This window comes from Microcoleus sp. B9-D4 (genome assembly GCF_036705105.1).
In the GTDB taxonomy this organism is placed as follows: Bacteria; Cyanobacteriota; Cyanobacteriia; order Cyanobacteriales; family Microcoleaceae; genus Microcoleus.
Map to the genome: position 1 here is coordinate 1 of NZ_JAUBTS010000053.1, position 52,005 is coordinate 52,005.

The 52,005-nt window shown below is 45.4% G+C and carries 45 protein-coding genes; 19 read left to right on the forward strand and 26 right to left on the reverse strand.

The window, feature by feature from the left end:
* Positions 1 to 333: 333 nt before the first annotated feature.
* Both QUB24_RS24830 and QUB24_RS24835 read right to left on the reverse strand, forming a co-directional pair.
* Positions 334 to 2,088 (reverse strand): DUF3352 domain-containing protein, encoded by a 1,755-nt coding sequence (locus QUB24_RS24830; RefSeq protein WP_333156217.1) that lies wholly within the window; start codon positions 2,086 to 2,088, stop codon positions 334 to 336.
* Positions 2,089 to 2,380: 292 nt separating this feature from the next.
* Positions 2,381 to 3,472: a hypothetical protein gene (locus QUB24_RS24835; protein ID WP_333156218.1), complete on the reverse strand. Its 1,092-nt coding sequence runs from the start codon at positions 3,470 to 3,472 to the stop codon at positions 2,381 to 2,383.
* Between the two features lie 213 nt (positions 3,473 to 3,685).
* On the opposite strand from QUB24_RS24835, the gene QUB24_RS24840 reads away from it, so the two are divergent.
* Together QUB24_RS24840 and QUB24_RS24845 are read left to right on the forward strand one after the other, a co-directional pair.
* Positions 3,686 to 4,924, forward strand: coding sequence for an LL-diaminopimelate aminotransferase (locus QUB24_RS24840; RefSeq protein ID WP_333156220.1), 1,239 nt, complete (start codon positions 3,686 to 3,688; stop codon positions 4,922 to 4,924).
* 285 nt (positions 4,925 to 5,209) lie between these two features.
* Positions 5,210 to 5,806, forward strand: a complete 597-nt coding sequence (locus tag QUB24_RS24845) for a hypothetical protein (RefSeq protein ID WP_333156222.1) — start codon at positions 5,210 to 5,212, stop codon at positions 5,804 to 5,806.
* Between the two features lie 73 nt (positions 5,807 to 5,879).
* On the opposite strand, the gene QUB24_RS24850 is transcribed toward QUB24_RS24845, so the two are convergent.
* Positions 5,880 to 6,122, reverse strand: coding sequence for a helix-turn-helix domain-containing protein (locus tag QUB24_RS24850; protein WP_190745066.1), 243 nt, complete (start codon positions 6,120 to 6,122; stop codon positions 5,880 to 5,882).
* 215 nt (positions 6,123 to 6,337) lie between these two features.
* Here QUB24_RS24850 and QUB24_RS24855 point away from each other — a divergent pair, with 215 nt between their 5' ends.
* Positions 6,338 to 6,601 (forward strand): hypothetical protein, encoded by a 264-nt coding sequence (locus tag QUB24_RS24855; protein ID WP_172186722.1) that lies wholly within the window; start codon positions 6,338 to 6,340, stop codon positions 6,599 to 6,601.
* Between the two features lie 58 nt (positions 6,602 to 6,659).
* Here QUB24_RS24855 and QUB24_RS24860 read toward each other — a convergent pair whose 3' ends face one another.
* Both QUB24_RS24860 and cofH read right to left on the reverse strand, forming a co-directional pair.
* The gene (locus QUB24_RS24860) at positions 6,660 to 7,265 is read right to left on the reverse strand and encodes a hypothetical protein (protein WP_333156224.1); all 606 of its coding nucleotides are present in this window, start codon (positions 7,263 to 7,265) and stop codon (positions 6,660 to 6,662) included.
* Between the two features lie 3 nt (positions 7,266 to 7,268).
* Positions 7,269 to 8,426 carry a 7,8-didemethyl-8-hydroxy-5-deazariboflavin synthase subunit CofH gene (gene cofH, locus QUB24_RS24865; protein ID WP_333156226.1) on the reverse strand — a complete coding sequence of 386 codons (1,158 nt, stop codon included), beginning with the start codon at positions 8,424 to 8,426 and terminating at the stop codon, positions 7,269 to 7,271.
* A gap of 140 nt (positions 8,427 to 8,566) precedes the next feature.
* Here cofH and QUB24_RS24870 point away from each other — a divergent pair, with 140 nt between their 5' ends.
* Positions 8,567 to 9,781 (forward strand): glycosyltransferase, encoded by a 1,215-nt coding sequence (locus QUB24_RS24870; protein WP_333156228.1) that lies wholly within the window; start codon positions 8,567 to 8,569, stop codon positions 9,779 to 9,781.
* A gap of 200 nt (positions 9,782 to 9,981) precedes the next feature.
* Positions 9,982 to 11,769, forward strand: a complete 1,788-nt coding sequence (locus QUB24_RS24875; RefSeq protein ID WP_333156230.1) for a glycosyltransferase family 39 protein — start codon at positions 9,982 to 9,984, stop codon at positions 11,767 to 11,769.
* A 260-nt stretch (positions 11,770 to 12,029) separates the two neighbouring features.
* Here QUB24_RS24875 and QUB24_RS24880 read toward each other — a convergent pair whose 3' ends face one another.
* Positions 12,030 to 12,440: a hypothetical protein gene (locus QUB24_RS24880; RefSeq protein WP_333156232.1), complete on the reverse strand. Its 411-nt coding sequence runs from the start codon at positions 12,438 to 12,440 to the stop codon at positions 12,030 to 12,032.
* Between the two features lie 151 nt (positions 12,441 to 12,591).
* Between QUB24_RS24880 and QUB24_RS24885 the strand changes: the two genes are divergently transcribed.
* Both QUB24_RS24885 and QUB24_RS24890 read left to right on the forward strand, forming a co-directional pair.
* Positions 12,592 to 12,873 carry a helix-turn-helix transcriptional regulator gene (locus tag QUB24_RS24885; protein WP_333156233.1) on the forward strand — a complete coding sequence of 94 codons (282 nt, stop codon included), beginning with the start codon at positions 12,592 to 12,594 and terminating at the stop codon, positions 12,871 to 12,873.
* A gap of 115 nt (positions 12,874 to 12,988) precedes the next feature.
* Positions 12,989 to 13,645 (forward strand): Uma2 family endonuclease, encoded by a 657-nt coding sequence (locus QUB24_RS24890; protein WP_333156234.1) that lies wholly within the window; start codon positions 12,989 to 12,991, stop codon positions 13,643 to 13,645.
* 181 nt (positions 13,646 to 13,826) lie between these two features.
* Here QUB24_RS24890 and QUB24_RS24895 read toward each other — a convergent pair whose 3' ends face one another.
* Positions 13,827 to 14,432 carry a DUF3318 domain-containing protein gene (locus tag QUB24_RS24895; protein WP_333156236.1) on the reverse strand — a complete coding sequence of 202 codons (606 nt, stop codon included), beginning with the start codon at positions 14,430 to 14,432 and terminating at the stop codon, positions 13,827 to 13,829.
* Between the two features lie 268 nt (positions 14,433 to 14,700).
* Positions 14,701 to 16,275 (reverse strand): nucleoside transporter C-terminal domain-containing protein, encoded by a 1,575-nt coding sequence (locus tag QUB24_RS24900; protein ID WP_333156237.1) that lies wholly within the window; start codon positions 16,273 to 16,275, stop codon positions 14,701 to 14,703.
* An 11-nt stretch (positions 16,276 to 16,286) separates the two neighbouring features.
* On the opposite strand from QUB24_RS24900, the gene QUB24_RS24905 reads away from it, so the two are divergent.
* The gene (locus QUB24_RS24905) at positions 16,287 to 16,415 is read left to right on the forward strand and encodes a hypothetical protein (RefSeq protein ID WP_333156239.1); all 129 of its coding nucleotides are present in this window, start codon (positions 16,287 to 16,289) and stop codon (positions 16,413 to 16,415) included.
* Positions 16,416 to 16,493: 78 nt separating this feature from the next.
* On the forward strand, positions 16,494 to 16,784 hold the full coding sequence (locus tag QUB24_RS24910) for a hypothetical protein (protein ID WP_333156240.1): 291 nt from the start codon (positions 16,494 to 16,496) through the stop codon (positions 16,782 to 16,784).
* Between the two features lie 107 nt (positions 16,785 to 16,891).
* Here the strand turns inward: QUB24_RS24910 and QUB24_RS24915 are convergent, their stop codons facing one another.
* On the reverse strand, positions 16,892 to 17,086 hold the full coding sequence (locus QUB24_RS24915) for a hypothetical protein (RefSeq protein ID WP_333156242.1): 195 nt from the start codon (positions 17,084 to 17,086) through the stop codon (positions 16,892 to 16,894).
* A gap of 570 nt (positions 17,087 to 17,656) precedes the next feature.
* Between QUB24_RS24915 and QUB24_RS24920 the strand changes: the two genes are divergently transcribed.
* The 4 genes from QUB24_RS24920 to QUB24_RS24940 all read left to right on the forward strand — a co-directional run bounded on the left by QUB24_RS24920 (position 17,657) and on the right by QUB24_RS24940 (position 30,436).
* Positions 17,657 to 22,537: a CHAT domain-containing protein gene (locus QUB24_RS24920; protein ID WP_333156244.1), complete on the forward strand. Its 4,881-nt coding sequence runs from the start codon at positions 17,657 to 17,659 to the stop codon at positions 22,535 to 22,537.
* A 5-nt stretch (positions 22,538 to 22,542) separates the two neighbouring features.
* Positions 22,543 to 22,722, forward strand: a complete 180-nt coding sequence (locus tag QUB24_RS24925; RefSeq protein ID WP_333156289.1) for a hypothetical protein — start codon at positions 22,543 to 22,545, stop codon at positions 22,720 to 22,722.
* A 701-nt stretch (positions 22,723 to 23,423) separates the two neighbouring features.
* Positions 23,424 to 28,733 (forward strand): ATP-binding sensor histidine kinase, encoded by a 5,310-nt coding sequence (locus QUB24_RS24935; RefSeq protein ID WP_333156246.1) that lies wholly within the window; start codon positions 23,424 to 23,426, stop codon positions 28,731 to 28,733.
* A gap of 170 nt (positions 28,734 to 28,903) precedes the next feature.
* Positions 28,904 to 30,436 (forward strand): ATP-binding protein, encoded by a 1,533-nt coding sequence (locus QUB24_RS24940; RefSeq protein WP_333156248.1) that lies wholly within the window; start codon positions 28,904 to 28,906, stop codon positions 30,434 to 30,436.
* A gap of 749 nt (positions 30,437 to 31,185) precedes the next feature.
* Here the strand turns inward: QUB24_RS24940 and QUB24_RS24945 are convergent.
* On the reverse strand, positions 31,186 to 31,878 hold the full coding sequence (locus tag QUB24_RS24945) for a hypothetical protein (RefSeq protein WP_333156250.1): 693 nt from the start codon (positions 31,876 to 31,878) through the stop codon (positions 31,186 to 31,188).
* Between the two features lie 28 nt (positions 31,879 to 31,906).
* Complete coding sequence (locus QUB24_RS24950) at positions 31,907 to 33,292, reverse strand: ATP-binding protein (RefSeq protein ID WP_333156252.1); 1,386 nt, start codon at positions 33,290 to 33,292, stop codon at positions 31,907 to 31,909.
* Between the two features lie 121 nt (positions 33,293 to 33,413).
* Between QUB24_RS24950 and QUB24_RS24955 the strand changes: the two genes are divergently transcribed.
* Together QUB24_RS24955 and QUB24_RS24960 are read left to right on the forward strand one after the other, a co-directional pair.
* The gene (locus QUB24_RS24955) at positions 33,414 to 33,581 is read left to right on the forward strand and encodes a hypothetical protein (RefSeq protein ID WP_333156253.1); all 168 of its coding nucleotides are present in this window, start codon (positions 33,414 to 33,416) and stop codon (positions 33,579 to 33,581) included.
* A gap of 106 nt (positions 33,582 to 33,687) precedes the next feature.
* Complete coding sequence (locus QUB24_RS24960; RefSeq protein ID WP_006635576.1) at positions 33,688 to 34,011, forward strand: DUF3155 domain-containing protein; 324 nt, start codon at positions 33,688 to 33,690, stop codon at positions 34,009 to 34,011.
* A 363-nt stretch (positions 34,012 to 34,374) separates the two neighbouring features.
* Here QUB24_RS24960 and QUB24_RS24965 read toward each other — a convergent pair whose 3' ends face one another.
* From QUB24_RS24965 to QUB24_RS24975, 3 genes are all read right to left on the reverse strand, one after another.
* Complete coding sequence (locus QUB24_RS24965; RefSeq protein ID WP_333156255.1) at positions 34,375 to 34,908, reverse strand: cofactor assembly of complex C subunit B; 534 nt, start codon at positions 34,906 to 34,908, stop codon at positions 34,375 to 34,377.
* Between the two features lie 316 nt (positions 34,909 to 35,224).
* Positions 35,225 to 35,617: a PadR family transcriptional regulator gene (locus QUB24_RS24970; protein ID WP_333139606.1), complete on the reverse strand. Its 393-nt coding sequence runs from the start codon at positions 35,615 to 35,617 to the stop codon at positions 35,225 to 35,227.
* Positions 35,618 to 35,960: 343 nt separating this feature from the next.
* Positions 35,961 to 36,164 (reverse strand): DUF751 family protein, encoded by a 204-nt coding sequence (locus tag QUB24_RS24975; RefSeq protein ID WP_333083642.1) that lies wholly within the window; start codon positions 36,162 to 36,164, stop codon positions 35,961 to 35,963.
* Between the two features lie 274 nt (positions 36,165 to 36,438).
* Between QUB24_RS24975 and QUB24_RS24980 the strand changes: the two genes are divergently transcribed.
* On the forward strand, positions 36,439 to 37,314 hold the full coding sequence (locus tag QUB24_RS24980) for a DNA adenine methylase (RefSeq protein WP_333156257.1): 876 nt from the start codon (positions 36,439 to 36,441) through the stop codon (positions 37,312 to 37,314).
* Between the two features lie 222 nt (positions 37,315 to 37,536).
* On the opposite strand, the gene QUB24_RS24985 is transcribed toward QUB24_RS24980, so the two are convergent.
* Complete coding sequence (locus QUB24_RS24985) at positions 37,537 to 38,019, reverse strand: PD-(D/E)XK nuclease superfamily protein (RefSeq protein WP_333156259.1); 483 nt, start codon at positions 38,017 to 38,019, stop codon at positions 37,537 to 37,539.
* A 27-nt stretch (positions 38,020 to 38,046) separates the two neighbouring features.
* Positions 38,047 to 38,982 carry a metallophosphoesterase gene (locus QUB24_RS24990; protein WP_333156262.1) on the reverse strand — a complete coding sequence of 312 codons (936 nt, stop codon included), beginning with the start codon at positions 38,980 to 38,982 and terminating at the stop codon, positions 38,047 to 38,049.
* A gap of 102 nt (positions 38,983 to 39,084) precedes the next feature.
* On the opposite strand from QUB24_RS24990, the gene QUB24_RS24995 reads away from it, so the two are divergent.
* Positions 39,085 to 40,116: a hypothetical protein gene (locus tag QUB24_RS24995; RefSeq protein ID WP_333156264.1), complete on the forward strand. Its 1,032-nt coding sequence runs from the start codon at positions 39,085 to 39,087 to the stop codon at positions 40,114 to 40,116.
* Positions 40,117 to 40,297: 181 nt separating this feature from the next.
* Positions 40,298 to 41,038, forward strand: a complete 741-nt coding sequence (locus QUB24_RS25000; RefSeq protein ID WP_333156266.1) for a Uma2 family endonuclease — start codon at positions 40,298 to 40,300, stop codon at positions 41,036 to 41,038.
* 96 nt (positions 41,039 to 41,134) lie between these two features.
* Here QUB24_RS25000 and mrdA read toward each other — a convergent pair whose 3' ends face one another.
* The gene (mrdA, locus tag QUB24_RS25005; protein WP_333156268.1) at positions 41,135 to 42,949 is read right to left on the reverse strand and encodes a penicillin-binding protein 2; all 1,815 of its coding nucleotides are present in this window, start codon (positions 42,947 to 42,949) and stop codon (positions 41,135 to 41,137) included.
* A 224-nt stretch (positions 42,950 to 43,173) separates the two neighbouring features.
* On the opposite strand from mrdA, the gene QUB24_RS25010 reads away from it, so the two are divergent.
* Positions 43,174 to 43,533: a phage holin family protein gene (locus QUB24_RS25010; protein WP_333052282.1), complete on the forward strand. Its 360-nt coding sequence runs from the start codon at positions 43,174 to 43,176 to the stop codon at positions 43,531 to 43,533.
* A gap of 302 nt (positions 43,534 to 43,835) precedes the next feature.
* Here the strand turns inward: QUB24_RS25010 and QUB24_RS25015 are convergent, their stop codons facing one another.
* The 9 genes from QUB24_RS25015 to QUB24_RS25055 form a co-directional block, all read right to left on the reverse strand.
* Positions 43,836 to 44,510, reverse strand: a complete 675-nt coding sequence (locus tag QUB24_RS25015; protein WP_333156271.1) for an N-acetylmannosamine-6-phosphate 2-epimerase — start codon at positions 44,508 to 44,510, stop codon at positions 43,836 to 43,838.
* A 285-nt stretch (positions 44,511 to 44,795) separates the two neighbouring features.
* Positions 44,796 to 47,345: an ATP-binding protein gene (locus QUB24_RS25020; protein ID WP_333156286.1), complete on the reverse strand. Its 2,550-nt coding sequence runs from the start codon at positions 47,343 to 47,345 to the stop codon at positions 44,796 to 44,798.
* 24 nt (positions 47,346 to 47,369) lie between these two features.
* On the reverse strand, positions 47,370 to 48,599 hold the full coding sequence (locus QUB24_RS25025; protein ID WP_333156273.1) for an IS110 family transposase: 1,230 nt from the start codon (positions 48,597 to 48,599) through the stop codon (positions 47,370 to 47,372).
* A gap of 284 nt (positions 48,600 to 48,883) precedes the next feature.
* A complete protein-coding gene (locus QUB24_RS25030; RefSeq protein ID WP_333156274.1) occupies positions 48,884 to 49,423 on the reverse strand; it encodes a hypothetical protein in 540 nt (179 codons plus the stop codon).
* Between the two features lie 2 nt (positions 49,424 to 49,425).
* Positions 49,426 to 49,689, reverse strand: coding sequence for a hypothetical protein (locus tag QUB24_RS25035; RefSeq protein WP_333156276.1), 264 nt, complete (start codon positions 49,687 to 49,689; stop codon positions 49,426 to 49,428).
* Complete coding sequence (locus tag QUB24_RS25040) at positions 49,689 to 50,198, reverse strand: hypothetical protein (protein ID WP_333156279.1); 510 nt, start codon at positions 50,196 to 50,198, stop codon at positions 49,689 to 49,691. Before QUB24_RS25040 ends, QUB24_RS25035 begins: the two co-directional genes overlap by 1 nt.
* On the reverse strand, positions 50,195 to 50,590 hold the full coding sequence (locus QUB24_RS25045) for a hypothetical protein (protein ID WP_333156281.1): 396 nt from the start codon (positions 50,588 to 50,590) through the stop codon (positions 50,195 to 50,197). Before QUB24_RS25045 ends, QUB24_RS25040 begins: the two co-directional genes overlap by 4 nt.
* A 122-nt stretch (positions 50,591 to 50,712) precedes the next feature.
* Entirely contained in the window at positions 50,713 to 51,168 is a 456-nt protein-coding gene (locus QUB24_RS25050) for a hypothetical protein (RefSeq protein ID WP_333156283.1), read from the reverse strand.
* Between the two features lie 15 nt (positions 51,169 to 51,183).
* Entirely contained in the window at positions 51,184 to 51,981 is a 798-nt protein-coding gene (locus QUB24_RS25055; protein ID WP_333156287.1) for a hypothetical protein, read from the reverse strand.
* Positions 51,982 to 52,005 lie beyond the last annotated feature (24 nt).

Genomic DNA, 52,005 nt, shown 5'->3' on the forward strand with positions numbered 1-52,005 from the left:
CCGCCCGTCCAAAAAGGACGGGCGGGACGCCCATCCCACTTTCAAGAGTGGAAGTTATTTAATTCTCATTCCTTAGTTGCAGTCCAAGGCTTAAAAAACTCGGTTTCTTTGGTAGTCCTGGACGCAGGGGTGCATAGAAACCGGGTTTGTTAACGAAAATAATTCGTTGCAGCCGACAGAAACGATAAAAAAACCCGGTTTCTTTAGTCCCTATGCGTAAGTCTTGTTCTTGCTTCTTGCTTGTTGCTTCTGGCGGCTGCCTTTCGGTTTTAATCTGTCGCCCAGTTGCTTTTTAAGGGGATGTGCAGGCGGATTTGTGGAAGGATTTAAGAGTTAATTGGGTGAAGTTTGGACAGTGGGCGAGGGACTGGGTGAAGCAGGGCGCGGTGAAGCAGGGCGCGGTGAAGGCTTTGCAGAAGGACTGGATTGGGTGGATTTTTTGAGACCGACAAAAGCGTCATAACGGGTGGTACGATCGCCAATGACGGCCGCTGTAACGCCGATCGACCGCGTGGCGTCTATCCACATTTTTTGGCTGGGAGGAAACTCCGGCAAAGCTAGGTTTTTCGGGTTAAACGCACTCTCGGTGTCGATGAAGAAATTGCCGTTGTGGGGTTGAAGTTGCGATCGTACTGTTTTCTGGAACAGTTCGCTGCTTAAAAGCGGACTTTTCGGTGCCGGAACGATCGCATCAACCACGGGAGCTCCTACTGTCATAAACGCTACATTGTTCATCCAGCCGCGAGTTACCGTAATCCCTCCAAACGGCGATGTCCATTTAATCGCCGGTTTGCCGCCGACTTGAATTTCCTCCACTCTAAATCCTTTACTTTTCATCGTTTCATCAAGCTGTTTCAGGGATTTATTCGCTGCGCCCTGGTTGTTTGTTTCCACCATAAATACAAATCCGGCAGCAAATTTGTCTCTGGGATTCTGGGCAGGGGCTGGTATTAATGATAGAGAAAATTCTCCCGCCATCCAGTTCATCAAGTCTTTATCTAAATCCAGGCCCGTAGTGGATTTTAAACCTGTTCGTAAAACTTGGGGATTAATCGGGGAAATCGGGTTGGCCTCGGCTCCCAATACGTAGTCTTGCCACAAACGCTGCAAGTTGCCACCGGATACCATCATTATTGTATTGTTTGGCAGGCGGTTAGCCATTTTTAGAGCATTGTTTTCTACTGCTATCCTTCTGGTAGAATCTGGTTTTAGCCAAGAGACTGATTTGAAGGCAATTCCTTCTACATCCAGCGTCGCTGTGGTGGCAAATCCCTGATTTTGTTGCAGTTTTTCTAGGCTTTCTGGCGAAATTTCACGGGCTGAGTTGGCGGCGGCATAGGCGGCGGCAACGGGCATATTGACGTAGATTTGACCGAAGGCGCCCGGACTTTTTATTTTGTCTATGGCGTCTGCATAGCCAGGGGTTTTGGCTAGGGAAGGTTCGCCTTTGTAGGTGTCGATTATTCTGTCTGTAGCGCTAGGATCTGTGGTGACTGCGAGATAGTTTGTGCCGAGTACCGCGACTGAGAAATTGCGATCGGGTACCCCTTGAGTTTCTGTGACTTGCACCCCTTTATAATTACGCTCAACTATTTTTCCTTGGCTGAGAGGCCTGGGTTTTGCTAATAATTCTTTGGCTTTGACCGGGTTGGCAATTGGCAGGATAATTGCCACTGACTGTTGAATTGGCGGAGATGGGGGCGTGTTGGGTGCGGGCGAGGGGGCTGGTATAGCTATTTTGTTGCGGAGAAAGGCTACCATTGCTGTGTTACCCACCCAGGGTTGAATGTCTTGCTGGTAGGCGTAGCCGTTGCTTGTGAGCAGGCGATCGCGCATTTCCGTTAAAAACCTCTCAAACGAAGCTTTTGACTCCGGCGTGCCAAATTCTCGCAGTCTATTCCACTGCGATTCATCGGTGGTGATGGATAGGGCCATCATCGTATCTTGGGGGACAACCGTTGCCCCCGCCGGCAAATCTTTGGCGGGGCCACGGGAGATGACGAGGTAGTAGGTGACAAAGCCTAAACCGATCAGAAGTGTGGCGGCTCCGATCGTAAACAGCAGGGAAGATTTATCTTTCTTAAACATTATTCGTAAGGTTCGGGTGCTCGCAACATGATAGATTATTTTCTTGGCTCATGTAGCAGATACATTAGCAGATACATTTAACCGGGCAAATCTAGGAAAGTTGACTGTTGACTGTTGACTGTTGACTGTTGACTGTTGACTGTGAGCCTAAAAACAGAAAATTGTGCTTATATTTGGTGGCAGATTGCAAGAGACTTTACCAGAACGATGCTACCGGATTTGATATAAGTCCGTGTAAGGAAACCCCACACAAAAAATGTAGCAAGACTTTTGTGAAATGGTATTAACTGAATCAGTTTCTGGCCTTAAAGTCTTTAAAGATAGTTTGAAACGAGTACATCAGCCGGTGGACATCGTTTGTGGCTCTAGGAAAAATGTTGAGTTCCCATTTTTTGCGAGCGGTAGTTAGCAGTTTGGCTACGGGTTGGGAGTAACTGTTAGAAATGAAATAGCTGCCACCTTCGTAGCGAATATCTGACGCTAAGCCGATAAAAGCACCTGCCATTTCTAGTTTTAGTTCCGAGGTGCTGTGTTCCGATTTTACTGCTAAAATTACTTGCGAGTGTCGGGGTTCGCGGTTGAGCAAGCGGCAGATATTTGCTTCTTTTTGGTACAAAATTAAAACGTTACAGTTGTGCAAAACTCCGGCTCTACCTTGGACTTTTACTCCTAGGTGAACTTCCAGGGCTGGTTTGTCGGGAAATTCCACAACAGCATGAGTATAGGGATGTGCAGTTCCGTGTATTTTTCCCGCCGTTTTTCTAAATGTTAAATATTTCGGTGTTTCGTCGTCTAAAACATTGTTGTAATAAATAGTACCGCCTTCATTAGCAACTGCTTTTAGCAGAATAGTGAAGAGGTAAGTGTCAAAAATTCTGGCTTGTTCTGCCGCCGTGTTAAATTCGGGATCGATCGAGCTTTTTAATTTGCTTTTAATCTCGGAATTGATGGCATAGTTGCTGGGCCCGGAGGGCAGTTTTTCCAGCAAGTGCTTGAGGGCGATCGCCTGTTTGTGGCGGGGGGCTGTGACGCTGGAAGTAAACTCGATTGTTTTGGCAGTTTCGGCACCTGAATTGGCAAATGTAATTTTTGTGCCGAGGGGAGAGGTTTCTGATTCTACTTTTAAGAAATAAGCAATTTCGTCTTCCATTTCGGAAGTGTTGACAGTCGCTTGCTCGACAGCATCAATTAACAGCAAAAGTTGTTCTTTTGCGGTATAATCTTCTATCTTGAGCAGGGGTGTTTTTCTTTTGAGCGATCGCTCTTCAATTACTTTGCCTATCTCTACAGTATCCGCTACTTGTTGAACTACCCAACCTAAATTAAACTCATTCAGAATTGCCGCCAGTTCCTGATAGAGTTTGGCATACTCGATCTCATCCATAATTGCTTCTGCACTGCACGCTATTCTGATTATACAAGCAGATTTGATTTTTTGGTCAAGTACCCTGCCGATTTTAGGTTTTAAATTTTAGGATTACTCTCACGGATGAATCCTAGGGCTTTTCGGTCAACAGTCAACAGTTAGCAGTCAACAGTCAACAGTCAACTGCCAATTAGCAGTAAGCTATTGTACGACATTTGTAGCGATCGAACTATGGCAACTATCAACGACAACTACCTCAAACTCAAAGCTGGCTACCTGTTTCCCGAAATTGGGCGCAGGGTGAAAGCCTATGCAGAGGCGAATCCCGAAGCGCCCATCATTCGGCTGGGGATTGGCGACGTGACTGAACCGCTACCGGCTGCTTGTCGGGAGGCGATGGTGAAAGCGGTGGAAGACATGGGCTCGCGGGATACCTTTAAAGGATACGGCCCGGAACAAGGTTATGAGTGGCTGCGCGAGAAAATTGCCGAGTACGATTTCAAGTCGCGGGGATGCGATGTCGATGCTTCGGAAATCTTTATTTCTGATGGTTCTAAGTGCGATTGCGGCAATATTCTCGATATCTTTGGCAACAATAACACGATCGCAGTTACCGATCCAGTTTATCCGGTGTATGTAGACACTAACGTGATGGCTGGACACACGGGAGATGCCAACGAAAATGGTGAATACGGCGGCTTAGTTTACCTGCCAATTACAGCGGAAAACAATTTTACTGCGGAAATTCCCACGGGCAAAAAAGTCGATTTAATTTACTTGTGTTTCCCGAATAACCCGACGGGGGCAACTGCAACTAAGGAACACTTGCAAGCTTGGGTAAATTATGCTAAAGCTAACGGTTCGATTATTTTCTTCGATGCGGCTTACGAAGCGTATATTACCGATCCGAGTTTACCGCATTCTATCTATGAAATTGAAGGTGCGCGGGATTGTGCGATCGAATTTCGTTCTTTTTCCAAAAATGCTGGTTTTACGGGTACTCGCTGCGCGCTGACAGTTGTACCGAAGACTTTGACTGGAAAAGCCGCAGATGGTTCCGATGTCGAAATTTGGAAGTTGTGGAACCGCCGCCAATCTACTAAGTTTAACGGAGTTTCTTACATCGTGCAGCGCGGTGCTGAGGCGGTTTATTCAGAGGCTGGCAAGGCACAGATTCAGGCATTAGTCAATTTTTACATGGAAAATGCTGCGATTATTCGCGAGAAATTGACAGCCGCGGGAATCCAGGTTTTTGGTGGCGAAAATGCACCTTATGTGTGGGTGAAAACGCCTCACGGTTTGTCGAGTTGGGATTTCTTTCAGAAGTTGCTGGAAACTTGCAATGTGGTGGGAACTCCGGGTTCGGGTTTTGGTGCGGCGGGTGAGGGTTATTTCCGCATTTCGGCGTTTAATAGTCGGGAGAATGTGGAGGAGGCGATGAGACGGATTGTGGAGAAGTTTAAGGTTTAATCTCATCTCCTGCTTAAACCGAAAGGCAGCCAGCCCGCCAGGGAATGAATTCCACGGGGCTTATAGCGAAAGTCCTCGCTATGAGGACTAATGAGTTCTTCAGTCCTCATAGCGAGGACTTTCGCTTTGAGACAGGGGTTTCAACCCCTGGCGGACTGCCGGAATCAGCGAAAAAGCATTAATTTAATATGTTGTGGAACAGGCCGGAAAGCCTGTTCTTGAAAATAGTAAAAAATGTGAGTTATAATCTAAGCCAGACAACTTTATTCAGAGCGTGAAAAAGCAATGCCCTATAGCGAATTCACCCTCAAAAGAGTCAAACAAGACTTTCAGCTCACCCTAATAGAAGTACCTACTTTTATTGTTTCTGCGCCCCCGATTCAGCCGAGTCCAGCGCTAGCTGAGTTCATCGAAAAACGCTTACCTCTAGCCCTAGCATTGAATACGGAAAAAGCTCGTTCAGAAATGATTATCTGTCCCATTCTTCTAGAATTAAAAGATATTTTCCAACAGCAAATCAGTCTTTTTTCGGGTAATGAATTTACTGTAGATCAATCGGTGGGACTTAACGGTGTCTGTGACTTTCTGATCAGCAAATCGCCTGAACAACTTTTTATCGAAGCTCCTGCTATGATTGTGGTGGAAGCTAAAAAAGAAGACATTAACGGCGGACTTGGACAATGTGTTGCTGAAATGATTGCGGCTCAGCGTTTCAATGAAAAAAACGGCTACTTTGTAAACAAGCTCTATGGTTGTGTTACGACCGGGAACTTATGGAAATTTATCAAATTAGAAGAGCAAACTGTTACCATTGGTTTGAGAGAATACTCGCTGCCGCCAGTTGCCGAAATTTTGGGAATTTTAGTGAGCTTTATTATCTAGTAATTTTGAGTAGATTAACTTTCACGATTTTTAGTTTAAAATTTAAAGCACCTCGATTATAATATTCCATTTTCTATCCATCAGCATCGCTAGGAAAACCAAATTGGTCGGGTAATTCAGCAGAGGTAATTTGCAGAATCTCTAGCAACTTCTTGTATTGAACAGGCGTTAGCTTCGGTACCGATCGCCCAGCTTCCCAGTTGCTTACCGTCGCTTCCGTAACGCCAAGTGCTTCTGCTAGCTGCTTTTGAGTCATAAACCGCTGAACTCTCAGTCGCATTAGGGGCGATCGATCGGCTCTTTCTGAGGTTTCCATAGGCTATTTGTTAAGTTATATTAATTTATTTGGGTTTTGCCTAAAATGATTGACATCTACCCTAAATTAATTTAGATTTAACCCAATAGAGATTAGACAGCACCAGCTAAGCCACTTGTGCTGTAGGGGAATTGCTGTCTTTTCTTCAACTTGTTATTGTACGCGGTTTTACCGTTACAAAGCATCAAACCTATCCAAAATTATTAGTCAAAGCTATGTTGCAAGATTCATCATCAAACCAAACATCGCCCAATGTTTTAACCAACCAAACCTTTGAGGGCGATCGCGAAGCAGTCCGTCACGTCATCATCGGTTCGCCGCTGGGGGTACGCCGAACTATCCACCAACTGCACGCATTGCGCTACGAGGAAGCTGTTCGTTGGACTCATCCGATCGCCATTCCCGACAATCGCATCATTATTACACCCGATCAGGGAGAAATCATGAGTCTGTTAGTCAAATTAATCCGGCTGCAATGAAGTCATAAAAGTGCGATCGACCTTTCTAGAATTGAGTCAAAAGTGCGATCGCGCTTATTCAGCCATCTCGTACCATCCAAACCAGCATTCCCAAAATTTCGTCCACCGGAGGCAAGGCATAGTCATTAAGATCGATCGATACAATTTTTTCCTCTAGTTTGAGAAATCGCCACTGCGTGCCGTTACTGACACTGCCATAAATAACTGAAATTGGTTTCCCCTTCGCTTCATTAAACTTCTGCATTGCCACCATTTCTGCAACGCACTGTCCAATTCCTGTCTTCAAATCAGCTTTTTTAGCCTCAACAACCGCCACTGCGGGTGCTTCAATCTCCAACATTTCGGGAGAACGACTAATCAAATAATCACAAATCCCGTTTAGTCCAGTTTCATAATCAACCGTAAAGTCTTCCCCCGAAAACAAGCTAATATTCTGCTGCAAAATCTTCCTGACTTCCAGCAGTACCGGAGTAATAATCATTTCGGAGCGAGCTTTTTCGCTACCTGTCGCCACAGCTACGGGTAAACTATTTGCCAAAAAATCTGTCAGGGTTGCACTCGGAGCGATCGGAGTTATTTGCGGTAGAAATCGCGGCCCTTCTACAGTTGTTAATCCAAAGGCTTGTTTAACTTTGATAATTGAGGTGAACTCGCTGTAAGACATCGCTCAATTTATCCTACTACTTATTACTGCCAAATTGTCAACCCCTAAAGGTCGATAAATTGTATCTCTTTGCTGATAACTCCGCCCCAAAGAACGAATCGCATTTTGCAAATCTTCGACAGATTGACAACTGCCGCCAACCGCACCGGCCATGGTTGTAATGTGCTCTTCCATCAATGTACCGCCGATGTCGTTGCAGCCCCATTTCAGCGCTTCTGTAGCTCCATCTAAACCTAATTTTACCCAACTCGGTTGGTGATTGGAAATCAAATTGCCTAAGAAGATTCTCGATACAGCGGTGAGTAACAATGTATCTGCTAAAATTGGTTGGTCGCGGCCGACTCGACTCCGCAAAGGAGCCGGTGCTTCCTGTCCGACAAATGGTAGTAAAATAAATTCTGTAATGCGTGCCCCATAGTTTTGGTCGATCGCAGTTTGTTGGAGCGATCGCACTTTTTCTAAATGCAAAACCTGCTGTTCGGCCGTCTCAATATGCCCGCAAAGCATCGTACTCGTTGTCGGTAAACCCAGACTGTGAGCAGTTCCCACAATTTCCAGCCAAGTTGCCGAATTTAGTTTTTCCGGGCAAATCACCCGTCGCACAGAATCGTCGAGAACTTCCGCAGCGGTTCCCGGCATCGAACCGACTCCCGCATCCTGCAAAGCCGAAATTACATAGCTGAAACTAAGATTATCTTCTCGGGCAATAAATTCTATCTCTTGAGGTGAAAAAGCGTGCAAGTGCAACTGCGGAAATTTATCCTTAATAGTTTTCACCAATTGCAGATAATAAGGCAAAGATGCGCCGTTGAGCTTAGCTTGAAGATTTAAGCCACCCTGCATACAAATTTCCGTTGCACCCCGCTGCACTGCATCAGTTGCCTTTTCCTGAATTTGAGCTGCGTCTAACCAAAAAGCGCCCTCATCTTTCTCATCACGGCGGAATGCACAAAAACTGCAATGCTGCTCGCAAATGTTAGTAAAATTAATATTCCGATTGATAACGTAGGTGACAGTATCCCCTGATTGTTGGCGGCGGAGCAAGTCAGCGGTTGTTTGAATAGAAGCTCGCGCGTCTGGCTCTGTTTGCTGCAAAAGTACCAATGCCTCTGCAGAAGAGATGTTATAACCTTGTAAAGCTCGATCGAGAATTGCATCCACAGTTTTCTTTTTAACTCAATTACAGAATTACTGACTAGAATTAAGGCGTTTTTATATTTTAACTAATCAATTATGGAGGAACGATATTTTACAATCTCAAGTTCTACCAAACTATCCTTGACTTTCTGAACACTGAAATTATGGGCAGCTACCAACCAAATCAGGTATTGCCAGTGCCGTCGGGGCCCTTGCAAATTCCTGCTATACAGACTTTCGGTTCAACTTTTACAGATGCACGCACAGCGGAAATTTATTTTTCCCTCGTCATTCCCACCTACAACGAGTGCAGGAATATCCAGAGTATTGTGGAAAAATTGAGCCAATTGCTCGATGGTATCCTTCCCGGCAACTACGAATTAATTGTAGTCGATGACGACAGCCCCGATCGCACCTGGGAAGTCGCCCTGTCCCTGACAGCGGAATATCCGCAATTGCGGGTGATGCGCCGGGAACACGAGCGGGGACTTTCCACAGCGGTAATTCGCGGGTGGCAGGTCGCTCAGGGTGAGGTTTTGGGCGTCATCGATGCCGACTTGCAGCATCCCCCGGAGACGCTGTTGCAGCTTTTAGCAGAAATTCAGCGGGGAGCCGATTTAGCTGCTGCCAGTCGTCACGTGGGCGAGGGCGGGGTGAGCGACTGGAGCGTTGTCAGGCGATTTTTATCGCGGGGCGCTCAAACCGTGGGGTTGGTGATCCTACCGGGAGTGGTGGGCCGAGTTTCCGATCCGATGAGTGGCTATTTTATGGTGCGCCGCACTTGCATAGCCGGCAAAACCATGAATCCTGCTGGTTACAAAATATTGATTGAAGTGCTCGGCAGGGGCGACATCCGCTGGATTGGAGAAGTTGGTTACGTGTTTCACGAGCGGCAAGAAGGCGAGAGCAAAGTTACCTGGAAACAGTATATTGAGTATTTGCGACATTTGCTTCGGTTGCGGTTTGCCCGCTGGCCGATGGGCAGATTCCTGCGGTTTGGTGTGGTTGGTTTCAGCGGCGTGTTTGTGGATATGGGAGTTTTTTACCTGCTGCGGACTGTCCTCGGTTTGGGGCTGACTCGCAGTGCAATCTTTTCTGCTGAAGTGGCAATTTTCAATAATTTTTTGTGGAATGATTTATGGACTTTTGGTGATATTTCTAAGCGGCAGCCGGGAAAGCGTCAGCGCTTGAAACGGCTGTTGAAATTTAATGTGATTTGTTTGATTGGCTTGATGATAAATGTGCTGCTGGTGAATGTGCTGTTTAATGTTTTTAAGGTAAACGAATATTTGGCTAAGTTGATTGCGATCGCGACTGTGACTCTGTGGAATTTCTGGATCAATATGAAGCTGAGTTGGCGGGTGACGGACGTGAAGTAGGTAATGGTAAATGGGTAATGGGAAATGGGTAATTGGTAATTGATAATGGATAAAATGACTGATGGCTAATGACAAATTGGTCTTCTGCCCTATGCCTTTGAATGACCGAAAGCATCTAGGATACAAGCCCCCGGATTTATCCGTGGGGTCAATGCTTCAATTCTAAAATCTAAAATCTAAAATCTAAAATCTAAAATCGATTGAATGAATTAATGATTAAGAACAAACAACTGTTGTTGCTATTTCTGTGGACGGCGATCGCCTTTATTTTGCGCTTTGCCAATTTGGACTCGAAACCGCTGTGGACAGACGAGTTTTCGACTCTAGTATTTAGTTTGGGCAACAGTTTTCGCGGTGTGCCGATCGATCGCGCGATCGAGCTTTCTACATTATTACAACCGCTGCAATTGCGCCCCGATGCTGACACCGCCGACGTGCTCCGCAATTTGCTACTAGAAAGCAATCATCCACCAGTATATTTTATGCTCGCCCACTGGTGGATGCAACTGTTTGGGCCGACCGAGGATAGTTTAGTTTGGATAGGGCGATCTCTTCCTGCATTATTGGGCGTGATTTCAGTTCCCGCTATTTACTTTTTAGGCAAGTTTGCTTTTAATTCCCGTTTAGTCGGTCAATGTGCGGCCGCGATGATGGCAGTTTCTCCCTACGGCATTTATCTCGCTCAAGAAGCTCGCCATTACACTTTAGGAATATTATTAGTTATTGCCTCTCTTTTTTGCCTCGTCTTAGCTGCAAAAAAGCTACAAAAGCGTGCTCACCTGCCTATTTGGGCGGTGCTGATTTGGGTGGTTGTTAACTGTTTGGGAATAGCGGTTCACTACTTTTTTGTACTGACTTTGTGTGCCGAAGCAATAGCATTAATTGCTGTAATCTGGCAGCAGTTTAATGGAAAGTTGCTAATTGACAACAGCCAGCAGCCTAATATTTGGCAATTTCAAATCATGTGGCGGCTTTTCGCAGTAGCCGTGGGCACTTTGGCTGGCGGTTTAGTTTGGCTGCCGATATTTTTGTCAAATAAATACGGCAGCGAACTCACTAATTGGATTGTCAGTGGCGATCGCACATTTATAGATTGGATAGCGCCGATTTTTCAAGCTTTAGCTGGATGGATCACTGTCATGTCTCTGCTGCCGGTGGAATCGCCAAATTTGGCAGTAGTAGTTGCATCGGCGATCGTAATGACAATATTTTTTATATTGGTGCTTCCCATCCTGTTTAGCGCTTTTAAAAATTCCTTAACAACGCCCGATAGTCGTTTAGGTACTGTTATTTTCGGCGGATTTGTGCTAGGAGCAATTTTCCTATTCTTCAGCTTTGCATATATTTTGGGGATTGATCTAACTCGCGGGGCTCGATACAATTTCGTCTACTTTCCGGGAGTAATATTGCTTTTAGGAGCAACCTTGGCGGTTATTTTTAACACACCGACAGCAAAAAGTCAATGGTTTAATTTACGGGCGATCGAAGTTCCGGGCAAAAAAGTAGTGGTGCTAATTTTAGCAATGGGTTTTTTTAGCGGTGTGACAGTAAATTCCAATCTCGGCTATCGCAAATATTACAAACCAGACCTTCTAATTCCGATTATCCGCGAATTATCGAAAGTTCCCGTGTTAATTGCTACTACTCAAAAGACTCATGTAGAAATAGGAGAGTTGATGGGGATAGGGTGGGAATGGGAAAGAAGTTCGGCAACGGATTTTGTAGCGGATGTAACGGATGTTAGGAAGAAAGAAGAAGTTAAAGCTTTTGATTCTCCGCTGTTTCTTTTGGCTAATCAGAGAAGGGATGGGCCGGAAATAGCGGCAGGGACACTTGACAAAACACTCAGTCAATTAGAACGTCCGCTAGATTTGTGGTTGGTTAATTTTCGCGCACCTGTTAATTTAGCAGCACAAAAATGTCAGGTTGAATCGCGCGATTTGCCTGCGGTGGATGGGTATGAATATCAAGTTTATCATTGTTCCTGATTTGGCGATCGCCCGCAACTACGATCCGATGACTGGGGAGAGAGAGTGATAAATTTATGACTCAAGAAGTAGAGGATATAGAGTTAGCATTACAACCGCAGTCCGGCAGGGGTTTCAACCCCTGCCTCAAAGCTAAAGTCCTCTCAAAGAGGACTAATACCAAATCCGACTTAAATACCCCCTTTATTTCTTAGTCTGCGGAGGCAGACTTCGTTTGACAAGGAGCGGTTTCAACCGCCGAATCATCAAGGGGTGGCAAACTAAGAGTTAGCGACCAAATGTTTAATCAAGACGCTCATCACTTCACCTGGATTCTGAGTTGGGACAAGCGGACTCCAGTCAGAAACGCAGGCAAAATTATCGCGGTGAAAAGAATGAATGACGCGGGAAACAACAGGGCGAGAACTGATAAGGAAAAGTTTCAAGAGTTCTCGGTTAACTGAAGTTTGCAAGTTTGGTTCTTTAGCAGGGGGCTGATTGAGTTCGGTAGTTGGATTTTCTGGCCCAACCTCAAAAGCAAGTATTAATTCGGTATTGGGTAGCATTTGCCGGATGACTTTCAGGGAAGATTCTGCTTCGCTACGGCTGCGAAATTGCGCGACGGGTAAGCGCTGAAAGTTGGGCAGGAGTCGGTAAATAATCCAGGCATTCGCAGTTTCTGGGTTGTTCATGGCTGTATTGTAAATTGGGTATGTTTGCCCATAGAAAAGTGACAGACTTGCACCTTTGATTTTTAGTGCAGTCTGTTTTGGCTATGGCTGTGCCTACCTCAAGTAATTTAACCGCTTAAATTGAGCGCTTAAAATAGACTTTTATAATAATATGGTAAAAAAAAGGCAACGTCAACGGCAACCAGAAAATGAGTTGGCTTTTCGGAGACTGCGAGAGGACGCTAACTTGAGCCAAGAAGAGTTGGCTGTGCGGATGGGCGTGTCTGCTTCTTCGGTGCGGCGATGGGAAAAGGGAGACGAACCTACGATGACTGTTCGGCAAATGAGGGATTTTTGCCGTTTGGTGGGGGTATCTTTTGATGAGTTGCCGGATTATCTCAGTCGGCGAGTAGATGAGGAGGAGTCACTAGAAATTGACGGTCGGAGATTTTGAAAAATTATGAGGCTATTCGAGAACAAGGAATTTTTGGTGAGTTGCTGGTTTGAATTGCGATTGGTATCAAAAAACAACCACGCTATAATTGATGTAAGTTTTGGGAAAAACTGCAATGTTAAATTACAACTTGCCGAGGTACTTGCCGTCAGCCGATGAACTGCCAGATTCTGACGAAACGCCTGTGGATAACGAACTTCAAGAACTAATACCGGGGTTGCTAAAAGCAATATTACTCATAATTTGGGCGGAACGCATGGACTGGTTTTTTGGCATAGATATGGGTATCTATTATCACCCTGAAAAAGCTCCAATTGTCCCCGACGGTTTCTTGAGTTTAGGAGTAGAACGGTTTTACGATGAAGAATTGCGTCCCAGTTACGTGCTGTGGGATGAAAAAGTAGTCCCTATTTTGGTGCTGGAAGTTGTTTCCAAAAAGTATCGCAAGGAATACAGCACAAAGTTGGAGGAATATCAAGATTTAGGCGTGCTTTATTACATTGTCTATTCATCTCGCCGCCGTCGCAAACCCCGATTGGAAGTACATAAGTTAGTGAATGGGAACTATGAATTACAGTCGGGACATCCTGTTTGGATGCCCGAAATAGGTTTAGGAATTGGTTGTGAAAGGGGAAATTATTCTGGGGTGACGAGGGAGTGGCTGTATTGGTACGACGCAGAGGGAAAACGTTATCTGACTCCTGAAGAACAGGTGAACAGATTAGCACAAAAATTGCGGGAGTTAGGAATCGATCCAAATAGTCTGAGGTGAAGTAATTATTATAGTGATGATTTGGTAAGCTGTCGCGCATTTAAATTGCATGGTCGGGGCGGGCGGGACGCCCAACCCCTACTCCCCACAAGAGTTTAATTGTTTTTTGACATACAATTTAAATGCACAACAGCTTAAAGCCGACATTTCTATATTCTTCTGGTAGGAAGGGAGCAAGTTTTCAATCTTTCCTCACACTATCGGGTACGCCCACCGCCGAAATACCCGATATCGCCTTTAAGTTTTGACACCGAATCAACTCATTAAAATCCAAAATGCGCCCTTCAATTTGCGCCACAGCCTCGATCGCCCCCAGCAAATGTCCGGCAGCTTCGGCTTCGTTGTAACCACGCCTTCCCGCTACTCTAATCGCCCCTTCGTCAGCCTCTAACTCTACTTGGGAACTGCGGTTGTCGCGCCAAATTCGAGTCATGGCCAGTCCTGTCAAACCGCCCGCGATCGCAGTGCCGATCGCATCTGGCTGCAACAATTCTACAACAGTCCCGACAATTCCCGCCAGAGCCGCACCTTGATAAATATCGGGTTTAAACCACTTAAAATTGCACAGAAAACTTACATTCCGCAATAGCAGTAAATCCCGCTGTGGCTTAGATAGCAGCCGCCACAAATCAAAATTAATATAAATCGGGCGAGATTGATTCCAAGGCAAAGGAAAATCGCAGTCAATTACCGTTGATTGTTGGGGCTTATTAATAATTTTACACGTCATGCGGCCGGAAGCGGGCATCACATCTAACAGGCGGCGAATTTCTGGTTCGGGATTCATAAATTTTAGGGTGATTGATAATTGGTAAGGGGTAATTACATCTGGATAAAAAACAATAATATCTATCACGGCCTCGTAGGGGCGGGTTTTACCGACAATAATTGCCTAAAACCTACAATTTCGTAAACCCGCCCCCACCCAAGGGCTGATGCGATCGAAATCAAAGTTAATCTAGATTATTGGTTGTGTGGGGGCGGGTTTATGTAGATTTTTAACGGGAGTTAAATATTGTTGGAAAAACCCGCCCCTACAAGTCAATAGAATATAATTAAGGGTTTTTCTTGGATGCGGGAGAAGGAGATTCAGCAGCTCTGGGAGCCGCTTTTTCGGTATTACCAGAAGGCTTCGGACTGGCAATTGCTGGGGCAACTGACGGCTTTAAATTCGCGGCTGGGGATGCCGATGATTTTGGAGATTCAGGGGCTGTTAGCGGGGCAGCAGGGGCTGTTTTAGCGCCTAAAATGCTGGCGTCTCCGGTGTCGAAGGTGCCGGCGATGCAAGCGATCATCATTGTCGCTAAGGTGCCGACAAATAATGCTTTCCAACCGAGTTCGGAAATGTCTTTGCGGCGGGATGGAATTAGGGCGATCGTGCCACCGACAAATATGCCGACGGAGGCTAAGTGGGCGAAGCCGGAAAGGGCGTAACTGACAATCAAAACTGTACGATCGCTCACCAGTCCTTTTGCCGATGCTTCTGCTAAACTTTGATAGGGCGGAATGGCTGTTTCTAATAGCCTGCGACCGATGATTACTGATGCTTGCCAAGAGTCATCAATGGAGACTCCTGTTAATAGCGTCAGGGGATAAAATAAAAATCCCATAATGTTGGCTAAGGTGACAACTTTGAAAAAGCCACCAATGGGGCCGGGCAAAATTGCCAGCCAACCAAAGAATTGATTGATTAAGGAAACTAAGCCTAAAATCAAAATCAAAACAGCGGCAATGGCCACAGCCATTTTTACACCGTCCAATGCGCCAATTATCGCTGCATCCAAAGGGCTGACTCGTTCGATGGGTTCTCCCCCAACAGTCTCTTGTTTGAATTCTTCGCCGTTTATTTCGGAAATTTCTTCGCCCACAAACTCGCGGCCTTTAGGCTTGGGTTCTTCCTTGGGAATGCCGCCCATTGTCAGCGGCACGTCTGTTTCGGGTACTAAGATTTTGGATAGGACAAAACAAGCGGGAATGGCGATAATTGAGGCGGAAACTAAATGCCCTAAAATGTTGGGAAAAACTGGCTTGAGAAAACTAACGTAAATTGCTAAAGTTGAAGAAGCGGCCGTCCCGAAACAGCAAGAGAGGATTGCACAAAGTTCCGAACGAGTCATTTTTGGCAAATAAGGCTTGACGACAATTGCCGCTTCAATTCCTACGAAAATATTAGCAGCGCCGCTGAGGGCTTCTGCGCCGCTCAACCGCATTGTCATATAAAAGATTTTGGCAAAAAGTTCGGTGATAATTTGAATCACGCCGATGTTGTATAGCAAGGCCATGAGGCCAGAAAAAAAGATGACTGTCGGTAAAGCTCTAAAGGCAAAAATATAACCTAAATTAACTGCCGGATCTTTACCAGGTATCGGTACAACATTGCTCCCGAATACAAATCTCGCTCCAGCGTCAGCAGCGGTGAATACTCCATCCAGTAAGCTAGTAAACCACTCTAAAGCGATGCGAGTTGGGGGGAACAGGAATACTAAAAATCCTAAGACTAATTGCAAGCCAATGCCCCAGATGATGACGCGCCAAGGTATATACTTGGACTGTCGGTTTTCTGAGAAAACCCAGGCGATCGCACATAAGCCAAAAATGCCCAGAAACGAGATAAGATTGTAGATAGACATGAGCCTAGTCCTTGAAATACTTAAGAATGCCGATCGACGGTTTGCACCACATCAGTTATACTATTCATCTGACGGCAAATGCTAAAAAAAAACGGGGAGATGAATTACGCACTCAACAGCGTACTTATGTCATTGCTTAGGTCATTCCGAACTCTGCGGATCTTTAGCAACCCTTGATTTGCCGTAATTACCAGCAGTTTAGATAGAAACTCTAACACATGGAAGCTTTTGCTCCACATCCTCCTGAATGGACTGCGACGGCGGTTCACGCTAATGAGTTTTGCTGCCCCAAGTGCGGCGCTAGCTGCACGGATGCCGCTGATGTCTGGATTAATCGCCGATCGCCAGTATATACCGAGTTCAACCGTCGCAAGTGGCAAGAATTTTACCGCTGCCAGTGCGATTCCGTGTGGTGGGCCTGGAGTAACGATAGGCCTCCTTCTGAACTTGTGCGTCGCGATCAGAGCTCGGATGACGGCCCGGATGAGGGCCCAGATGATGATTTTTAGAACGGTGACAGAATTTTCGATTTTCGATTTTCGATTTTATTTAAAATTAGGGTAAGGTGCGTGGCCCGGCGCACCCTAGATTTAGATAGGTGAGCGCCTTTTCTCAACTAATCCAGCACGTCAAGTATTCCCTTGACTACGCCTTCCATGACTCTTTCAATTAAGCTCAATTCATTTTCGCCGATCGACTCATTTAAGAGCATTGACTGAATTCGCTGTCTGTCAGCGCGAGTCAGTTCGCCTGACGAAAATATCTGCTCTACTATTTGTTCAGTTAGAAATGAGGAAGTTTGAGTTTGCATGGTTGGTCTCTAAAAGCATCAATATTTTGCTTTTAACTTTATTAGAGGAGCCAGTTATTGTGTGGGTTTTTGCTGTCCCACCCAATCAGTGCTCCAATCATAAGACTCTGGGGGGCATCTTGTCAACACACAGCCTGCAGATAAATATAAAATCTGCATTGTATTTCCGACATTCTGGCAAGGAGTAGTTTTGGAGTGCGATCGACCCCCAGCGGTGGCGGTGTGCGATCGACCTTTTTAAGTTTATTGGCACTTTGGCGGAACATTACAGCTCAAAAAAAATCAAAACGATAAGAGATTAGAATGGGGCATGGGGCATGGGGCATGGGGCATAGGCAAAACAGGGAATTGGTAATAGGCAATTGGCAATAGGCAATTGGCTTTTATGACTTCCCTCGAACCTCTTCTTTCTTCCTTCTGGCTAATGAATAAGCTGTCGCGCATTTAAATTGCATATTCGAGGCGGGCGGGACGCCCAACCCTACTCCCCACAAGACGGGGAATTGTTTTTTGACAGACAATTTAAATGCCGCAACAGCTTAATAAGTAATGACTAATAACTAATGACTAATGACCTATTTTCGTTCTGCTCTAATTTTGACATTAGGTTTTTGGCTGCTACCGCTAGCAGTGCGATCGCAATCTGTCGTTCCTGCAAATGACGGCACTAATACTGTTGTTAACTCCGAGCAAAACCGCACAGACATTAGTGGCGGACAACTGTCAGGAAACGGCGCCAATCTGTTTCACAGCTTCAGCCAATTTAATCTCAGCGAAGGTCAAATCGCTAATTTTATAACTAATCCAAATATTCAAAATATTTTAGGGCGGATTTCCGGCAACAATGTTTCCATCATTAACGGTCTGATTTCTGTAAGCGGCGGCAACTCAAATTTATTCTTAATGAATCCGGCGGGAATTGTCTTCGGTCAAAATGCTAGATTAAACGTGCCGGGGTCTTTTTTAGCGACAACTGCTACAGGTATTGGTTTCGGCGATCGCTGGTTCAATTCGGCCGGAATTAATGATTACAAAGCTTTACTGGGAAATCCTAATCAATTTAATTTTAATAATTCACAAGTCGGTGCAATTGTCAATGCCGGAAACTTGGCAGTTGGCAGCGGGCAAAGTTTAACTTTGCTCGGTGGCACCGTTATTAATACAGGACAATTATCCGCTCCCGGCGGTCAAATTACTGTGGCTGCTGTTCCGGGACAAAATGCAGTCCGTATCAGTCAAGTTGGCAATTTATTAAGTTTAGAAATTACTCCGTCTTTGCAGTCAGAAAAATCGGCGATCGCCCCGGTTTCTTTGCCTCAGTTGCTGACGGGCCAGGGCGTAGCGTCAGCCACAGGTTTAACGACTAACGAACAAGGTCAATTGGTACTGACTGGCGGCCAAACAGTGCCCGCCGTTGCCGGAAGTGCGATCGTCTCCGGTTCTGTAAATGTATTTGGCCCTTCTGGGAATGCTGGGGGCACAGTCAATATTTTAGGGGAAAAAGTTGGACTCTTCGGCGCAAATATCAATGCTTCCGGGACTGACGGCGGAGGTACTGTGCGCGTCGGAGGCGGTTTCCGGGGGATGGAACCAGTGCCAAACGCCCAGGTAACTTATGTTAGTCCTGATTCTACGATCGCAGCAAACGCGATCGACGGCGGCAATGGCGGCACTGCGGTAATTTGGTCAGACAATATAACTCGCTTCTTGGGCAATATTACTGCTCGCGGGGGCATCGCCGCAGGTAACGGCGGAAGAGTAGAAGTTTCGGGCAAAAATGCTTTAACTTTCCAAGGAGAGGTCGATACCCGCGCGACTAACGGTGCGATCGGCAATCTGTGGCTCGATCCGGCAAATATTACGATCGTCAGCGGTAACGGATCCACCAGCGGGGGTTCGACTGGCGGGGAACTCGAATCGGAACCAGAACCCAATGAAACATCGATCTCAGAAGTGCAGTTGGAAGAGATGGCGGCCGGCAGCAACGTGGTTCTAGATACCCCCGGCTATATCACCGTCCAAAACTTGCCCGATAACAAACTTTCCCTGCAAGCGAGAACGGGAGACACCGTAACATTTAGAGCGGGCGGAGTGTTTGTTGTCAATGACCCCAAGGATTTAATCGAGACTCAAGGTGGCAACATCAACATTTTTGCCAGCAGCATCTCTCTGGGCGGACTTAATGCCAACGGCGGCAATATCGCTCTCACTGGTAACGGCATTGACTTGAGAGGCGGCAGCAATTCTGTCAGCAGTGCGGGGGGAACAATTCGCTTGCAACCCAACGATAGCCGAGCGATTCGGATCGGTGGCACAGGCGATATTTTGGGCCTTTTAGACTTGACGGCGACGGATCTCGGCGCTTTGGCGGGGGATTTCGGCTCGATCGCGATCGGGCGCGAAAACGGTAGCAGCACGTCGATCGCGATCGTCGCACCCATTACCTTCAACAGCCCGCTGACACTTCAAGGCAGATCGATCGCGATCGACAATCCCCTGAATACAAGCGGCAGCGCTAGCTTGACTCTCGACGCGCCTCAAACTGATCTCGGCGCCAACATTGCGACATCCGGCGGCGATCTCACTTTTACAGGAAACGCATCCCTCAATGCTGACGTGGCTTTGAGCACGGAAGTTACCGGCAACATTGTCTTCTCCGGTAGCCTAGACGGATCTCACGCCCTGAGACTAGACGCTCAGCGAGTGCTGTTCGGCGCTACAGTCGGTCAAGCTGCACCGCTGGCGAGTTTAACTGTCAACGCCCGCAGTACCGAGGTTTCGGGCAATATTGCGACATCTGGCGACATGACTTTCAATAGTAACGTCACAGTCGATCGCAGCGCCGCCCTAGCCACCACTACCGGCAATATCACTTTTGCCAATACCCTCGACAGCAGGCCGGGCCGGGCTAATAATTTGACGCTGCGCGCTGGTGGCAACATTACTTTTGACGGCCTAGTCGGTCAAACTCAGAGGTTGGGCCAGCTCTCGGCCGATGCTGCTAGCGTGACGGCTGCTTCCACAATTACAGCGCGCAGTTTGAGCGTTAACGCGCGAGATTCCGCTCGCTTCGGGGGGGACAGCACGGCCGTTTTGGGAGCCGATATCAAGGCAGAAAATGTCCTCTTAGAGGGTAATTTAAGGACTGATGGCGGCAGCGTGAACCTACAAGGAAGTGGCGAGGTTCGGACTGGTAATATTACCTCGAATGGTGGGAGGATTCGGGTTGAGGGGAATACTGTTGCTGCGGGTGCGATCGACTCGTCATCGGCGGGCACAGGAGGCGCGATCGCTCTCCAAACCAATGCTGGCCCTTTAACTGCGGGAGCTTTGAACGCTTCGGGGGCGATCGGCGGAAATATTGCTGTCACCTCGAAGGCGGGGATTTCCGCTCTCGATATCAATTCCAGCGGCACTTTAAACGGCAACGGCGGAGGCGTTTCCCTGAGCGCGACTGGTAACATTCAGTTGGGCTTTATCAACGCTCAAGGCGGCACTGGTGGCACTGGCGGCAGCGTTGATGTGACAACCCTCGGTTTGTTTCGATCGAACAATGTTTTCAACGATGATATATCGGGCAATATTTCCAGTATTTCTACTACCGGAGGTGCGGGGGCGGGGGCGATCGCAATTCGCCACGGAGGCAATAGCGATCGACCGTTTGTAGTTGGCGGCGCGATCGACAATGGAACCAGAGGAAGCATTAATGCTGGCGTGGGAAACGCCATTTTGCCCACTTTTTCTTTTGGACAAACTTACACCCAAGGAAGTTTACCAAATCAGATTTCCCTAATTACACCGGCCGCGCCCTCTACTCCTGCACCAATTCCCGAACCAATTCCCGAACCAATTCCCGAACCAATTCCCGAACCAATTCCCGCACCAATTCCCGCACCAATTCCCGCACCGCCTCTAGAGTCCGTAAATCCCGATCCGGAGCAGTCATTTCCGGCATCTTTGCAAGTAGAATTGCGCTCGCCTAATCGAGACAGAAATTCCGCAATTAGCCAGAATATTTTCGCTCCTTCTCGCAGATTAGATGCGGCCGGTTCGGGAGTTTTAGAATTTGAACAAACCTTTACTCGCGAGTACGAAAAATATCTGGAGTTGCCCCCAAGAAAGCCGATTACTAATCTATCGGTGATTTACGAAACTCTTCGCAAAAACGAACAAATTACCGGGACAAAATCTGCCATCATTTATATGAATTGGCTCAGGAGCTCGGATGCAGCCGCAGCCAAAAAAAATGGTTCATTGCTGGTGGCAAGTAGGGATTTATCTAATCTATTGCCTGTGAGGAAAAACCTCACCTCCGGGCCCCCTCGCCCCTTAGAAGATAAGTTGGCCCAGAGGTTGTCGCCACAGAGCCAAGAAATTCCCGATGTTCCTAACGGGGAGCATTTAGAATTAGTGTTAGTCACAGCTAACGCTCAACCGATGCGCGTTTTAGTTCCGGCGACAACGCGGTGGCAGGTGTTGCAATTGGCGGACGCCCTGCAAACCGAAATAACTAATCCCAGAAGAAGAAGCAGCATTAGTTATTTGGATTCTGCTCAAAAACTTTATCGCTGGTTAATTGCGCCAATGGCCTCAGAATTGGCCGCTTTAAATATTGACAATTTAATTGTAATTCCGGCAGCAGGTTTGCGGAGTGTACCCTTTGCTGCCCTTCACAATGGCAAACAATTTTTAGTTGAGCAATACAGTATTAGCGTGATGCCGAGTCTGAGTTTGACTGATATCGGCTACGACAATATTGCGGATGATGAAGTGTTGGCGATGGGGGCGTCGGTATTTGAAGATAAAGCGCCATTACCAGCGGTACCGGTGGAGTTAGAGTCGATCGCGCCGCCAAGTGAAGGAAAATTATTTTTGAATCAAGATTTTACTCTCGGAAATTTGCAAGCTCAGCGGGCAAATCGGCCTTTTGGAATCATTCACTTAGCAACTCACAGCGAATTCCTGCCTGGGGAACCGAAAAATTCTTACATTCAGTTGTGGGATACTAAATTACGCCTCGATCAAATGGCACAGTTGCGGTGGAATGAACCGCCGGTGAATCTGTTAGTTTTAAGCGCGTGCAGTACGGCTTTGGGCGACGAAGAGGCGGAGTTGGGGTTTGCGGGTTTGGCGGTAGCTAGCGGTGCTAGATCCGCTTTAGCGAGTTTGTGGGAAGTCAGCGATGATGGGACTTTGGGGCTGATGACTGAGTTTTATCGGCAGTTGCGGGCCCCCAGAGGCGGTGGCAATTTGATGATTAAAGCGGAGGCTTTGCGGCGCGCGCAATTGGAGATGCTGCGGGGGCGCGTGCGGATTCAAGACGGGATGTTGCGAGCCGAAGGGCTTTCTGGGGGTCTAATTTTGCCTCCAGAAATTGCGGCGCGGGGCGATCGAGTGCTTTCGCATCCTTATTATTGGGCCGCCTTTACAATGATTGGCAATCCTTGGTAATGAAGATGTTGAAGGAAGAAGGAAAAAGAGGCGCACCATTGTCAGCAACAGGCTTTTCGGCCTGTTCCACAAAAGCTAAATTTTTTTGTGGAACAGGCAAGATGCCTGTTCCTAAAAACCTAATTGAGAATGGTGCAATATCTCAGATGCAACCGGAAACCCTCTCAAATGTCTCGAAACTATGACATGCTAATATCCATTCTAAAATTCCTGATCGAAAGTGGTCAACGGCTGTCCACAGCCAGATTTTGTGTGTTTTTTTCACATAAGTCTGTAATTTATCGAGATCACCGACTTCTGGAATGACTTCGGGGTGATAAGCATCTGGTAAGAGTTTTTCCACAAGTGTTACCGAAGTTATTAGGGTGGTGTAATGAACTACCTTGATTCGTTAATTGCCCGAAAACCCATAGGATTGACATACATTTTTAGGCATTCCGGTTTCACAGTTTCGCTGTAACCAGGCGTGGGGGTCATAATCAGCGATTAATTGACAGCCACATTTAACACAAATGTGGTTCGCTTTTCATTTTTTCTTAGTGTTTTTACGGATATGGGTTAATTTGCACTCGCTTTCATTGCATGGTGATTCCACTTATTCCTACTCTAATTATGCAACACCCAAATCTCCTAGGAAGCTCAACGGCGATCGCACTTCACTCTGTTTTGCCGAATTTTACACGAAACTGTGGAGCGATCGTACTCCTGACCGGAATGTTTAGCCGTCTTATTTTTAAGAAATGTTAATAAAAAATAACTTTTCTTTTTACACTGAAGTTTTTCTTAATTTTTCGGATATTATTATGTATTAGAGGATACATTTACTTAATTAATTAACAATTGCTAAAAAATAATTGAGTATTAATACTGACAAGAGGATGTAAGAATGATTAACTTACCGGGCTACGACATTACCAACCAAATCCATGAAAGTAATAATTCTTTAGTTTACCGGGGACTGAGAAAGCAAGACAAAAAACCAGTAATTATCAAATTTCTCAAACAAGATTATCCGATGCCAGCTTCGTTAGTCAGATACAAGCAGGAATACGAAATCACACACAATCTTAACCTAGAAAGTGTCCCTAAAACCTACAGCATAGAAAGATACCATAACAGTTTGGCTATCATTTTCGAGGATTGTGGTGGAGACTCATTAAAGCTCTGGTTGGCTTCTCACCAACTTACCTTAGAAGAGTTTTTATTGACAGCTATTAAAACAACCAGGGCTTTAGGTGAAATTCATCGACATAAAATTATTCATAAAGATATCAATCCCAGCAATATTATTATTAACTCAAGCACAGGGCGAGTTCAAATTATAGATTTTGGCATCTCTACTGTTTTAAAGCGCGAAAATCCTAGCCTCAAAAATCCTAATGTTTTAGAAGGCACTCTGAGCTATATATCGCCGGAACAAACAGGCAGAATGAACCGAGCGATAGACTACCGCACTGATTTTTACTCATTAGGAGTCACTTTTTACGAACTGCTAACGGGGCAATTGCCCTGGGATTACAGCGATGCAATGGAATTAATCCACTGTCACATTGCCAAACAAGCAGTACCGCCCCACCAAGTCAATCTAGAAATTCCTAAAGCTGTTTCTAATATTGTGATGAAGCTATTAGCGAAAACCGCTGAAGCCAGATATCAAAGCCCTTGGGGAATTATCGCTGACTTAGAAGAATGCCTAGAACAATTAAAAACTACGGGAGGAATTGCAGATTTTGCCATCGCCCAAAAAGATATTACAGATAAGTTTCAAATACCTCAAAAACTCTACGGCAGAGAAACAGAAGTTGAAACCTTATTAGCAGCCTTTGAGCGAGTCAGCAGGGGCAGCATCGAAATGATGCTAGTATCCGGTTACTCTGGCATTGGTAAATCCGCCTTAGTACAAGAAGTTTATAAACCAATTACTAAAGCCAGAGGTTATTTTATTGCCGGAAAGTTTGACCAATTTCAACGAAATATCCCTTACGCCGCCGTTGTCAAAGCCTTTCAATCATTAGTCAAGCAACTCTTAACAGAAAACGAAAATCAACTCAATACCTGGAAAGAAAAAATATTAGCTGCTGTTGGCGCTAATAGTCAAATCATTGTCGATGTCATTCCTGAAGTAGAATTAATCATTGGCCAACAGCCTGCCGTACAAGAATTAGGCGCTACAGAAGCACAAAACCGCTTTAATTTAGTATTTCAAAAATTCATCCGCGTCTTTTGTTCAGTTGACTATCCGTTAGTCATCTTTCTAGACGATTTACAATGGGCAGATTCCGCCACATTGAAATTGCTACAAGTAATGCTCGCCGATGAGCAAACCAACTATCTATTTCTAATTGGTGCTTATCGAGACAACGAAGTCAACCCATCTCATCCTTTAATGATGACTTTGGATGAGCTGCAAAATCAAGGTGCAAGAATCGAGCGAATTACTTTAGCTCCCTTACACCTTCACCAGATAGTTAACTTAATTACTGATACCGCGCGTAAAGACCAAAAATCAGCGCTCCCCCTCGCCGAGTTAGTGGTCAGTAAAACTCAAGGTAATCCTTTTTTTGTCAATCAGTTTCTCAAAACTCTCTATCAAGAAAACCTGCTGAAATTCAACTTTCATGAAAGAAACTGGGATTGGAATATTTCAGAAATTGAAGCAGTAGGTATTACTGATAACGTCATTGAATTGATGATTGGAAAATTGAAAAAACTGCCAAAATTAACTCAGCAAGTTTTGCGTTTGGCTGCTTGCGTGGGTAATAGTTTTGACTTAAAAACTCTTTCAATTATTAATGAGAAATCTTGGGTAGCCACGTTTCAAGAACTATTGCCAGCCATCCAAGAGGGATTAATCTTAACTACTTCTGAGTTAGGTGCTACCGAATCAGAAATAATTAACTCCGACTTGGTAATTACTACTTATAAATTTTTGCACGACCGCGTGCAGCAGTCCGGTTATGCATTGATTGACTCAAAACTGCAAACCGCAATTCACCTACAAATTGGTCGTCTGTTACTAGCAAATATTTCTCCTGAGCGACGCGCCGAAAGAATTTTTGAAATTGCCGACCATTTGAATTCTGGTCGAAATTTAATCATTGATGATCACGAGAAAATTGAACTAGCTATTTTAAATTTAACAGCCGCTCGCAAAGCCAAAGATGCCACGGCTTATGCTGCTGCCAGAGACTACTTAAAATTCGGTCGAGAAATTTTACCGGGCGATATTTGGCAAGACTCCTACGAACTCGCTTTTACCTTTCATAAAGAGCTGGCAGAGACAGAATATTTAAACGGCAATTTTGAAGAATCAGAAGCTTTAATAGAAGTGGCATTTGCCCAGGCAAAATCTGAGCTAGAAAAAGCAGAAATTTACAACATTTTGATTGTGCAGTACACTCTGCTGAGTAAATATGAAGCAGCAGTTCAATCTGGACTAAAAGCCCTTCACTTGCTGGGCATAGACTTGGTTGAAGATAATTTAAGCGAGGCGGTTAATGCGGAAATGGCGGCAGCTACAGCCAACTTGGCACACCAAGAAATTGCTTCATTAATTCATGCCGAAAAGATGAATGATCCGGCTCAACTAATGGCTATGAAATTATTGGGAAACATGGGGCCACTAACGTTCTTTTCATCTCAAGAACTGTGGAAGTTGACTGTGATTAAAGCGATTAACCTTTCTCTCAAGTACGGTTTTGTAGCGGGGGGGTCTTACTGCTATTCGTGTTATGGAATTATCCTAAATTCAATTTTAGGGGATTACCAATCGGCTTATGAGTTTGGCAGACTCGCTCTGACTTTGAGCGAAAATTCCAATAACTTGTCTCAAAACTGTCAAGATAGTGTGATTTTTGCCAATTACTTAAACTGCTGGGTGAGACCGCTCAAAACTACGGCGGAAATTAATAATGAAGGTTATAAAGTTGGCTTGCAATCTGGCAATTTGCAATGGACGGGTTATAACCGGATGTTTCAAACTATTACCTATTTCTTCCAGGGCCTGAATTTGAATAACCTTTTGGAAGATATTGGCAAGTCGCTCCATTTCTGCTATCACACTAAAAATTTCTGGGCGATTGATATTATTATTGCTAATAAGATAGCTATTTTAAATTTGATGGGAGAAGAGGATGAAGTTAGCGAAAAACAGCATTTAGAAAATTTTAATGACCGTAAAAGTATGGCAGCGCTGTGTGAGTTTTATGTTTTAAAGGCGCAGACTTTTTATCTTTACGAACAGTATAGTGAGGCGTTAGAAGCATCTGAACGCGCGGCAGAGCTGATCGATTATTTGATGGGTCATATTTCTAGTGCTCACCATTATTTTTACCGTTGTCTGATTTTAACTGCTCTGTATTCAGAGGTTTCTGAATCGGAGCGAAAAGATTACTGGCTGCAATTAGAAGCTAATCAGAAACAAATCAAAGTTTGGGCGGATAACTGCTCGGAAACTTTTGCACATAAGTTCTGGCTGGTGGCGGCAGAAATGGCGAGAATTTCAGGTCGAGATTTGGAGGCTATGGATTTGTATGATCGCGCGATTGCTCTGGCTAGAGAGGGTGATTTTATTCAGAATGAAGCGCTGGCGGCGGAACTTGCTGCTAAGTTCTGGTTGGGGAAAGATAAAGAAGAATTTGCCCAAATTTATTTGACTAAAGCTCACTATGGCTACCAATACTGGGGTGCTAAACGTAAAGTGGAGAGTTTGGAGGAGAAGTATCCCCAATTAATAGCGAGAACTTCAGGGAAGACAACTACTCAAACTAAAGTTAACCGCACAACGACGGCGACTACTAGCAACAATTTGGGTGAGACGCTAGATTTAGCTACGGTGATGAAAGCTTCTCAAGCGATTTCGGGTGAAATAGTTTTGAGTAGGTTGCTGGAAAGATTGATGAAAATTGCGATCGAGAATGCGGGGGCGCAAAAAGGTTTTTTGATTTTAGAAAAAGCGGGAAACTGGGCGCTTGAGGCGGAAGGTTCGGTGCAGGAGGATGAAGTTAGTGTGCTGCAATCGCTTCCTCTCAATCCGATAGCAGCTTCTGGGGGAACTCCTTTGCTGGCAAGTGCTATCGCCAATTATGTGATTCGCACTCAGGAAAATGTGGTGTTAAATAATGCGGCTCAAGAGGGACAATTTACCCGCGATCCTTATATTGCAGCTACTCAACCGAAGTCTATTCTTTGCACTCCTCTGCTGCACCAAGGTAAGCTGACTGGCCTTCTTTATTTGGAAAATAACTTGACTGAAGGGGCTTTTACTACTGATCGGCTTGAGTTGTTAAAGCTTTTATCTGCCCAAATTGCTATTTCTATTGAGAATGCTCAACTTTACAAAAATTTACAGGAGTTTAATCAAAACTTAGAGCAATTAGTGAGCGATCGGACTCAACAATTATCGAACACCCTAGAGGCTTTAAAAGCCACCCAAACACAGCTAGTGGAATCTGAAAAAATGGCATCTCTGGGAGGATTAGTTGCTGGTGTTGCCCATGAAATTAATACTCCCATCGGAGTGGGTGTCACGGTTGCTTCAGCTTTGGCAGAAAATACCACAGAATTTGCATCTATTTATAAAAGTGGCAAAATGAAGCGATCGGATTTAGAAGAGTTTGTCGATATTGCTAGTCAAAGCAGTAAAGCCCTTCTAATTAACCTAGATCGGGCGGCAGCCTTGATTCAAAGCTTTAAGCAAGTAGCAGTAGATCGCTCTAGCGAAGAACGACGTACTTTCCAGATCAGACCTTATCTTGATGAAATTTTATTACAATTAAAACCAAAGTTGAAAAATAGCCAACATTCGCTTAAAATTAAGGGAGATAGCAAAATTGCTATAGATTCTTATCCAGGAGCCTTGTCCCAAGTTGTGACAAACTTGCTAATCAATTCTCTGATTCATGCCTACGAACCAGGGATTTCTGGGGAACTAATCTTTGCTTGGGAGCAAGAAGGTAATCGGCTAAGGTTTGAATACGCCGATGAAGGTAAAGGTATTCCCCCAGAAAACTTAAGTAAAATTTTTGAGCCATTCTTTACCACTAAGCGTGGTCAAGGTGGCAGTGGGTTAGGGTTACATATTGTCTACAATTTAGTCACCCAAAAACTAAAAGGTGAAATTGAATGTCTAAGTGAGGTGGGAAGAGGCACAAAGTTTATTATTAAATTACCCATGCAAATTGATTCACCAATGTAGATTTCCAATTCCGATTTCTTGGCCAAGATAACTAAGTAAGTCTACCTCATTAAAAGTAAAATAAGGATGACTGAAAAGGTTGCTGTGTAACTCTTCTCCCTTCTGCCTTTTTCTTAACAGGTTTTCTAACTTCAAACCTAAACATTAGTAAAAAATAAAGGTGTACAGCAATGAAAAGTGATTTTGACGATTTCTTAACTCAACCATCTCCAGAAACAGTATACTTTGCCGAAGTAATGAACTCGGATGACGAGATATTGTTTGCAGATGAAACCACAGAAGAAAAACTGAGTGAAAGCTGGAAAATTTTAGTTGTAGATGATGAGTCTCAAGTTCACACCGCTACCGAAATTTCACTAAGGAAGTTTGTCTTTGAAAATAAATCTTTAACCTTCATTAATGCTTACTCCGCTCGTGAAGCTAGACAGCTAATCCAAGAAAATCCTGATGTTGCCATCATCTTACTTGATGTAATTATGGAAACAGATGATGCTGGCTTAAACTTTGTTAAATATGTCCGCGAAGTTTTAGGCAACCAGTTAGTGCGAATTATTTTACGCACGGGTCAACCCGGACAAGTACCTGAAAAAAGCATTATTATCAATTACGATATTAATGACTATAAAACTAAAACTGAATTAACGACATCAAAGCTATACACTACGATGCTAACAGCTTTGAGAAGTTTTTCTCTAAGTCATAAATTGCAGTCTGAAATAGAGCGACGCGAACAAGTAGAGAAAGCACTCCGTCTCAGTGAAGAAAAAGAGCATCAAAAATCTGTTGCCTTAGAGCATTTTGTCAAAGAACTCCAAGAAACACAACTCCAGCTAGTTCAAAGTGAAAAAATGTCTAGTCTCGGTCAATTAGTTGCAGGTGTCGCTCATGAAATCAACAATCCGGTTAACTTTATTTACGGCAATCTCTCCCACGCCAACGACTATATTAAAGAACTCATTAATATGTTGAATCTTTACCAAAAGTATTACCCGCAACCAGAAGCAGAAATTATCCATGAAATAGAAGATGCAGAGTTGCCATTTATCATAGATGATTTACCAAAATTGCTTTCTTCCATGCAGTTAGGGATCGAACGCATTCGCAATATTGTTCACTCTCTACGCAATTTTTCGCGGTTGGATGAAACTGAAATTAAATCAGTAGATATCCACGAAGGCATTAATAGCACTTTGATGATCTTACAGCACCGACTAAAGGCTAAGTCTGATCGCCCTGCTATTAATGTGATAAAAGACTATGGTGCATTGCCGCTTGTGAACTGTTATGCGGGTCAGCTCAATCAGGTGTTTATGAACCTTTTAGCGAATGCTATAGATGCTTTAGAAGAGCGGCTAAGTAGAGAAGATGGTGCAGTTTTTCACCCCCAGATTTTGATTCGGACTGAAGTTGTACCCGGCAATTCGCAGGACAACATTAGCTCGGCTTCCCACATCCTGGTAACAATTTCTGATAATGGTGTGGGCATGACAGAAACAGTTCGTGCTAAACTTTTCACTCCCTTTTTTACTACTAAACCCATAGGAAAAGGTACAGGCATGGGATTGTCCATTAGCCGAAAAATTCTGATAGAAAAACACTGCGGTCAATTGGAGTGTATTTCTACGCCAGAGCAGGGAACGCAGTTTATTATTGATCTGCCGACTATCTGTAGAGCCACTAAGATCGCTGTAGCGAATGCCTAGAAAACTTATCTGGCTGAATTGATCATATACCGTTTTTCAGTTGCATGAGAATAGGGTAATTGCTAATTGGTAATTGCTCATTAATCGGAATTATGACAGAATTTTTCCCCGCAGCAAGTCCCCCCCCTTCTGGGTTCGGGATAGGCGCTGCGGCTTTACTCACATTCTTCTAACTTAGAGCAGATTACAGGTTTATGAAGTAAACCCCTGATGGCTCAATCTCCCTAGGGGAATGGCATTGCCGTGTCTAAAGCTGCACTTCATAAAGCTGGGATACGTTGTAATTGTATTGGTTTTCCATATATTTTTTAACAATCTGTTCGCAGACGTTACCAACTGTGTCGTAAAAATACAGCATATTCCATATACAGCGTATTCCACGTTTATGAAGTGCACCCTAGAAACCGGGTTTCTTTAGAGTTCTCGCATCATTACTGATTCTGTTGCTCGAAACCCGGTTTCTTTGTACTACATCTACATGGAATATGCTGGATCACAAAATTTGAGGGCTAAAATACAAGATTAAGACCTTATTTAGCTCCTGTGAAACCAAACAATATTTGTTATTCTCACTCAGGCAAAAAGTTGCTAATAGATTCCCTTCAATTTTTAATTCACTATCTAAAATTTGCCGCTCTTTCAATTCCATATCAAAATCAAAGAAATTATTTTGGTCGTATGCGATCGCCGGCTTTGCTTAGTGATACCCTAAGTCAGCAACGCCTTTTTTTGTAATACCATCGACGCGATCAACGATTTTCGCTTTGCCGCAAATGCCACCAGACTTCTTGATGACATACGTGCCAAAAATACAGTGATAAATTCAGAAGAGCTAATAATTTAGTGCCATCTTCTAACATCGCGTGTACTCCTAGACTTTGAGACTCCAAAATATCCTCAAACCGTGAGATAGCAAACAAGAGGAATGCTGCGACTAATGGCAGGTAAGGAGTGGTTTTGATGTATCGCCAAAACTTAACTCCATAAAGGAAAACAGCACTACCATAACAGAAATAAATTAATTTGATTGATATTCCCCACCGAGAAAGAATCAAAGTCATCCGAAACCTGTCATCTAGGAAAAAGACTCCGAGTAGTAAAGCACTAAAAAAGAAGAATATCCCCGATCGACTCCGCGGCTCTTTTTGGCGCAGCACTCCGAACGTAAATGCACAAATTGCGACTGGGATGCACCAGAGGACTTCGGAAACTCCGGTGAGAATGCCTTCGTAAGGGAACCAGAAATTAAAAGGATCGCTAAACAGGCGTTCAACTCCGTCTCCCTGGTTGTTGAGTTTTGCGTATACGCTCAGCCCGCCCAAACTCACAACAGTCAGAATGTTAAAAGCAGCTAAAAACCGTACAGGAAAAAAGTGTTTTTTGAAAAATTCTAAAGAATTTGAAAAGTTGGGAATTTTATCGAAGAAAGGTAGATGCTTCATAAAAAATGTCTCCCAGCAATAGAGTTCGTTACTTATTCACCGGTAGCCAAACCACAAATGTAGTGCCGCGATCGGTTGGATAGAAATGAGTTTCCGCCGATGGCAGCCATTCAGGATTGACTGGGGAAAATACTTCTATTTCTCCTTGCATTTGGCGGACTAAATCGCGGGCGATCGCCAAACCTAATCCTGTACCGGGAATTTCTGTCTGCGCTTTTTCTCCCCGGTAGTGCCGCTCAAATAAATGCTCTAAATCCTGGGGAGGAATGCCGGAACCTGTGTCGCTGACGGCAACTGCTATGGCCGGCAATTGGCTGTATCCTGCCCGATCGCCATCCGCTGCTTTGTACCTTACTTTAATATAAATTTGGCGGCCGGCAGGGGTATATTTCAAAGCATTGTCAATTAAATTGCTCAAAACTTCGCGCAAAGCTCGATCGTTCGCTGAGACTGGTGGCAAATCCGCCTCCATGTCGGCTACCAATTTCAGATTCCTTTCAGATGCGATCGCCTCGGCGGAAATTAACAGCGGTTTTAAGACTTCTGCCACAAAACAGGATTCCTGAATATTGGCAGCAGGTGACAGCGACAGAGGAGAATGCCGGATTGATTCCACATTGGACATTGCTTTTTCTGAAGTGCCCGATCGCAGTTTTAGATGTGCTTCGCCGGTGTCAACAGTTCGATCGAACTGGCCCAGCAACTCTTGTAGCCGATCGCTCTCTCGGACAATACTAAAAGCCACATTGCGGTTTTTGTCTTCCGGTACCAACCGCCGCGCTAACAGCTTGCCAAAAGTTCGCAACGCTGTCAGCGGACTTTTGAACTGGTGCAGCAAATTGTGCATCGTGTCGTAAACCTGAGCCTGGATTTGCCGGGCCGAACCCAATTCCTGCTGCATCCACTGCGATCGCTGGTCTAAAATGCAGGCTAGGGCTAAGGTCCGAGCAATTTGTTGTATTTGAGCCTCCTCTCGCTCGTTCCAAGGCCTGTCTTGCCGACCGCTGACTAGGAGTCCCATTACAGCTCCCTCGTGTATCAGAGGCGTCACAATTTGCATCCGCTGCAGCCACAAATTCTCCGGGCCTTGGCACTGATGGGAACTGCGCTCATTACCCGGAAGTCGATCAGGTGCGATCGCCCCTACCGTTGATTCTTCCACAGCCCCAACAGGCTGCCCCAGCAGTCGCGGTACCGGTTTCACTGTCGAGCTTTCGGAAGATTGTAACCTCAACCCCTGATTTTCTTCCGATTCCGCTGAGGTTTCTGGGTAAACTGCGATCGGCACCAACTTTGCTTCGCTGCCTTCTACCAACTCTTGTGTCAGGTATACCGCGCTGAATTTCGCTCCCAAACTAACGGCGATGGCTACCTGCGAGCGGCAAAGTTTGACAAATTCTGAACTGGCTGGCATTAACATGAGCGCCACATTAAGATATCTAACGGAATTCTAAGTAAATTACAAATGATCGGCTGCCGATTACTGATGAGACACTTCTAGATTTCAGGTTTCTTTCCTTTGATAGAAGGCAGCGATGTTGAAGGCATGGGGCTTTCCTGAACCAAAATTGCCCTGCATCGCCCTCCGCGCTCCTTCCACCGATCCCCAACCTTGGCTTTTGGCGGAACTTGCGGCCAACCCTAGCACAACCGCTACACTTTTGTCGATCGGCACGATTGTTAAGATTATGTCGATATATTAAAAACAGTTGAAATTTTGAGCTAGAACGGATATACTGGCCTCGGATTTGGTAGCTATCATTACAACCTGTCTGCTCATACTGTCTGCTCACAGAGGAGGTAAAGAAATTGGCCAGGAGACGCAAACGCAAGAGTCGCCGCCGACAAGAAGGACGCAGAATTTTAGAGTGTGTGCCTCAATATAGCATCGAGAGCGGCGAAGATAAACCCGTCACAGCGGCTCGCAAGTTCATCCATGCAGAAGGCATTGCTCCCCCAGCTTTGCTGTTAGTCAAGCGTAACGAGCATACCACTGACAGATACTTCTGGGCTGAAAAAGGTTTATTTGGAGCCCAATACGTAGAAGAGAACCATTTCTTGTTTCCCAGCTTAAAGGTGATGTTGGAAGCTACCACAGAAAAAATTCCTGTGGTGTCAGCCAGCCGCGCATAGCTCAAAATGTTTAGCTCAAAACATTGACAGCAATGTTTTTCTAAGTTTTTTAACAAAAGCGCGAGAGTTCTCATTGTCTGGAGAGTGCCAACTGAAATTTATGCGAAAAGTCCTTAGAAATTAGGGTATAAGGAGCCATCGCAACAGGCTTGATCGCACCCCAAGGGCGATCGCCACAATTGGCACTTTCACGATAATGGTTTTTTTTGACTGTTTTGTCGATCGAATTTGTCGATCGAACAAGTGGATCAAAAAAACAGCCACGGGTTTATCAACGAGAGAGCCGCACTTGAGTTATCGGTTTGTCAGCTAGAAGTCTAACTACGGCATCTAGCATATCAAAAAACGTTCCGCGTCAAACTTTTAATCGATCGGTTTCAAATCTAAAGCTTTTTGCATGGCTGCTAGTTCATCGCGGTGAGCTCTGACAGTAACAAAGCTCTTGGTTGGGCTTCCCGACTCAGCAACTGATTCGAGTTTGAGCGAGACTTGCTCAGAGCGTCCAGCTTTTTTCCAGTAAAATACCCCCGCCAGCGGGGACAGCAGTACCAAAGCTAGGAAAATTTGACCTTGTTGGGGAACTAGCATTCCCAAAACCAGTCCCAAGCACAGAGCGCCGCCTGCACTCAGCAGAGTTAGAAAAATAGCTAGAAACCAACTCGGCCGCACAAAACCCTCAAACGTGACTTTATAGTTGGGGGCATCGACGGCTGCAACTCGGTAAGCTCTCTGGGCAAAATACTGTTGTAAGTCGGTTAACAGTGACTCTTGGGCGCTCTCGGAAGCCAGCTTGACTTGTTCGATGCGATCTTTGACTGAGGCCTTGATAAAGAAAAACAAGCCAACAGCCAACAGTAGCGTCAGCACAAATGTTGAAGGAAGAACAGGAGTATCCATCGGTAGAAGTTTGTGTATTTTAAATGATCTACTATTACTTTACAGAAATTTACATACGAAAGTGATCGAGGACTTACGCAGACACTTTGTTATCAAAATTCGCAGAAAGCTTCTTCTGCAAGGCGTTTTGCTCTCCATCACCCAATTCCCATATCTCCCCATCATCCCTAATTCTCAAGTGACAATGCGTAAGTCCTGACGTAGTGTAGCTGCTTTAATGGCTGTGCGGCGATCGAGCAAAGCGAAGGCAATCAGGCAAATCGCTTTGCAAGTAGCGCCAGCATCTCCAGGGTTTAGGCATCCGATTCCAACTCGGCTAACCCGTCTGACCAGTTTCTAAGGCGCGGGAACGACGCTCTGACGCGCCGTTTCCCTGACCAATGTACTCATGCCAGAGACGAGCGAGGTCTTGAGCTTGGTGCCGCCACTCAGGGAGGATTTGATACATCCGACGGGGGCGGCCACGTCCTTCTACTTTTTTCCAGTAACCGGTGATTACGGCTTCATCTTCGAGGAATTTCAGAGCGCTGTAGAGAACGGTATCAGAAAGTCGGTAGATGGGGAATTCCCTCTCTAGTTGGCCAATCAGTTCTGTACCGTAGGAATCTCCGCGCAATAACACGGAGAGAATGTAACACACCGCTAGTTCCTTGTTTAGATAAACAGGAGGGGGGTCTTGAAAAAATTGATAGATATGTTCAAACTTCATCTGTCTTGTCCGCTGGAAACTCTCGTGATACCGTCAGGTTAACGGGAGAGGAAAGCGGGGCGGGGTGTGCCGCTTCCTAATGATTAAGTGGGACACCGGGGAAACAGAGGTGCAGTATTTCCCCAGTGAATGTTGATAGCCCCAAACGCTTGTCCTGCACTTCGGTAATGTTTGCCTGCGGCTTGGTTGAGCAGCGCGGGCGTAACTAGCGCAATTTTTTTCCTCTTCCAATGTATCGCAGCGACTATTGTCAAGTGTGCGATCGCCTGCAAGAGTTGGCAGTTACTTTGGGAGTTAGTGTGTTAACTGAATTTGCCCTTGATGTTTGCGTTCTAGCTTGGCTTTAAACCGAACTCAGGCCTAACATAGCCCGCAGTGTAAAAGTTAGAAAGACAAAAGTCGCTACAATCGAACTAATCAGGGCGATCGCACTTGTCGGTCGATCGAGCAGGGGCTTGAGTCGCTCGAACAGGAAAAAGAAAATTCCCAGACATATCGTAATGAAAAAGCGCGGGTAGCGAGAGACGTTATTAATAAAATCTTGCATGAGCTTGGTGGGGTAAAGTGTTACAGCTAGATCTTTGACTGGTAACACTTGTGAGCGAGTTAGACAATTTTGGCACAGCCGGAGCTAAATCTGCCGATCGGGCGATCGGGCATTTTTGCCGGCGAGGCTGACATATATAATTCTAACGAAAACTTTTCGCCGATGGCTCCAGCACTCTCTGTTTAATGCCACGCCACCTCCGGTAAGAACTTCAGAAGTATTTCTATTGACTTCTAGTTGTGATAAATATTATAGGGCCGTTATTTCTAGATAAATGTCTGCTGCCGCACCTTCTTTCGTCTTGCCACGTCCCTTTCTGAAATGGGCTGGAGGCAAAACTCGGTTGATTGGACAATATCAACCTTATTTTCCTGAAAATTTCACAACTTACTACGAGCCTTTTTTGGGTGGCGGAGCTGTATTTTTTTACTTAGCACAGCAGCACCCTGGTTTGCAAGCTGTTTTAACAGATATTAATCCTGAGTTGATTAATGCTTATCGCTGTGTCAGGGATAAAGTTGAGGAGCTGATTCTACTTTTAGAGGAGCATCAGTTAGAACATACCAAGGACAATAAAGATTATTATTACTCGGTGCGATCGCGCTCCTACACAACAGATACAGAAAAAGCAGCACGCCTGATTTACCTAAATAAAACTTGTTACAACGGCCTCTACAGAGAAAACTCAAAAGGTGAATTTAATGTTCCCATAGGTCGATACAAAAACCCTAACATTTGTCAAGCAGATTTACTGCGAGCGGTCTCATCTTTACTCGCGCCCGCTCAAATTGAAGTCAGAAAATTCGATGAAATTTTGGATTTTGCTACCAGCACCGAAGACTTTGTTTATTTTGACCCGCCTTATTATCCAATCAGTGCCACCAGTAACTTCACGACTTACAGCCGGGATAATTTCAAAGAATCGGAACAGCTTAAACTGAGAGATATTTTTGCAGAACTTGCAGAACGGGGCGTGAAAGTTATGCTGTCTAATTCTAACTGCGATTTTATCAAAAAAATCTACCGAGATACTCAAATTTTTCCCAATCAATCTCTGCCTAAATTTATTGAAATTTCAGCATCTAGGGGAATTAACTCTAATAGTCTCAAACGCGGAAAAATCCAAGAATTATTAATACGTTTATTTTAAATCTTATTTAAGCCAAGTCTCTAATTAAGGAATGAGAATTAAATAACTTACAATGCGTTCTTGTGGGATGGGCGTCCCGCCCGTCCAGAAAGGGCGGGCTAAGAGGGCCCAACCCCTACTCCCCACTTTCAAGAGTGTAAATTATTTAATTCGCAATCCTAAGCATATTTTGTAGGAGCAATGCGTAGTTTACCCAGACGCGGCCAAGTTCCGTAATTTCTGTTACAGATATTTGTTAGCCCAGGTAATAAAACCTTCGAGCTTTTGAACGGCCAACAGATTTTCATTGTCAGGAATTTGTTTTTTAAACCAGTCGATCGAACCTTGCCTCATACCGTCACCACCCACTATAACAATAGTAGGAACCCGATAGCAATTTTTAATATTTAAATTGAGGTAAGGATACTTCTCGTCTACTGAACCTTTGTCTTCTTGCCACTTGCACTCAACAATTAGACCCAGAGGAAACAAACCGCAACCAACAATATAAAAATCGACATTTATTTCAGTTTCATAAATGCTAGCTCCGATATAAACCTGTTTAGCATATCGCTTGGGATTTTCAGTAGAGCTTAAGAGCCAATCTCGCTTGCGCTTTTTCGGCAACTGGGGACATATTTCGAGATATCCGTGGCCTCTCAACGTACCTTCTACAGTTGTTTCTAAAACAAAACCAGTTTTATTGGCTCTAAAACCCCTATTCATTTGGTTTGCTCCTGAATATAATTTGAATTAAGCCGATCGCACTTCGATCACTCCCCTGTCAAAAACCCGTTTGTCAGTACCAATAGAACTGACAAACATCCGGTCTTCATAGACATCAAACGTCGCAAAACTCAGGCGGCTAGCAGAATACTCCGTCCACTCAGAACGCCCCACCGCACGAGTGCCCCCGCCGGCACCGCAAATTAAATAAGTCGTACCGTTAATCGAGCGAGTGCGTTCGTAACTGTGCTCGTGTCCGTTGATATAAAGCTGCACGCCGTACTTTTGAAACAAAGGCGTCAAAGTCTTAATAAAAGATTGATTCAATCCGTACAGGCCAGAGGAATAAATCTGGTGATGGCCGAACACAACTTTCCAAGGTGCGGTGCTCTGACTCAACTCTTTTTCCAGCCAAACAAGCTGATTTTTCCAATCCGCATTGTGATTGGTATCTAAAGCAAAAAACTGTACGGGATCGCGGCGAAAAGTATAGTAGCGACCTTGCATATTAAAACCCGCATATTTAACTTGCGGATCGCCGTTAGCAGTGCGGATATCGTGATTTCCCAGACAAGCATAAAATTTTACACCTTGCTGTAATAATGGCTGATAAGGACGCTCGAAAACAGCATTAATTTTTTCAATTTCGCCGTTATTGTAGATATTGTCGCCGGCGAGAACAGCAACATTAAAAGGGTTTTCCCGGTGATATTGCGCCATCGCCTCAGCGACAGCATACTGACCTTCTGCCCCGGTACCGGTGTCGGCTACCGAAATAAAGCGTAAAATAGGCGGTGAGGCCGGCAAAGGGACGATCGCCCTTTCTGCCTCAACGTTAGAAGGGACAGCAGCGTTGGCGTCTGTACCCCAGGCAGTCCGAAGCTGAAACATTTTCCAGACTCCGGCAAAACCTAAGCTGCTGAGACTGCCTAAAACTAGAAAGTGACGACGTTTGATGCTCATTTTGATTCGGTTACAACTAATAAAATGATAAATTAAGGTTGAGATGGCTCAATTAAAATTTATCTCGTTTAGATATATTTGCAACGCCCCAAGGCAGAGAAAATGTCAGAAGAACAACTAAACCAACCAACTCCAGAACCCTCTCAATCTCCGACACCGGAGGTTGATTCGGCGGCAAAGTCTGCCCCCACTGGCAGCAAAACTCAAAATGCCAGCAGCGCGGTTCCCAAAAATCAGAGAATCAAAACTTTGATGGCATCGATCGGGAATTTGGGAAAAAAAGGGAAAAAATTAGCAGCCGAAACCCCGTTGCAGCAAGAAAAGCCGATCGCGCCCACCGCTTCTGACTCAGCAACAGCAACTCCTCCCGCTGTTGCTGCGGAAGTTAACAGCGTGCCACCAAAAGTTGCTGTAAAAGTTGAGAAAAAGCCTGTATCCCAACGCAGGGAAGGGAGTTTTTTAGAGAAAGTCGTTGTACTTTGGCAAAGTATTGTACGGCTAGTGCGATCGCTACTGCCACCATCTACGAACCAGAAGCTGTCCGATCCAATTTTAAACGCCGCCCTAGCAGCAATTCTGATCGTTGTAGTCGGTTTAACTTTCAACAGTTTCTCAGCCAAACCGTCGGAGAAAGTAGCAAAAGTGCCTTTGCCAGCAGCGCAGCAGTCGCCGCAAACTTTTGGTGATTTTATGGCATCGGGAACGCCAAAATCCCCAGAGGCGATCGTACCATCTGAGCCAATCTCTGCTAACTTCAAAAGCAAGTTGCCCGATTTAGTGGCGCCGGAAAAACCGCAACCCGTAGAAATTATCCCACCGCCACCGCTGACGCCCGAACAGTCTCTGATTGCTGCGATTCAAAATCAAGTTACTGACATTAAGAATCGACTGGGCGGCGGTTTAGTTGAGTCTGTTCAAGCTAATTTTTCCAGCAGCATTTTGACAGTAAAAGTCGCTGAAGATTGGTACAAACTCAGCGAAGTTGAGCAAAATCAACTAGCAACGAAGATGTGGAAGGAGGCTAACTCACTCGATTTCAGTAAGTTAGAAATTGCGAATATGGAAGGCAAGTTAATAGCTAGAAGTCCGGTTGTTGGTTCGGAAATGATTATTTTAGACAGAGGGATTAATTAGAATTTAAAGAGTCTGTATCTGTACACCATCTTAACAGCCTTACAGTCCAGGACGCAGGACCTAATTATGTAGGTGTGCAGTGCACACCTTACCGCTGTTGATTTTTTTGAGGATATTGAAACTTTCTCAAACCCGACAGAATGCTACCATTAAATTAATTAACTTTGAGGAAAATTGAAAAATGACAATTTTAACTCAAGTCGAACAACTAGAAATTGAATATCCCAGCAGCGACGGAGAGCCGATGGCTGAAAGCGACATCACGCGCGATTACATGACTTACAGCGTTGAAGCTGTCAAGCTTTACTTTCAAGAACGTTCTGATGTTTACGTGTCAGCCAATTCTTTCATTTATTATGAACAAGGGAACAACCAAGCGGTTGTTGCTCCCGATATTTATGTGGTGTTTGGAGTTGCCAACCGCAAAAGGGATAATTATAAAGTTTGGGAAGAAGGCGGAATTACTCCAGATTTTGTGTTAGAAATTACTTCGGAAACAACTCAGACGAAAGACCAAGAAACCAAACCGGAAATTTATCGAGCTTTGGGAGTTAGGGAATATTTTCAGTACGATCCGTCGGGAGATTATCTGAATCCGATTTTACAGGGAGTACGTTTGATAAACAATCAGTACGAGCCGATTGCTGCCAACAATATCGCTTTCGATACGCTGTGGTTGTTCAGTGAAGTGCTGGGACTGGAATTGCATCTAATTTCAGGAGAATTGAGGTTTAGAGTTCCTGAAACCGGTGAGTTTTTGAAGACTCATAAGGAAGAAAAACTGGGACGACTGGCAGCGGAGTCAACATTACGATCGCTCGTAACTCAACTCTTAAATTCTGGAATGAGTCTGGAACAGGTAGCGCAAATGATGAATTTATCAACCGTGGAAGTGAGACGATTGGTAGGGGAAAACTTTTGATCGATCGCACTTTTCCAAGATATCAAGAATAGTGCGATCGATGTATGGGACAAAATGAGAACAGCCAACAGCCAACAGTCAACTATTAACTAATGACTATAGAGGCTTATTAGTAGGTTTAAAACCCTGCTTTTGAAAATAGGTTCTAAATACCTCTTGAGCAATTGGTGCCGCCGATACAGAACCAAATCCGCCGCCTTCAACTATAACTGCGATCGCAACTTCCGGTTTGTCAGCAGGAGCAAAACCCACAAACATAGAATTGTCAGGATGACCGGGCATTTCCACCGTCCCAGTCTTACCAGCACTTAAAGGAATAGTACCATCATTCATGCGTTTGCCAGTCCCTTTTTTCACCACGTCAATCAATCCCTGGCGAACAACATTCAAAGTTGCAGGCTTAATACCTGTGGGAACTTTTTTGGTAATAGGAGTGTTGGTTTGAGAAGCCAATAAATGCGGCTGAACTCGATAACCGCCATTAGCAACAGTTGACACCATCACAGCCAATTCTAAGGGAGTACAAAGTACCAAACCTTGACCAATCGACATTGTTACTGTATCGCCAACATACCAATCTTCACCATACATTTTCTGTTTCTCTGCTGGTATCGGAACTTGACCGTGATTGGCGGATTCCAACCCCAAAAGATCTAAATTAATAGTACCGCCAATGCCCATCGCTTTAGCCCATTTCGCCATTTGTTCGGGGCCAGCAGCCATACCTACTTGATAGAAAAACGTATTGCTGCTGTAGGCTAAAGCATCGCGGAAACCGATAACGCCGTAACCGCCGCTGTGTTCGTTAAAAGAAATTCCGCCGATGTTAATTGAAGAAGAAGTGCCCAAAGTCGAGTCAGGAGAAAACTTGCCCGACTCCATCCCCGCTATAGCAGTGACAATTTTAAAAGTGCTACCGACTGGATAACCTTGAACGGCTCGATTTAAAAACGGTTTTTCTGGCCCTTGCAGTCTATCCCATTCTTTTTGAGTCACCTTGCGGGTGAAAATATTGGGGTCAAATGTCGGCCAACTAGCCATTGTTAAAAGAGCTCCGGTTTTTACGTCGATCGCCACAACTGCACCCAGGCGATCGCCCAAAGCTTTTTCCGCAGTTTTCTGCATATCTAAATCTAAAGTTAGCTGCACCGGTTTGCCAGGAATAGGGTCTTTTACACCTAAATCTTGGATTTCTTCGCCCTTAGCATTTACCTCGATTAAACGGTTTCCCCAAACGCCCTCTAAAGTTGAATTAGCTAATTTTTCAACTCCCATTTGACCGACGATCATTCCCATCGGATATGCAGGATTAGCTTTTAATTGCTCTAAACTAGCTTCGCCGACGTACCCCAAAAGGTGAGCTGCTAATTGCTGGTTGGGATTGTCTCGGCTCGATTCTACGCGAATTTCAACTCCCCGCAAAGTATTAGCTTGTTCTCCCAAAGCGACGAAAGTACCGACATCAATATCCTTACTAATTCGCACTGGTAGGGCTGATCTGTAGCCGGCTCCATCGATTTTTTTGATAATTTCGGCAGCGGGAAGTTTGACGATCGGGCCCAGTGTAGCGGCGATCTCTTGCCACTCCTTAGCCGATCGCTCTTTTGGCCACACATAGACTGATCGAGATACGCGGCTGGCCGCAAAAATTTTGCCGTTGCGGTCTAAAATTTGACCGCGAGTCGCTGGGACTGAAACAGGGCGAATGCGGTTATTTTCCGCCCGCTGTCGGTTGTAGGCTCCCTGTACCAGTTGCAATTCGGCTAGACGAAATATTGGTAGCGTCACCAAGGTAGTGACGAGCAGCATAAAAACCATAACTTGGAGCGATCGGCTGCGTTGCCGTGAAGCATTGTCCAAGCCATTTTTGTCGAATCGGATTTTAGAGTTAAAAGAAAAATCGCCAGCCATATTAATTAATCTGCTCTTTTTATTCAACTAACAGGTTGATACGGGCCCCATCCGGATGATTGGGCAGATGATTACAGGGATTATAACTTCTCACTCTTTAGTAACAGACATAAATTCTGTCGATTGGCAGACGAATCAGCCGGATTGTTTAATTAAGGTATATAAGATGTATGTTAAATATCAGGTTTTTCTGACAATTCAACTGTTAAGGAGGTAGGGGCGCTGTGGAACCGATCGATTTTTTGATTGCTTGGCTGGTGACGGGTAGCAGCTTGCTACTGATTTCTCAACTGCCGATCGGCGTAGAAATTGACAGCACACCGAAAGCAGTAATTTCCGCTGCGGTTTTGGGAATGTTGAATGTTTTAATTTTGCCAATTCTGAAAGCAGTTTTTTTCGTGCCGAACCTACTGACGCTGGGATTGCTTTCCGGCGCGTTTGCTTTTGTCATGAACGTGATTGTTTTTGCCTCGGCTGCGAAGTTAGTTGAAGGATTTAGTTTGCGGATGGGCCTTTGGAGCGCGGTACTGGGGGCGATCGCCTTGGCTGTAGTTAGCAGCTTTATCAACGGCGCACTGATTTAGGATCGCGAATTAAATAACTTACAATTTTAATTGTTATTGTGGGATGGGCGTCCCGCCCGTCCTTTTTGGACGGGCGGGACGCCCATCCCACTTTCAAGAGTGGAAGTTATTTAATTCTCATTCCTTAGCAACTTCCCCTGATAAAGGGCGATGGAAATCGCCCGATATTTCCCACCCTTACCTTGCGCGTTTCCTTTGCCTACAAGCGATTTCTCTCGCCGAATCTTTCTCCCCCCTTCTCCCTTCTCCCATCTTCCCTATTCCCTATTCCTTCTTCCTTCTTCCTTCTTCCTTCTTCCTTCTTACTTCCCCATCAGCGACTTATAGGCTGTCACTTTAATATCAATCCCAGTAATATCTGTCCCCACAACAACAGCCACCGCTCCTAAATCCAAGGCTTTTTTAGCCATTTCCGGCCCCGAGATCCCGCCTTCGCAGATAACGGGAACCTTAAGCTTTTCTACCATTTCCGCAAGCAAATCAAATCCCGGCGGCGACAAATTTTCCGTCTGGGCAGTATAGCCAAAAAGAGTAGTTGCTACAGTATCTGCACCAGCTTCGGCTGCCGCGATCGCAGCTTCTATTGTATCTACATCCGCCATCACTAATTTGCCCAATTCACTGTGAATTCGCGCGATTAACGTCTTTAACTCTTCGCCAGCAGGACGGTTTCTCTCAGTAGCATCAACGGCGATAATATCGGCTCCAGAAGCGGCGATCGCCCGCGCGTCTTCAAACCGAGGAGTAATGTAAATCTCGCATCCCGGCAATTGCTGCTTCCAAATCCCAATTATGGGAGCGGATATCTGTTTTCGCACCGCTGCAATGTGAGCCGGAGTGTCAATCCGCACCCCCGATGCACCTCGATTGATGGCGGTTCGCGCCATTGCCGCAATTACGATCGGATCGTGCAGCGGCGAATCCGCAGGTGCTTGACAAGAAACAATTAATCCTGTAGGAATTTGACAATTAATCATGGGGAATTGCGGATAGGAATTGGTAATTGGGAATTACAAATTATACCAGTTCAAAAAAATAATGTAACTGTAGACCATATCCCAACCCATATCCAATGAGTCAATCGATTTTAGATTTTAGATTTTAGATTTTAGAGGCGACCCCACGGATAAATGCTCTTTCTTGAGGATTTTATATTTGAGATTTGGGATTGATTCCAGGGATAAATCACGTGGCGGGTACCACCTTTGAAATTCGTGGTCATTCCCCAATCTCAAATCTCAAATCTCAAATCTCAAATTGTATTACCCATTACCAATCCCAGCCATTAAAGAAATAATTTTGTCCAGCAATTGCTCAGGGTGAATCGGTTTAGCCAAACAATCGTTAGCTCCAGCCGTCACGAAAGATATCTGATCTGGCGGAATTTCATTAGCGCTTAAAGCCAGAATTTTGATATTTTCAGTAGCGGATTTTTGGCGCAGTTGGTGAATTATTTCGCAGCCATTCATACCGGGCAAACGCATATCGACAATCACAGCATTCGGTTGCAAAAGTTCAATTTGTTCCACCGCCGCCGAACCTTCAATCATCCACACCACTTGCATTCCTGCGACTGTCAGGATATCGCAAATCAGCATGGCAGTTTCTTCATCTTCTTCGACGAGCACGAGGCTGCCCCGCAATGAGGAAGAATGCAGCGGTAAAGATGAATTCGATTTTTCATATTTAAATTTTGTGGATTCATCTTTGGTTAGAGTTTGGATGGGTATAAAAACGGTAAAAGTAGAGCCGACATCAACTGTAGAGTTAACTTCGATCGCGCCGCCGTGAAGCTCTACTAACTGTTTAGTTAAAGCCAATCCCAGACCGGTGCCGCCGTATTCGCGGCGGTAGGGGGAATCCAACTGCTGGAATTTTTGAAACAACAACGATCGCTGATTTTCGGGAATTCCAATTCCGGTATCTTTGATTTGAAAAACAGCGGTACTGCCAGCAGGTGCAGTACCAGGTTGTCGCACTGCAGGCGTTCGATTTTTATCTTCTGTCACCCAAACTCGCAGGATGACTCGCCCGCCTTTGGGAGTAAACTTAATCGCATTTCCTAAAAGATTGAAGAGAATTTGTCTCAAGCGGCGCGGGTCAGCGATGAAGCGATCGCACTCTTGTTTTATCCGCTGTTCTTGCAGCAGTTCCACGCCTTTAGCCGCAGCTTTTTCTTTGAGGGCGTGCAGGCTCTGAGAAGCTAATTTAGAAAGTGAAAATTCACTAATTTTTAATACTGCTTTTCCCGCTTCTACTTGCGATAAATCTAAAATATCGTTAATTAATTCTAATAGGTGGTCGCCGCTGTCTCGGATAGTTTGCAGGTACTGCCGCTGCTTTTGCACTGGCACTTCTTTACTGCCAACTTTGCCATAAGACCACCGCAGCAGTGTGTCGGAAATGCCGATGACGCAAGTGAGAGGAGTCCGCAATTCGTGGCTCATAGCTGCCAAAAACTCGCTCTTGGCGAGGCTGGCAGACTGGGCGGCAACCAGTGCATCGCGCAGTTCTTGCGTGCGCTCTATTACGCGCTGTTCTGAGGTGCGCTTTTGCTGCTGGACTTGTGCATAAAGTTCGGCTTGGTAAATGGCGATCGCCAAATGTTCTGCTATTTGTCGCAAAAATGTTTTTTTGCTTTCTTCCCACTCGCGAAAAGTACACTGGTGGGCAATTAGCAGCCCCCACAAGTCGTCTTGAACCACGATCGGCACTAGCAACTTTGCCCGCACCTTTGCCCGCCGCATCAACTCCAAAAAACAAGGTTGCGAAGAGTAAGTTGTTTCCACATCCGCGACGCACAAAGCCAAACCTTTGCGATATTTCTCTCGGTCAATGACTCCATTGGTAAAACACTGCGCGTCTTCACTAAAATTCAATACAGACGAGATACCATCATTGGCTAAAGCTTCGTAGGTAACGCGGCCTAAATACAAGTAAGACCCGGAATTTTCTGGGATTTCGCCAGACCCAGAAACCGCTGCAGGTATTTCTTTAGCTAACTCGCCATTGTGCGACGCTGGCACTTTTTCAAATTGATAAATTAACAGGCGATCGACCTCCAAAAACTCTCGCACTTGCTCGACTGCTTTTGACAAAATTACAGGCAATTCCAAACTCTGGCGGATTTGAGTTGTCACCTGATTCAAAAGTCGCTCTTGTTCAAGCTGTTGCTGCAAAGCATCTTCTACTGGCTGACAAAATGAAATGCAGGGACTGGCAATTTGTAATTGATTGACGGCTTCAGCAATCTGGCTTTGTAGCGTTTCTGGATCTATAACTTTGGGCGCTGATTTTCCCTCTATTTCTGTTTGGCTGTGTAGGGACAGGCGATTATTTGGGCTGGCATTGGCAGCGAGAATATCCAGCAAATTTAGGGTGAATTCGCTTTGAAGAACGGCCGAGTTGGGCTGTATATTTTTAATTCCTTGTTTGAGGGCGCGAATGTCAATTTTCCACGAAGGTGCGGGCTTTATTTCTGCGAGTTTGTCTGCGAGGGGAGACAGGAAATTGGCGATCGCCCCGGGGTCGAAAGTCAACTGCACATTCAATTGCGAATGGAGATTTTTTTCGCTGTGCTTGTGTCCGTTTGTTGCGAACTCATCTAATAGATTGCCCCGAAGCAGCGCGCTAAAATGCTCTGATACCAATGCTGCAAACCTTTCCGACGAATTTTCCAGATTTTGAGAATCAGCGATCGCATCGTCGGTGAGCCAAATCGCCCCTGGGATTTCAGCCATTTGCTGTAACAACTGGTAAGCAGCCTCAAAGGTTGCTAGTGGCAAAGTCCGATTTAAGGTTTTTGGTTTCACTCTAGTAATTCCTGTCACTGGATTTTAGATTTTAGATTTTAGATTGGAGTAAACAAGCTCGCGCACAAGTTCCTTGAACAACAGCTTAACTGCTTTGGCCGCCACGCGCGATCGCACTAACCGCACCGGCCGGCCGCTAGCTTTCTCCTCATCCATGATTTGACCGAGCCGATCGCCTATGTCGTTAGCCATGCGAGCGCGAGTCGGTTCAATCCTGGTAAAAATCCATTGCCACAGAGCTTTTCGGCACAAGTCCGAACCGCCAACAACTTTAGACTTTTGCAAGTCGCCGCTGCTTTCTTGGGAAGGCGCGTACCCCAAAGCTTTGCAGAATCGGCGAAGCGATAAATGCCGCTTTGTTGGTTTGCCCGATCGCCTGCCAGTGCGAATTTTGATATCCGGTTTGCCGTCAGCAGCGAGATAATTCTCAAACGGATAAATCTGGGAAAGTAGCAGCGCTTCGACTCGGCGGCCAAAACCGAATTGAGCAAAAACTTTACGGTACGGCAAGAACTGCGGTTCTGCTACCAATTTAGAGAGCTCAAACTCAATTGCCATTTCTTCCCGCTGCAAGTTACAGATTCGGGCGGCGTGAAGTCGCACCTCGTCTGTAATTCCCAATCCGATCGACCGCTCCAACAGTAGATCGTATTTGACGGACTGCCTCTCGCCACATAGCCAGCCCCAAAGCAACGGCACTTTCTCGCCAGACCGAAGCGATTTAATCAACGCCGCTTCTGGAAATTGCCAAGCTAAATCTTGTCTGGCACGGTTGATGATTGGCGATTGCACCCGGTTTAGGTGCGCGAGCCGAAGTACAAGTCGGCGAATTTGTACGATTGTGCGATCGCGCATTTGCACAAATCGCCGTGGCGTATCTTGATAGTCCCATCCGTAAATTGCCAGTGCGAGCGCGTCGGCATCATCATCTTTATCCGGTAACGCTAGATGGTGCTCGCGGAACGATCGAAGCTCTTTGTGCCCGACTAGCCGCACCTCTACTCCAGCCCTGGCGAGCTGAGTTCCCCAGAGGATTTGATAATTTACCCCGGTCGGTTCCATCACTGCGATCGTATTTTTCCGATCCAATTCCGATCCAATTAGTGCAAGTAATTCATTAATTCCGTGCGCTGTAGCAGCGAATTTATGGAAATTGTAGCGGTAATAAAACTCGCGCGGTTCGTTAATTGTTTCTGATATTAAGCAGCACGAAACCGAGGCTTTGCTAATATCCAAGCCAATAATTTGAGTCATTCCATTTTTAAGGGTGAGGTTTCTAAATCTCGCAGCAGCAGCTTATGAATCACCCAAAGGCCACATGAGCCTACTTCACTCTTAAAGCTTCTAAGTGCGCGAGATAAACAATTAATTGGCGGCGACCGAGCTTATGAAACCAAAAAAGCCGTTACAGCTTGATTCAATCTGAAAGCCCTAAATCGCGCCTTTTTAATCGGCGGTTCGGGTTGGAATCGATCCGCTACTCCCCTTAATAAGGGGGAGTTTCGGCCGCTGATTCCCGGCGGCCATCATCAGGCGGTTTACTCTTGAGTTAATCGGTTGTACTCAGCCTCTGCTAATTTGTACTTAGCGCTGCCTCCCTTGTTAACTCCCCACAATTCAAAGATTATTTTTGCTTTGCCGTAACCGCGCGCTTTTAATTGCAAAATGCGTTCTAGCTGTTCAGACTCCTCCTTAGTTAATGAGTTTTGCTCAGAACGTTCTAGCCGTTCTGGTTCGTCACAAGTTAGTGCCATCAATCGTTCTAGCCGTTCCACTTCGTCGGAACGTTCCGGCGCGCCGTTCAAAATTCGTTCTGCTTCCTGCTGGCGTTCTTGCTGGGAAATATACGCGCTTGTTGAAATTTCATCAATAACGTCGGCAGTGATTGCGCGCGTTTTTATGGTTTCAATTTCTAGCTCTTTAGCCAATTGGCGGGCGATATTTCCAGCTTGCACGGCGCAAGCAATAGCTGCACAGAGGCTCAATCCTTGCAACGATTTGTGCCAACTGATGCGCTTGTCAAGCGCTGTGAGAGGTGTCAGCCACAAAGTCAGCGCCGTGCCTGAAATTATGAACATTTTTAACTGCATACAAACACCCCTAGACCAATTAACAGCATTGCCAAAATTCCAATTAACAAAGCTTGAAAATCAGCAACTGAGATTTTGAGCAAATTGCTTACAGAATAATCGAGCAACCAACTCAATCCCCAAGCTATTGCAATTACGGCAAGCAAACACAAAACGGCGCGAAGTGCGTTCGGGTGCAGCGACGCTAACCAGCCTAAAAAGCTGGCAGCGATGCACCCGCTAAGAAAATAATTAGCCAAGTACATCGCTCGCATTAGTTATTTCCCCCGGTGAGTTTGGCAGTAATGGCGTCAATACGGGTGCGAGCGTCGCTGTCTGCTTTGTCAATTCCTAAACCCAGTCGTGCATAACCGGGCCGCAGTCCGTGCAGTTTCTTTGCTAATCCAGCATTGGCCCGCACTTTGCCGAGTTCGTTTTCGGCAACTACTCCCTCGTATTTCCGGTGCTCTTTGTGCACTGTCTTATCGGCCGCTTCAATTTTCCCCAGTGCCTTGTAACTCCGTTTTGTGTGCCGAGCGTCCTCAGTTTTTTGCTTTGCCAACTCTTTGAGCTTGTCGGCTTCTTCGCGATCGAAGTAGCGCGGCGACGGCACGACCGGAACCGATCGAATTGAGTCAAAGTTGCCGGGGTTAGTCGGCGAGATGGTGGCTGCGTCGGTCGCTGCTAGCACCTTGGATTTATCTATCGCGTGGTTGCCACCGCTGCTGGTCATTTTTCCAGCGTCAGATTGACCACCGCCAAAAAGTCGTAACTGTAAGCTCATGCTTTGACTCCGATTTTGATGTTGATTTGTACGGGAGGAAGTTGAAAAAGTTTTGAGGGGCTGATGTGCTGAAGTAGAGGGCGAGCTAGCACAAACAGTCCCGCTGATGCGAGCGTGACGGCGATTAACTGGGGAAAGTCAACCCAGTGAAAAAAGTTAATGGGCGTAGGTTGCCTGACAGAATCGCTCTCAATATCACTGTCGCTGATTAGAATTGCAGGGGTGTCATGCTCTGGAAGCTTGACCCCGTAAGAATTTAACAGCGTCTCCCAAGTAGCGGTTTTACTGAGTTTGCCGTAACGCTTGGCGTATTCTTTTGTAAATCCGAGTTTGAGCGCTGTTGCCTTTAGGTGATCGATTCGCCGCTGGCTGATAGGTTTGGGTGCAGTCATGTGTTATGAAGGTATGAGGAGTAGATGGTCGTGTCCGTCTGATAGACAGAAGCGGTTAATGTGGTTAACCGCTTCTGTCTTTGAATTTACGGCTTGGTATCGACCTCAATTTTGTAAACCGCCTAACTTGGTTCTTTGCGCCAGACTTGCAGCAACTCTTCAATTACTGCGTTAATCTTCCCGGCCGTGACGGTGGCGCTAAATTCTTGGGTTTTTTCCGCAAGTTCGCTAGCTATCTGCTGGGGGCTTTTGCCAAAAACTGAAGCTAAAGCTTCGATCGCGATGGAAGATGTAAGGGCGGTAGAGAAAATGATTTGTTTCTCTTCCATAGGCAAATCTCTCATGCTGATATGCGGTTGCAAACTGTTGTCGGGGATTATCTGAATTGATTTGAGATTAAGCTCGCAAGTGCTTAGGCAGTTATCTAAGGTTTCCGCCAACTCTTCAAGCTCGCGGTAATTGCCTTGACTTTTAAGAATCAAGTCGTCAACGTGAAGTCCTACCGCTATGATTTCAGCTTTTATTTCAGGACGAAACGTGGGCAAGTCAGAATGCCGATAGGTGAAAGTATTGTGCATGGTTTTTAAACCTAACTAGGATGAGTCCGACGCTTTGTCGGATCTATTCGGTCTGATAGCTTTTTGATAGCTTCGTGAGGGTTTGTTTTTTCCTAAGCCTGGTAGCGGTTTGTCGCTTTTGCCGATCGCGCCGATGTCTTTCTGAAACTCGGTGTCTAGCTGGTCTAAAATCTCCTGTTGTTCGGGTGTGGGGATGGTTGGCTCTTCCTCTTTCTCTGCCTCTTCCTCTTTCTGACGTTTGTACTCGTCTGCGATTCTGTCCAGCAGCTCCTGAAAAGACAATCCTGCAGCCGCTGCTTTCTTAGCTAGCAGTGCGTAGGTATCCTTCTTGATGCGGACTTGTTGCAGTCTGGGTTCTGGATTCTCGTCAATAGTTTCGGCGATGGTCACGGCGGAAATTTTCTCCTTGGGTACGCTCTCCACAACTTCCTGCCACTTGCTCTCTAAGGGACTGTCGCCGTATTTATCAATGGCGGCGTACTTCCCCAACGTCGTAGCTTGAGCTACGCAGTTAGGCAAAATTTGGAATCCGGCTTTTATTAATCGCAGGCAGATATCAGCGGCCTTGATGATTTGCTTGCAGTAAAAATGCTGGCGGCCAAGTCCTTGTTCGCAGTAGGTTTTGAAGTCTTTGAATTTGTCTTTATATAAGCGATATCGGCGGATTGTGTCGAGCATTATTCCTTGCCGCACGTAGTCGAGAAAGCCTCTTTTAATTTTGTGCGTAAGTTCGCTCAAATCGTTGTAAGGAGCGGTAGCAAGGGTTTCTTCTGCGAAGTCCAGGAGCGGTTGATATTCCGCTCCTGGTAGCATCCCCCACTCATTTGTAAAATCAGA

Excerpts from the sequence above, each read along its gene's own strand:
- QUB24_RS24915 (WP_333156242.1), bottom strand. The coding sequence starts at position 17,086 with ATGCAAACTCAAACTTCCTCATTTCTAACTGAACAAATAGTAGAGCAG.
- mrdA (WP_333156268.1), bottom strand. The coding sequence starts at position 42,949 with ATGGCTGGCGATTTTTCTTTTAACTCTAAAATCCGATTCGACAAAAAT.
- QUB24_RS24885 (WP_333156233.1), top strand. The coding sequence starts at position 12,592 with ATGGTAAAAAAAAGGCAACGTCAACGGCAACCAGAAAATGAGTTGGCT.
- QUB24_RS24920 (WP_333156244.1), top strand. The coding sequence starts at position 17,657 with ATGACCTATTTTCGTTCTGCTCTAATTTTGACATTAGGTTTTTGGCTG.
- QUB24_RS25050 (WP_333156283.1), bottom strand. The coding sequence starts at position 51,168 with ATGCACAATACTTTCACCTATCGGCATTCTGACTTGCCCACGTTTCGT.
- QUB24_RS24935 (WP_333156246.1), top strand. The coding sequence starts at position 23,424 with ATGATTAACTTACCGGGCTACGACATTACCAACCAAATCCATGAAAGT.
- QUB24_RS25055 (WP_333156287.1), bottom strand. The coding sequence starts at position 51,981 with ATGCTACCAGGAGCGGAATATCAACCGCTCCTGGACTTCGCAGAAGAA.
- QUB24_RS24955 (WP_333156253.1), top strand. The coding sequence starts at position 33,414 with ATGTTGAAGGCATGGGGCTTTCCTGAACCAAAATTGCCCTGCATCGCC.
- QUB24_RS24925 (WP_333156289.1), top strand. The coding sequence starts at position 22,543 with ATGTTGAAGGAAGAAGGAAAAAGAGGCGCACCATTGTCAGCAACAGGC.
- QUB24_RS24995 (WP_333156264.1), top strand. The coding sequence starts at position 39,085 with ATGTCAGAAGAACAACTAAACCAACCAACTCCAGAACCCTCTCAATCT.
- QUB24_RS24895 (WP_333156236.1), bottom strand. The coding sequence starts at position 14,432 with ATGAATCCCGAACCAGAAATTCGCCGCCTGTTAGATGTGATGCCCGCT.
- QUB24_RS24840 (WP_333156220.1), top strand. The coding sequence starts at position 3,686 with ATGGCAACTATCAACGACAACTACCTCAAACTCAAAGCTGGCTACCTG.
- QUB24_RS24830 (WP_333156217.1), bottom strand. The coding sequence starts at position 2,088 with ATGTTTAAGAAAGATAAATCTTCCCTGCTGTTTACGATCGGAGCCGCC.
- QUB24_RS25040 (WP_333156279.1), bottom strand. The coding sequence starts at position 50,198 with ATGAGCTTACAGTTACGACTTTTTGGCGGTGGTCAATCTGACGCTGGA.
- QUB24_RS25035 (WP_333156276.1), bottom strand. The coding sequence starts at position 49,689 with ATGCGAGCGATGTACTTGGCTAATTATTTTCTTAGCGGGTGCATCGCT.
- QUB24_RS25000 (WP_333156266.1), top strand. The coding sequence starts at position 40,298 with ATGACAATTTTAACTCAAGTCGAACAACTAGAAATTGAATATCCCAGC.
- QUB24_RS24940 (WP_333156248.1), top strand. The coding sequence starts at position 28,904 with ATGAAAAGTGATTTTGACGATTTCTTAACTCAACCATCTCCAGAAACA.
- QUB24_RS24855 (WP_172186722.1), top strand. The coding sequence starts at position 6,338 with ATGTTGCAAGATTCATCATCAAACCAAACATCGCCCAATGTTTTAACC.
- QUB24_RS24835 (WP_333156218.1), bottom strand. The coding sequence starts at position 3,472 with ATGGATGAGATCGAGTATGCCAAACTCTATCAGGAACTGGCGGCAATT.
- QUB24_RS24985 (WP_333156259.1), bottom strand. The coding sequence starts at position 38,019 with ATGAATAGGGGTTTTAGAGCCAATAAAACTGGTTTTGTTTTAGAAACA.
- QUB24_RS24860 (WP_333156224.1), bottom strand. The coding sequence starts at position 7,265 with ATGTCTTACAGCGAGTTCACCTCAATTATCAAAGTTAAACAAGCCTTT.
- QUB24_RS25025 (WP_333156273.1), bottom strand. The coding sequence starts at position 48,599 with ATGACTCAAATTATTGGCTTGGATATTAGCAAAGCCTCGGTTTCGTGC.
- QUB24_RS25015 (WP_333156271.1), bottom strand. The coding sequence starts at position 44,510 with ATGATTAATTGTCAAATTCCTACAGGATTAATTGTTTCTTGTCAAGCA.
- QUB24_RS24880 (WP_333156232.1), bottom strand. The coding sequence starts at position 12,440 with ATGAACAACCCAGAAACTGCGAATGCCTGGATTATTTACCGACTCCTG.
- QUB24_RS24890 (WP_333156234.1), top strand. The coding sequence starts at position 12,989 with ATGTTAAATTACAACTTGCCGAGGTACTTGCCGTCAGCCGATGAACTG.
- QUB24_RS24965 (WP_333156255.1), bottom strand. The coding sequence starts at position 34,908 with ATGGATACTCCTGTTCTTCCTTCAACATTTGTGCTGACGCTACTGTTG.
- QUB24_RS25045 (WP_333156281.1), bottom strand. The coding sequence starts at position 50,590 with ATGACTGCACCCAAACCTATCAGCCAGCGGCGAATCGATCACCTAAAG.
- QUB24_RS24845 (WP_333156222.1), top strand. The coding sequence starts at position 5,210 with ATGCCCTATAGCGAATTCACCCTCAAAAGAGTCAAACAAGACTTTCAG.
- QUB24_RS24975 (WP_333083642.1), bottom strand. The coding sequence starts at position 36,164 with ATGCAAGATTTTATTAATAACGTCTCTCGCTACCCGCGCTTTTTCATT.
- QUB24_RS25030 (WP_333156274.1), bottom strand. The coding sequence starts at position 49,423 with ATGTTCATAATTTCAGGCACGGCGCTGACTTTGTGGCTGACACCTCTC.
- QUB24_RS24970 (WP_333139606.1), bottom strand. The coding sequence starts at position 35,617 with ATGAAGTTTGAACATATCTATCAATTTTTTCAAGACCCCCCTCCTGTT.
- QUB24_RS24990 (WP_333156262.1), bottom strand. The coding sequence starts at position 38,982 with ATGAGCATCAAACGTCGTCACTTTCTAGTTTTAGGCAGTCTCAGCAGC.
- QUB24_RS24950 (WP_333156252.1), bottom strand. The coding sequence starts at position 33,292 with ATGCCAGCCAGTTCAGAATTTGTCAAACTTTGCCGCTCGCAGGTAGCC.
- QUB24_RS24900 (WP_333156237.1), bottom strand. The coding sequence starts at position 16,275 with ATGTCTATCTACAATCTTATCTCGTTTCTGGGCATTTTTGGCTTATGT.
- QUB24_RS24870 (WP_333156228.1), top strand. The coding sequence starts at position 8,567 with ATGGGCAGCTACCAACCAAATCAGGTATTGCCAGTGCCGTCGGGGCCC.
- QUB24_RS24850 (WP_190745066.1), bottom strand. The coding sequence starts at position 6,122 with ATGGAAACCTCAGAAAGAGCCGATCGATCGCCCCTAATGCGACTGAGA.
- QUB24_RS24980 (WP_333156257.1), top strand. The coding sequence starts at position 36,439 with ATGTCTGCTGCCGCACCTTCTTTCGTCTTGCCACGTCCCTTTCTGAAA.
- QUB24_RS24945 (WP_333156250.1), bottom strand. The coding sequence starts at position 31,878 with ATGAAGCATCTACCTTTCTTCGATAAAATTCCCAACTTTTCAAATTCT.
- QUB24_RS24910 (WP_333156240.1), top strand. The coding sequence starts at position 16,494 with ATGGAAGCTTTTGCTCCACATCCTCCTGAATGGACTGCGACGGCGGTT.